General features: G+C 73.1%; 48 protein-coding genes and 1 riboswitch (1 of these 49 running past the window's edge). Of the genes, 35 read left to right on the top strand and 13 right to left on the bottom strand.

Features of this window, described 5'->3' with window-relative positions; translation table 11 throughout:
• The 4 genes from ACR807_RS01035 to ACR807_RS01020 all read left to right on the top strand — a co-directional run.
• A protein-coding gene (locus tag ACR807_RS01035; protein ID WP_438919238.1) for an ATP-dependent Clp protease proteolytic subunit crosses the window boundary here: on the top strand, positions 1-33 show its 3' end. It extends 576 nt beyond the left edge of the window; 33 of the gene's 609 nt are visible here — the last part of the coding sequence; its start codon lies beyond the left edge, outside the window; the stop codon is at positions 31-33.
• A 29-nt stretch (positions 34-62) separates the two neighbouring features.
• On the top strand, positions 63-689 hold the full coding sequence (locus tag ACR807_RS01030; RefSeq protein ID WP_015098818.1) for an ATP-dependent Clp protease proteolytic subunit: 627 nt from the start codon (positions 63-65) through the stop codon (positions 687-689).
• Positions 690-897: 208 nt separating this feature from the next.
• Positions 898-2178 (top strand): ATP-dependent Clp protease ATP-binding subunit ClpX, encoded by a 1281-nt coding sequence (clpX, locus tag ACR807_RS01025; RefSeq protein ID WP_306747200.1) that lies wholly within the window; start codon positions 898-900, stop codon positions 2176-2178.
• 1 nt (position 2179) lies between these two features.
• Positions 2180-2767: an RBBP9/YdeN family alpha/beta hydrolase gene (locus ACR807_RS01020; protein WP_438919237.1), complete on the top strand. Its 588-nt coding sequence runs from the start codon at positions 2180-2182 to the stop codon at positions 2765-2767.
• A gap of 39 nt (positions 2768-2806) precedes the next feature.
• Here the strand turns inward: ACR807_RS01020 and ACR807_RS01015 are convergent, their stop codons facing one another.
• From ACR807_RS01015 to fdhD, 4 genes are all read right to left on the bottom strand, one after another.
• Complete coding sequence (locus tag ACR807_RS01015) at positions 2807-3250, bottom strand: methyltransferase domain-containing protein (RefSeq protein ID WP_438919236.1); 444 nt, start codon at positions 3248-3250, stop codon at positions 2807-2809.
• Between the two features lie 93 nt (positions 3251-3343).
• A complete protein-coding gene (locus ACR807_RS01010; RefSeq protein ID WP_438919235.1) occupies positions 3344-4210 on the bottom strand; it encodes an alpha/beta hydrolase in 867 nt (288 codons plus the stop codon).
• A 54-nt stretch (positions 4211-4264) separates the two neighbouring features.
• A complete protein-coding gene (locus tag ACR807_RS01005; RefSeq protein WP_438919234.1) occupies positions 4265-5431 on the bottom strand; it encodes a CaiB/BaiF CoA transferase family protein in 1167 nt (388 codons plus the stop codon).
• Positions 5428-6252, bottom strand: a complete 825-nt coding sequence (fdhD, locus tag ACR807_RS01000; RefSeq protein ID WP_438919233.1) for a formate dehydrogenase accessory sulfurtransferase FdhD — start codon at positions 6250-6252, stop codon at positions 5428-5430. The genes ACR807_RS01005 and fdhD overlap by 4 nt, the downstream gene beginning before the upstream one ends.
• 67 nt (positions 6253-6319) lie before the next feature.
• Between fdhD and ACR807_RS00995 the strand changes: the two genes are divergently transcribed.
• From ACR807_RS00995 to ACR807_RS00985, 3 genes are read left to right on the top strand one after another with little or no spacing between them, the layout of a single operon-like run.
• A complete protein-coding gene (locus ACR807_RS00995; protein WP_438919232.1) occupies positions 6320-7630 on the top strand; it encodes an OFA family MFS transporter in 1311 nt (436 codons plus the stop codon).
• Positions 7627-7734, top strand: coding sequence for an MFS transporter small subunit (locus ACR807_RS00990; RefSeq protein WP_438919231.1), 108 nt, complete (start codon positions 7627-7629; stop codon positions 7732-7734). The genes ACR807_RS00995 and ACR807_RS00990 overlap by 4 nt, the downstream gene beginning before the upstream one ends.
• 9 nt (positions 7735-7743) lie before the next feature.
• A complete protein-coding gene (locus ACR807_RS00985; protein WP_438919230.1) occupies positions 7744-9288 on the top strand; it encodes a phytoene desaturase family protein in 1545 nt (514 codons plus the stop codon).
• Here ACR807_RS00985 and ACR807_RS00980 read toward each other — a convergent pair.
• Together ACR807_RS00980 and ACR807_RS00975 are read right to left on the bottom strand one after the other, a co-directional pair.
• Positions 9285-9767, bottom strand: a complete 483-nt coding sequence (locus ACR807_RS00980) for a hypothetical protein (protein ID WP_438919229.1) — start codon at positions 9765-9767, stop codon at positions 9285-9287. The two genes, ACR807_RS00985 and ACR807_RS00980, sit on opposite strands and share 4 nt — an antisense overlap.
• 79 nt (positions 9768-9846) lie before the next feature.
• Positions 9847-12141, bottom strand: a complete 2295-nt coding sequence (locus ACR807_RS00975) for an FdhF/YdeP family oxidoreductase (protein WP_438919228.1) — start codon at positions 12139-12141, stop codon at positions 9847-9849.
• Between the two features lie 322 nt (positions 12142-12463).
• Here ACR807_RS00975 and ACR807_RS00970 point away from each other — a divergent pair, with 322 nt between their 5' ends.
• From ACR807_RS00970 to ACR807_RS00960, 3 genes are read left to right on the top strand one after another with little or no spacing between them, the layout of a single operon-like run.
• On the top strand, positions 12464-15097 hold the full coding sequence (locus tag ACR807_RS00970) for a valine--tRNA ligase (RefSeq protein WP_438919227.1): 2634 nt from the start codon (positions 12464-12466) through the stop codon (positions 15095-15097).
• The gene (folC, locus tag ACR807_RS00965) at positions 15094-16458 is read left to right on the top strand and encodes a bifunctional tetrahydrofolate synthase/dihydrofolate synthase (RefSeq protein ID WP_438919226.1); all 1365 of its coding nucleotides are present in this window, start codon (positions 15094-15096) and stop codon (positions 16456-16458) included. The genes ACR807_RS00970 and folC overlap by 4 nt, the downstream gene beginning before the upstream one ends.
• Entirely contained in the window at positions 16455-16865 is a 411-nt protein-coding gene (locus ACR807_RS00960) for a DUF4233 domain-containing protein (RefSeq protein ID WP_438919225.1), read from the top strand. Before folC ends, ACR807_RS00960 begins: the two co-directional genes overlap by 4 nt.
• A 96-nt stretch (positions 16866-16961) precedes the next feature.
• On the opposite strand, the gene ACR807_RS00955 is transcribed toward ACR807_RS00960, so the two are convergent.
• The gene (locus ACR807_RS00955; RefSeq protein ID WP_438919224.1) at positions 16962-17480 is read right to left on the bottom strand and encodes a DUF4333 domain-containing protein; all 519 of its coding nucleotides are present in this window, start codon (positions 17478-17480) and stop codon (positions 16962-16964) included.
• Between the two features lie 50 nt (positions 17481-17530).
• Positions 17531-18052 carry a hypothetical protein gene (locus ACR807_RS00950; protein WP_438919223.1) on the bottom strand — a complete coding sequence of 174 codons (522 nt, stop codon included), beginning with the start codon at positions 18050-18052 and terminating at the stop codon, positions 17531-17533.
• A gap of 305 nt (positions 18053-18357) precedes the next feature.
• Between ACR807_RS00950 and ACR807_RS00945 the strand changes: the two genes are divergently transcribed.
• From ACR807_RS00945 to ACR807_RS00910, 8 genes are all read left to right on the top strand, one after another.
• Complete coding sequence (locus ACR807_RS00945; protein ID WP_438919222.1) at positions 18358-19878, top strand: alkaline phosphatase D family protein; 1521 nt, start codon at positions 18358-18360, stop codon at positions 19876-19878.
• 154 nt (positions 19879-20032) lie between these two features.
• Positions 20033-25555, top strand: a complete 5523-nt coding sequence (gene pulA / locus ACR807_RS00940; RefSeq protein ID WP_438919221.1) for a pullulanase-type alpha-1,6-glucosidase — start codon at positions 20033-20035, stop codon at positions 25553-25555.
• Between the two features lie 134 nt (positions 25556-25689).
• The gene (gene ndk / locus ACR807_RS00935; protein ID WP_438919220.1) at positions 25690-26100 is read left to right on the top strand and encodes a nucleoside-diphosphate kinase; all 411 of its coding nucleotides are present in this window, start codon (positions 25690-25692) and stop codon (positions 26098-26100) included.
• Positions 26101-26252: 152 nt separating this feature from the next.
• Positions 26253-27170, top strand: a complete 918-nt coding sequence (locus tag ACR807_RS00930) for an ABC transporter ATP-binding protein (protein ID WP_438919219.1) — start codon at positions 26253-26255, stop codon at positions 27168-27170.
• Positions 27170-27958: an ABC transporter permease gene (locus tag ACR807_RS00925; protein ID WP_438919218.1), complete on the top strand. Its 789-nt coding sequence runs from the start codon at positions 27170-27172 to the stop codon at positions 27956-27958. The genes ACR807_RS00930 and ACR807_RS00925 overlap by 1 nt, the downstream gene beginning before the upstream one ends.
• Positions 27955-28782: an ABC transporter permease gene (locus ACR807_RS00920; protein ID WP_438919217.1), complete on the top strand. Its 828-nt coding sequence runs from the start codon at positions 27955-27957 to the stop codon at positions 28780-28782. Before ACR807_RS00925 ends, ACR807_RS00920 begins: the two co-directional genes overlap by 4 nt.
• Before the next feature lie 70 nt (positions 28783-28852).
• Positions 28853-30817, top strand: a complete 1965-nt coding sequence (locus tag ACR807_RS00915) for a TIGR03960 family B12-binding radical SAM protein (RefSeq protein ID WP_438919216.1) — start codon at positions 28853-28855, stop codon at positions 30815-30817.
• A gap of 169 nt (positions 30818-30986) precedes the next feature.
• Positions 30987-31181 carry a sigma factor-like helix-turn-helix DNA-binding protein gene (locus tag ACR807_RS00910; RefSeq protein ID WP_438919215.1) on the top strand — a complete coding sequence of 65 codons (195 nt, stop codon included), beginning with the start codon at positions 30987-30989 and terminating at the stop codon, positions 31179-31181.
• 101 nt (positions 31182-31282) lie between these two features.
• On the opposite strand, the gene ACR807_RS00905 is transcribed toward ACR807_RS00910, so the two are convergent.
• On the bottom strand, positions 31283-32758 hold the full coding sequence (locus ACR807_RS00905) for a S8 family peptidase (protein WP_438919214.1): 1476 nt from the start codon (positions 32756-32758) through the stop codon (positions 31283-31285).
• Positions 32759-33000: 242 nt separating this feature from the next.
• On the opposite strand from ACR807_RS00905, the gene ACR807_RS00900 reads away from it, so the two are divergent.
• The 6 genes from ACR807_RS00900 (at position 33001) to proB (ending at position 40900) form a co-directional block, all read left to right on the top strand.
• Positions 33001-33732, top strand: coding sequence for a TIGR03936 family radical SAM-associated protein (locus ACR807_RS00900; RefSeq protein ID WP_438919213.1), 732 nt, complete (start codon positions 33001-33003; stop codon positions 33730-33732).
• Positions 33733-33923: 191 nt separating this feature from the next.
• The gene (locus ACR807_RS00895; protein ID WP_438919212.1) at positions 33924-36980 is read left to right on the top strand and encodes a translation initiation factor IF-2 N-terminal domain-containing protein; all 3057 of its coding nucleotides are present in this window, start codon (positions 33924-33926) and stop codon (positions 36978-36980) included.
• A 604-nt stretch (positions 36981-37584) separates the two neighbouring features.
• Positions 37585-37899 carry a 50S ribosomal protein L21 gene (gene rplU / locus ACR807_RS00890; protein ID WP_438919211.1) on the top strand — a complete coding sequence of 105 codons (315 nt, stop codon included), beginning with the start codon at positions 37585-37587 and terminating at the stop codon, positions 37897-37899.
• A gap of 14 nt (positions 37900-37913) precedes the next feature.
• Entirely contained in the window at positions 37914-38177 is a 264-nt protein-coding gene (gene rpmA / locus ACR807_RS00885) for a 50S ribosomal protein L27 (protein ID WP_306747174.1), read from the top strand.
• Between the two features lie 102 nt (positions 38178-38279).
• Positions 38280-39773 (top strand): GTPase ObgE, encoded by a 1494-nt coding sequence (gene obgE, locus ACR807_RS00880; RefSeq protein WP_438919210.1) that lies wholly within the window; start codon positions 38280-38282, stop codon positions 39771-39773.
• 14 nt (positions 39774-39787) lie between these two features.
• Positions 39788-40900 (top strand): glutamate 5-kinase, encoded by a 1113-nt coding sequence (gene proB, locus ACR807_RS00875; RefSeq protein WP_438919355.1) that lies wholly within the window; start codon positions 39788-39790, stop codon positions 40898-40900.
• Here proB and ACR807_RS00870 read toward each other — a convergent pair.
• From ACR807_RS00870 to ACR807_RS00860, 3 genes are read right to left on the bottom strand one after another with little or no spacing between them, the layout of a single operon-like run.
• Positions 40897-42162: an MFS transporter gene (locus tag ACR807_RS00870; protein WP_438919209.1), complete on the bottom strand. Its 1266-nt coding sequence runs from the start codon at positions 42160-42162 to the stop codon at positions 40897-40899. The genes proB and ACR807_RS00870 overlap by 4 nt on opposite strands.
• Before the next feature lie 58 nt (positions 42163-42220).
• Entirely contained in the window at positions 42221-42757 is a 537-nt protein-coding gene (locus ACR807_RS00865) for a GNAT family N-acetyltransferase (protein ID WP_438919208.1), read from the bottom strand.
• The gene (locus ACR807_RS00860; RefSeq protein ID WP_438919207.1) at positions 42754-44832 is read right to left on the bottom strand and encodes a RecQ family ATP-dependent DNA helicase; all 2079 of its coding nucleotides are present in this window, start codon (positions 44830-44832) and stop codon (positions 42754-42756) included. Before ACR807_RS00860 ends, ACR807_RS00865 begins: the two co-directional genes overlap by 4 nt.
• An 80-nt stretch (positions 44833-44912) precedes the next feature.
• Here ACR807_RS00860 and ACR807_RS00855 point away from each other — a divergent pair, with 80 nt between their 5' ends.
• The 10 genes from ACR807_RS00855 to ACR807_RS00810 all read left to right on the top strand — a co-directional run bounded on the left by ACR807_RS00855 (position 44913) and on the right by ACR807_RS00810 (position 55167).
• Entirely contained in the window at positions 44913-46187 is a 1275-nt protein-coding gene (locus tag ACR807_RS00855; RefSeq protein WP_438919354.1) for a glutamate-5-semialdehyde dehydrogenase, read from the top strand.
• Between the two features lie 120 nt (positions 46188-46307).
• The gene (locus ACR807_RS00850) at positions 46308-47486 is read left to right on the top strand and encodes a cytochrome P450 (RefSeq protein ID WP_438919206.1); all 1179 of its coding nucleotides are present in this window, start codon (positions 46308-46310) and stop codon (positions 47484-47486) included.
• A 5-nt stretch (positions 47487-47491) separates the two neighbouring features.
• Complete coding sequence (locus tag ACR807_RS00845) at positions 47492-47713, top strand: ferredoxin (RefSeq protein ID WP_438919205.1); 222 nt, start codon at positions 47492-47494, stop codon at positions 47711-47713.
• A 198-nt stretch (positions 47714-47911) separates the two neighbouring features.
• Positions 47912-48505: a nicotinate-nucleotide adenylyltransferase gene (gene nadD / locus ACR807_RS00840; protein WP_438919204.1), complete on the top strand. Its 594-nt coding sequence runs from the start codon at positions 47912-47914 to the stop codon at positions 48503-48505.
• Positions 48506-48574: 69 nt separating this feature from the next.
• Entirely contained in the window at positions 48575-48997 is a 423-nt protein-coding gene (gene rsfS / locus ACR807_RS00835; RefSeq protein WP_438919203.1) for a ribosome silencing factor, read from the top strand.
• A complete protein-coding gene (locus ACR807_RS00830) occupies positions 48994-49608 on the top strand; it encodes a histidine phosphatase family protein (RefSeq protein WP_438919202.1) in 615 nt (204 codons plus the stop codon). Before rsfS ends, ACR807_RS00830 begins: the two co-directional genes overlap by 4 nt.
• Positions 49605-50336 (top strand): diglucosylglycerate octanoyltransferase, encoded by a 732-nt coding sequence (gene octT / locus ACR807_RS00825; protein ID WP_438919201.1) that lies wholly within the window; start codon positions 49605-49607, stop codon positions 50334-50336. Before ACR807_RS00830 ends, octT begins: the two co-directional genes overlap by 4 nt.
• Positions 50337-50347: 11 nt before the next feature.
• Entirely contained in the window at positions 50348-51190 is an 843-nt protein-coding gene (locus tag ACR807_RS00820; protein ID WP_438919200.1) for a DegV family protein, read from the top strand.
• 97 nt (positions 51191-51287) lie between these two features.
• Positions 51288-52013, top strand: a complete 726-nt coding sequence (locus tag ACR807_RS00815; protein WP_438919199.1) for a ComEA family DNA-binding protein — start codon at positions 51288-51290, stop codon at positions 52011-52013.
• A 349-nt stretch (positions 52014-52362) separates the two neighbouring features.
• Positions 52363-55167 (top strand): DNA internalization-related competence protein ComEC/Rec2, encoded by a 2805-nt coding sequence (locus ACR807_RS00810; protein WP_438919198.1) that lies wholly within the window; start codon positions 52363-52365, stop codon positions 55165-55167.
• Here the strand turns inward: ACR807_RS00810 and thrC are convergent.
• Positions 55148-56410, bottom strand: a complete 1263-nt coding sequence (gene thrC / locus ACR807_RS00805; RefSeq protein ID WP_438919197.1) for a threonine synthase — start codon at positions 56408-56410, stop codon at positions 55148-55150. The two genes, ACR807_RS00810 and thrC, sit on opposite strands and share 20 nt — an antisense overlap.
• Before the next feature lie 11 nt (positions 56411-56421).
• Positions 56422-56536: riboswitch (SAM riboswitch) on the bottom strand.
• 98 nt (positions 56537-56634) lie between these two features.
• On the opposite strand from thrC, the gene holA reads away from it, so the two are divergent.
• The gene (holA, locus tag ACR807_RS00800; protein WP_438919196.1) at positions 56635-57618 is read left to right on the top strand and encodes a DNA polymerase III subunit delta; all 984 of its coding nucleotides are present in this window, start codon (positions 56635-56637) and stop codon (positions 57616-57618) included.
• Positions 57619-57671: the final 53 nt, after the last annotated feature.

Here is a 57671-nt window from a genome sequence, read left to right as displayed (position 1 = left end):
ATCAGTCGCGCCAGCCAGGCGACGACCAACTGACCAGCGAGCACACACCAGGAGACAGTGAAGTGAGCCAGTTCCACGCGCCGCAGTCCCGGTACGTGCTCCCGTCGTTCGTCGAGCGCACCAGCTACGGCATCAAGGAGTCCAACCCGTACAACAAGCTGTTCGAGGAGCGCATCATCTTCCTCGGCGTGCAGGTGGACGACGCGTCGGCCAACGACGTGATGGCCCAGCTGCTCGTGCTGGAGTCGGAGGACCCCGACCGCGACATCCTGATGTACATCAACTCGCCGGGTGGCTCGTTCACCTCGCTGATGGCCATCTACGACACCATGCAGTTCGTCCGCCCGGACATCCAGACCTACTGCCTGGGCCAGGCGGCCTCCGCCGCCGCGGTCCTGCTGGCGGCGGGCACCCCCGGCAAGCGGCACGCGCTGCCGAACTCCCGCATCCTGATCCACCAGCCGGCCACCGAGGGCGTGTACGGCCAGGTCTCCGACCTGGAGATCCAGTCGAACGAGATCCAGCGCGTCCGCCGCCTGCTGGAGTCGACGCTGGCCAGGCACACGTCGCGGACGCCCGAGCAGGTGCGCCTCGACATCGAGCGCGACAAGATCCTCACGGCGGAGGAGGCCAGGGAGTACGGCATCGTCGACAGCGTCCTGCCCTACCGGAAGCTCTCGGCGAAGTAGCCCGCGACGAGGCCCCCGACACGCCGAGCCGACCGGGGTTCACACCCCGTCCGGGGTGTCGGGGGCACGCTGGTCCTCCCGCACAGGCGGGTAGGCCAGGTACCGTCGAGGGGAACGGGCGGACCCCGCACCCAGCGGGCTCTCGCCACACCAGCAGTCAGGCGCACCTCACCAGGTCGTGCGCCGGAGGGGACAGAGGTCAGCGGTCATGGCACGTATCGGTGACGGCGGCGACCTGCTGAAGTGCTCTTTCTGCGGCAAGAGCCAGAAGCAGGTGAAAAAACTCATCGCCGGACCGGGTGTCTACATCTGCGATGAGTGCATCGACCTCTGCAACGAGATCATCGAGGAAGAGCTCGCGGAGGCCGGCGACGTCAAGCTCGACGAGCTGCCCAAGCCCGCCGAGATCCACGAGTTCCTCGACCAGTACGTGATCGGCCAGAACGAGGCCAAGCGCACGCTCTCGGTGGCGGTCTACAACCACTACAAGCGCATCCAGGCGGGCGACCGCGGGCGCGAGGGGCGCGACGACGGCGTTGAGCTCGCCAAGTCGAACATCCTCATGCTCGGCCCGACGGGCTGCGGCAAGACCTACCTGGCCCAGACGCTCGCCAAGATGCTGAACGTGCCGTTCGCGATCGCGGACGCCACGGCGCTCACCGAGGCGGGCTACGTGGGCGAGGACGTCGAGAACATCCTGCTCAAGCTCATCCAGGCCGCGGACTACGACGTCAAGCGCGCCGAGACGGGCATCATCTACATCGACGAGGTCGACAAGATCGCTCGGAAGAGTGAAAATCCGTCGATCACGCGCGACGTCTCCGGCGAGGGCGTGCAGCAGGCGCTGCTGAAGATCCTGGAGGGCACGACCGCGTCGGTGCCCCCGCAGGGCGGGCGCAAGCACCCCCACCAGGAGTTCATCCAGATCGACACCACGAACGTGCTGTTCATCGTGGCGGGCGCGTTCGCGGGCCTGGAGAAGATCATCCAGGACCGGGTGGGCAAGCGCGGTCTGGGCTTCGGCGCCGAGGTGCGCACCAAGGCGGAGGTCGACGCGGCGGACTACTTCGCCGACTCGATGCCCGAGGACCTGATCAAGTTCGGCCTGATCCCCGAGTTCATCGGCCGCCTGCCGATGGTCGCGAGCGTCACCAACCTCGACAAGGAATCCCTGGTCAGGATTCTCACCGAGCCGAAGAACGCGCTGGTCAAGCAGTACCAGAAGCTGTTCGAGATGGACGGCGTCGAGCTGGAGTTCACCCGCACCGCCATGGAGGCCGTCGCCGACCAGGCGATCCTGCGCGGCACCGGTGCGCGTGGCCTGCGGGCGATCATGGAAGAGGTCCTGCTGCCGGTGATGTACGACATCCCGAGCCGCACGGACGTCGCCAAGGTCGTCATCACGGAGCAGACCGTGAAGGAGAACGTGAACCCGACGATCGTGGCCCGGCAGCCCTCGCGCCGGGAGCGCCGCGAGAAGTCGGCGTGAGTTGTCCCTCCCGCACGCGCTGATCCTGCACGGACTGGGTGGTTCCGGGCCGACGCACTGGCAGAACTGGCTGGCGGGCGAGCTGGCCCACCACGGTGGGGCGGCCGACCTGCCGCAGTTCACCGGCCCGGACTCCCCGCGCCTGGCGGTGTGGCTGGACGAGCTGCGCACCCACCTGGCGGCCATGCCCACGTCATCCGAACGGGTGGTCGTGGCGCATTCGCTGGCGGGGCTGCTGTGGCTGCACCACGCGGCGGGCGAGTTCGACGGGGCGCTGCGGGTCGACCGGGTCCTCCTGGTCGCCCCGCCCGCACCCGACCACGCCGGCGAGCCGCTGATCCGCGAGTTCCTGCACCCGCCGCTGGACCCGGCCGCGCTGCGCCGGGCCGCCGCGTCGACCCGCCTGGTGGTGGGCGAGGGCGACCGGTACTGCTCCCTGGAGCAGGGCAAGCGGCTGGCCGAGGCGCTGCGGGTGGACGTGGACGTCGTCGTCGGCGGCGGTCACCTGAACGCGGACTCGGGCTACGGCTCGTGGAACGCGGTGCTCAAGTGGGTCCGCAGCGACCGGGTCCCGCTGACCCCCAGGTGACGGGCCGGGTGCCCGGGACCGGGTGTCGCGGCCCGGGTGTCACGGGACGCTGACCACCACCCGGAACAGCGTGAAGACCGCCAGGAACGGTCCGGCCCCCAGTTCGGCCGGCCACCGCTCGGCCGCCACCCGGGTCAGCCGGCCCGCGGCGACCGCCCGGTGCGCGTTGCGGCTCAGCCCCAGCAGGTGGTCGGCGGTGTCGAAGTCCCGCGGCAGCGGCGCGGTGGTCTCCACCGACACGACCCGGAGGTCGGCGGCCGAGGCGAGCCGGGCCAGTTGCCGTCCCACGACCGGGTGGCGCACGACGCGGTCGCGGAGGAACCGGTTGACCGCGAGGTTCACGCTGACCGGGCCGCAGCCCACGTCGAGGACGGTGTTCGCGGGGCCGAGGTCGAGGGCGTCCAGGAGGCGCTGCTCGTAGGCGCGGCCCCCGTGCGCCACGTGGTCGAGGTAGTCGATGGGGTCGGGGAGCGTCGTCGCCATGCCCCGGGGCGACCACCGCCCCGTGCAGGCCGTGGTGGGGAAGTGCGCGGGTCCTGTGGAGGTCCGCGGGACCGGCCGCCGGCGCGGCGGCGGTCAGCGGGGTACGCGGCGGCCCAGGAAGCGCACGACGTCCGGCACGACCTTGCGGTAGAACGTGTCGTCGTGGCCGCCGGGGGTGACGGACTCCACCGCCAGCTTCGCGTTCGCCAGCAGGATCCTGGTGCCCTCGATGAACCGGTCGCGGTCGCCCACCCAGACGCCGGTGGGGGCGTCGCCGAGCTTGTCGAGGTTCTTGAGCGGGTCGAGGCGCGCCCACTGCTCGGGGTCGCGGAACGCGTTGCGCTTCGCCATCTCCTCCCAGGTGGTGATGAGGCCGGGGGAGACGGCGGCGACGGCGGCGGTCCGCTCGCGGCGCTCGGTGCGGCGGCGGCCGTAGAGCAGGGCGCCGAACCCGCCCATGGACACGCCGGTGCAGGCGAACGGGGCCCCGAAGCCGCGTTCGGCGAGCCAGACCGGGACCTCCTCCAGCAGCATGGCCATGGGGTCGTCGCCGGGGAAGTTCTCGTGCCAGTAGTTGTCGCCGCCGTCGACCGCGACGAACCCGAACGGCGGGACCGAACCCCGGCCCACGGCCGCCACCAGCACCTCGGGCAGGCCGCCGAACGCCGCGAGGCGGGCCGTGCCGTTGCGCCCGTGCAGCAGGATCGACAGGGGCAGGCCCCGCGTCGACACGCCCGGCGGGACCATCGTCAGCAGGTCGACCTCGCGGTCCCGGTAGCGGGAGCGCACCCGTTCGACGGTCACGACGGCCCGCTTCACGGCGGGCACCGGCCCGGCCACGCCCACGGCGTGCCGCAGGGCCTCGCCGAACGGCGCGTCGCCGTGCACCGCCGCCGTGACCCCCGCCGCCGCCAGCGCGCCGCCGACCGACGCGGTGAGCACCGTTCGCCTGCTGACCATGTCCCCTCCAGCGACTCCCCTTCCACCATCGCCCGGGGCGGGTGCGACGTTTCCTCAGATCGCGGAACCGGCCCGGAGGGCCTCCACCTGCTGCTCCGTGTAGCCGAGCCCGTGCAGCACGTGCTCGGTGTGCTCGCCCGGGGCGGGCACGGAACCGGGGGTCCACCCCCACGCGGAGGAGTCGACGGGTGGCCGCAGCACGGCCACCTCCCCGCCCGGCACGGTGGCGCGGGTCAGGCGGGAACGCGCGACGAGCTGCGGGTGCGCCGGCAGGTCCGCGACGCCGCGCGTGCGGGCGGCGGGCACGTCGGCGGCGTCGAGCGCGGCGATCAGGTCCTCGGCGGCCCACCCGCCGAAGTCGAGGGCCCGGTGCAGGTCCTCCCGGTGCTCGACGCGGGAGGTGACGGTGGTGAAGCGGGGGTCGTCGGCGAGGTCGGGCGCGCCCAGGACGGCGCACAGCCGCCGCCACTGCGGGTCGTTCTGCACGGCGAGGTGCACGGCGCCGTCGGCGCACGGGAACGGGCCGTAGGGGGCGATGCTGGGGTGGTGCGCGCCGGTGCGGGGCGCGGCGGCCCCGGTGCCCGCCGCGTACAGCATGGGCTGGTGCATCCACTCGGCGAGCGCCTCGAACAGCGACAGCCGCAGCGTGGCGCCCTCGCCGGTGCGGTGGCGGTGCAGCAGGGCGGCGAGCACCGCGGACTGGAGCTGCACGCCCGCCGCGATGTCGGCGGCGGAGATGCCGGCGCGGGCGGTGACCTCGCCGTCGCCGGTCAGCTCGACGAGCCCGGCCTCGGACTGCACGAGCGCGTCGAACGCCTTGCGCCCGGCGTAGGGGCCGTCCTCGCCGTAGCCGGACAGCTCGCCGACCACGAGGTCGGGCCTGGTCGCGCGCAGCGCGTCGGCGTCCACGCCCAGTCGACGCGCGGCGGCGGGCGAGAGGTTGCACAGGACCACGTCGGCCCCGGCCACGAGCCGGTCCAGCACCTCGCGCCCGTCGGGGTGCTTGAGGTCGAGGGTGATCGACTCCTTGCCGAGGTTCGTCCAGGCGAAGTAGGACGACACCTCGCCGCACGCGGTGTCGTAGTCGCGGGCGAAGTCGCCGCCGCCGGGCCGCTCGACCTTGACGACGCGGGCGCCCAGGTCGGCGAGCAGGCGGGTGGCGTAGGGGACGGCGACGGCCTGTTCGAGGCTGACCACGAGCACCCCGTCCAGGGGTCTCACGCGACGACCCGCCCGGCGCCCGAGTAGACGTTCATCGAGTCGCCGCGCAGGAACCCGATCAGGGTGACGCCCTGCTCGTCGGCCAGCTCGGCGGCCAGCGACGACGGCGCGGACACCGCGGCCAGCACCGGCACGCCCGCCATCGCGGCTTTCTGCACCAGCTCGAACGACGCCCGCCCGGACACCACGAGCACGGTCCCGGTCAGCGGCACGCGGTCGTTCAGGACGGCCCAGCCGAGGACCTTGTCGACGGCGTTGTGCCTGCCCACGTCCTCGCGCACCACCAGCGCCTCGCCCGTGGTGGTGAAGAGCCCGGCGGCGTGCAGGCCGCCGGTGGAGGCGAACACCTTCTGCCGCTCGCGCAGCGCGTCGGGCAGGCCGGCGAGCACGTCCACGTCGACGGCGCAGGTGTCGCCGGCGGGGGAGAAGCGGGTCTTGAGCCGCACCGCGTCCAGCGCGGCCTTGCCGCACACCCCGCACGAGGAGGTGGTGTAGAAGTTGCGCTCCACCCTCGCCTCGGGCGGCGCGACGCCGTCGGCGAGGGCGAGGTCGAGCACGTTGTAGGTGTTCGTCCCGTCCGGGCCGGTGCCCTCGCAGAACCGGGCGACGGCGATGTCGGACAGGCCGCCGATGACGCCCTCGCTGAGCAGGAACCCGTGCGCCAGCTCCACGTCCTTGCCGGGGGTGCGCATCGTCACGGCGAGCGCCTTGCCGTTCACGCGCAGCTCCAAGGGCTCCTCGGCGGCGAGCGAATCGATCTTCGTGCGGTGCGTTCGCCGCGCGTAGGTGACCACTGGGCGACGCACGGTTACCCGACCCATCGCGCAACTCCTTCACCAGGCTAAGTTTTTTCGCGAGCCACCAACCAGGTTACGGAGGTGTCGGGCAGTGGGTTTCCTCGACCGTTCCCGGACGATCGCCCCACCGGACTGGAACCGCTGGCTGGTCCCGCCCGCCGCGCTGTCGGTGCACCTCGCCATCGGCCAGGCGTACGCGTGGAGCGTGTTCAAGCCGCCCCTGGAGGGCGCGCTGGGCCTGACCGGCACGCAGAGCGCCCTGCCGTTCCAGCTCGGCATCGTGATGCTGGGCCTGTCGGCCGCGTTCGGCGGCACCCTGGTGGAGCGCAACGGCCCGCGCTGGGCGATGTCCGTGTCCGCGACGTGCTTCTCCTCCGGGTTCCTGATCTCGGCGCTGGGCGCGTGGACCGGGCAGTACTGGCTGGTCGTGCTCGGCTACGGGTTCGTCGGCGGCATCGGCCTGGGCATCGGCTACATCTCCCCGGTGTCGACGCTGATCAAGTGGTTCCCGGACCGGCCGGGCATGGCCACCGGCATCGCGATCATGGGGTTCGGCGGCGGCGCGCTCATCGCCTCGCCGTGGTCGGCGCAGATGCTGGAGTCCTTCGGCCGGGACGGCGACGGCATCGCGCGGGCCTTCCTGGTGCACGGCCTGGTGTACGCGGTGTTCATGTCGGTCGGCGTGCTGCTGGTGCGGGTGCCCGCCACCGTCGAGGAGAAGGCCGTGGTGCGCTCCGGGGTGAACGTGTCGGCGCGCAACGCGCTGCGGACGCCCCAGTTCTGGTGCCTGTGGGTCGTGCTGTGCTTCAACGTGACGGCGGGCATCGGCATCCTGGAGAAGGCGTCGCCGATGATCCGGGACTTCTTCGCCGGGACCCCCGCCCCGGTCGCGGCGGGCGCGGCGGCCGGGTTCGTGGCGCTGCTGTCGCTCGCGAACATGGTCGGCCGGATCACGTGGTCGTCCACCTCGGACCTGGTGGGCCGCAAGAACGTCTACCGCCTGTACCTGGGCGCCGGCGCGCTGACCTACCTGGTGCTGGCGCTGGCGGGCGACGCGTCGAAGCTGCTGTTCGTGGTGTGCGCGATGCTGATCCTGTCGTTCTACGGCGGCGGGTTCGCCACCGTCCCGGCCTACCTCAAGGACCTGTTCGGCACCTACCAGGTGGGCGCGATCCACGGCCGGCTGCTCACCGCGTGGTCGCTCGCGGGCGTGCTGGGGCCGCTGATCGTCAACGCCATCGCCGACGGCCAGAAGGCGGCGGGCAAGTCCGGGCCCGACCTCTACACCACGTCGCTGTTCATCATGATGGGGCTGCTCGTGGTCGGGTTCGTCGCGAACGAGCTGGTCAAACCGGTCGCGTCGAAGTACCACGAGCCCGAGCCGGAAGGGGTGGCGCGGTGAACCGGGGCGCACTGGTCGTGTTCGCCTGGCTGTGGGTGGGCGTGCCGCTGGCCTACGGGCTGGTCGAGCTGATCCGCAAGGTCACGGCCCTGTTCACCGGCTAGGTTCTGCCGGTGGACTCCTACGACGTGGTGGTGGTGGGCGGCGGGCACAACGCGCTGGTGGCCGCGGCCTACCTGGCGCGCGCCGGCCGTTCGGTGCTGGTGCTGGAGAAGCTCGGGCACGTGGGCGGCGCGGCGGTCAGCGAGCGGGCGTTCCCGGGCGTGGGCGCGCGGCTGTCGCGCTACTCGTACCTGGTGAGCCTGCTGCCGGACCGGGTCGTGGCCGACCTGGGGTTGCGGCTGGAGTTGCGGTCGCGGGCGTCGTCGTCCTACACGCCCGCCGGCGACCTGCTCGTCGAGCGCGAGCCGGGCGCGGCGACGGCCGCCTCGTTCCGGGCGCTGACCGGGTCGGACGCCGAGTACGACCGGTGGCGCCGCTGGTACGGCGACCTGGAGGTGCTGGCCGGGGCGCTGGCCCCGACGATGCTGGAGCCCCTGCCGTCCCGCGAGCGGGCCCGCCTGCGGGCGGCCCCGGTGGCGCGGGTGTGGGACCAGGTCGTGGAGCGGCCCCTGGGGGAGGCCCTGGAGGAGCTGTTCGCGCACGACGTGGTGCGCGGCGTGGTCGCCACGGACGGCCTGATCGGCACGCACGCGTCCCTGCTCGACCCGGCCGCCAACCGGTGCTTCCTCTACCACGTGATCGGCAACGGCTCGGGCGAGTGGCGGGTGCCGGTCGGCGGCATGGGCGCGGTGACCGCCGAGCTGGAACGGGTGGCGCGCGAGGCCGGCGCGGAGATCGTGACCGGCGCCGAGGTCTCCGGGGTGGACGCCGACGGCCGCACCGCCGAGGTCCGGTTCGACGGGCGCGCGGTGGGCGCGCGGTTCGTGCTGTCCGGCGCCGCCCCGTCCACCCTGGACCGGTTGCGCGGCCGCGCGCCGCGGGCGGTGGCCGAGGGCTGCCAGGTCAAGGTGAACATGCTGCTGGAGCGGCTGCCGCGGTTCCGCTCCGGCGTCGACCCGCGGGTGGCGTTCGCGGGCACGCTGCACCTCGACGAGTCGTACGCGCAGCTGGAGGCGGCCTACCGGGAGAGCGCGGCCGGCGCGGTGCCGTCGGTGCTGCCGGCGGAGATGTACTGCCACACGCTGACCGACCCGTCGATCCTCGCGCCGGACCTGGCCGCGCGGGGCTTCCACACGTTGACGCTGTTCGGCCTGCACACCCCGGCGGCGCTGTTCGAGGCCGACAACGACCGGCTGCGCGACGAGCTGGTGGGCCGCTACCTGCGGGCGCTGGACGCGGTGCTGGAGGAGCCGATCGCGGACTGCCTGGCCACCGACGCCGAGGGCCGGCCGTGCCTGGAGGCCCGCACGCCGCTCGACCTGGAGGCCGAGATCGGCCTGCCGCGCGGCAACATCTTCCACGACGCGCTGGCGTGGCCGTTCGCCGAGACCGAGGACGAGGTCGGCCGCTGGGGCGTGGAGACCGACGTGGCGAACCTGTTCGTGTGCGGGGCGGGGGCGCGGCGCGGCGGCGGGGTCAGCGGCATCGGCGGGCACAACGCCGCGATGGCCGTCCTGGAGGCCGACCGGGCGGGTCGGTCCGGTCGGGCCGGTTAGAGCCGCCGGAACAGCTCGGCGACGAGCCCCGCGGCCCGCTCGGCGGTCGCGGCGGAGGTCACGGTGATCTCCACCGCCCCCCGCCGTGCCGCCACGAGCGTCTGCACGACCTCGCCGCGGGTGGTCGTGGCGCGGTACGCCTCGTCGTGCAGGCCGGGCACGTCCTCGACGTGCCGCTGCTCGGCCCGGCCCCTCGCGAACGACTCCGCGTCGGCGTCGGTGCGGTACCGAACCACCGCGCCGCCCGCGTCGTAGGTGCAGGTCACGACGCTGCCGTCGATGGCCTGCCGGGAGTGCTGCAACCGCAGCGCCAACGCCGGGCCGACCACGTCCTGCGGCGCGTCGTCGCAGTTCACGCCCGCCGAGTCGGTGGCGGTGGTGGACGGCGCGACCTGCGCGGTGGGCGCGGGCTCCTCGGACGTGCAGGCCGCGAGGGCGAGCAGCGCGGTGGCGGCGACGAGCGCGGTCCTGGCGGTCACGTGGGTGTGTTCGCCCGAACGGCCGCGGTCGTTACCGGCGGCGCCACCGCGGCCCGCCGGGCGCCGGGGTGAACCGCCCTCAGTCGTCGAGCGCCACCAGCCGCACCACGATCGACTTCGACGTCGGCGTGCCGGACACGTCGGCCGTGGAGTCCAGCGGCACCAGGGCGTTCGCCTCGGGGAAGTACGCCGCCGCGCACCCGCGCGCCGTCGGGTAGGACACCACGCGGAACCGCTCGGCGCGCCGTTCCACGACCCCCGTCGGGTCGTCCGGCCACTCGCCGACCAGGTCCACGTGCCGCCCGTCGCGCAGGCCCAGCTCCGCGAGGTCGTCCGGGTTGACGAACACCACGCGCCGCCCGTCCTTCACGCCCCGGTAGCGGTCGTCCAGGCCGTAGATGGTGGTGTTGTACTGGTCGTGGCTGCGCAGGGTCTGGAGCAGCAGCCTGCCCGGCGGCACCTCCAGCACGGTCAGCTCGTTCGCCGAGAACTGCGCCTTGCCGGTGCGGGTGCCGGTGAACTCGCGGGCGTCGCGCGGCGCGTGCGGCAGCACGAACCCGTCCGGCCGCCGCACCCGCTCGTTGTAGTCCCGGCAGCCCGGCACGACGCGCGCGATCCGGTCGCGGACGACGTCGTAGTCCTTCTCGAACTCCTCCCACGGCACCGGGTGCCCCGGCCCCAGCACCGCCCGCGCCAGGCGGCACACGATCGACACCTCCGACAGCAGCCGGTCGCTCGCGGGCGCGAGCCTGCCCCGGGAGCGGTGCACCACGGACATCGAGTCCTCGACGGTGACGAACTGCTCGCCGCCGTGCTGGAGGTCGCTCTCCGTGCGGCCGAGCGTGGGCAGGATCAACGCGGTGCGGCCGTGCACCACGTGCGACCGGTTGAGCTTGGTCGACACGTGCGCGGTCAGGTCCAGCCCGCGCAGCGCCGCCCCGGTCACCGCCGTGTCGGGGGTGGCGGAGGCGAAGTTGCCGCCCACGGCGAAGAACACCCGGGCCCGGCCGTCGCGCATGGCCCGGATCGAGTCCACCGTGTCGAACCCGTGCTCGCGCGGCACGGTGATGCCGAACTCCGCCTCCAACGCCGACAGGAACCGCTCCGGCATCTTCTCCCAGATGCCCATGGTGCGGTCGCCCTGCACGTTGGAGTGGCCGCGCACCGGGCACAGGCCCGCGCCGGGCTTGCCGATCATGCCGCGCAGCAGCGCCACGTTCGCGATCTCGCGGATCGTCGCCACCGCGTGCCGGTGCTGGGTCAGCCCCATCGCCCAGCAGAAGATCGTGCGCCGGGACCCGGCGAGCAGCCGCGCGAACCCCTCCACCTGCGCGCGGGGCAGGCCCGTGGCCCGGTCGACGGCGTCCCAGTCGAGGTCCCGCACGCTCGCGGCGTAGGCGTCGAACCCGTCGGTGTGCGCCTCGACGAACTCGCGGTCCACCGCGTCCCACGACAGCAGCAGGGTGCCCGCCGCCTGGAACAGCGCCTGGTCGCCGCCCAGCCTGATCTGGAGGAACTCGTCGGCGAGCTGCGTGCCGGGGCCCACGACGCCGCGCGCGTTCTGCGGGTTCTTGAACCGCAGCAGCCCCGCCTCGGGCAGCGGGTTCACCGCCACGACCTTCGCGCCGGCGCGCTTCGCGTCCTCCAGCGCCGACAGCATCCGCGGGTGGTTCGTGCCCGGGTTCTGCCCCACCACCACGACCAGGTCCGCGCGGGCGAAGTCGTCGATGCCCACCGAGCCCTTGCCGATGCCCGTGGTCTCCGACAGCGCCGCGCCCGACGACTCGTGGCACATGTTCGAGCAGTCCGGCAGGTTGTTCGTGCCGAACGAGCGCACCAGCAGCTGGTAGAGGAACGCGGCCTCGTTGCTGGTGCGGCCCGAGGTGTAGAACACGGCCTCGTGCGGGCTCGCCAGCCCGTTCAGGTGCTCCGCGACCAGCGCGAACGCGTCCTGCCACTCGATCGGCTCGTAGTGCGTCGCCCCCTCGCGCAGCACGAACGGCTCGGTGATCCGACCCTGCCGGCCCAGCCAGTAGTCGGTCTTCCCGGCCAGCTCGGACACCGGGTGCGCGGCGAAGAACTCCCGCCCGACGCGGCGGCGCGTCGCCTCCTCCGCCACCGCCTTCGCGCCGTTCTCGCAGAACTCGGCCAGCCTGCGGTGACCCTGCGGCTCCGGCCACGCGCACCCCGGGCAGTCGAAGCCCTCCCGCTGGTTGAGCAGCCGCAGGGTGGTCGCGGTGCGCACGACGCCCATCTGCTCGACGCCGCGCTTGAGCGACACCGCCACGCCCGGCACGCCCGCCGCCCAGCGCTTCGGCCCGGTCACGTCGACCCGCGACTCGTCGATGTCCTGCTGAGGTGGCCTGCGCTCCATGTCCCCCATTGTGGCCCCCGTGGGGCGCGGGGAACCCGTTCGTGCCGCCGGCGCACCCCGCGCGAGCGCGCCGGCGGTCCTCCCGATCGACCGCTCGCCGAAGGGCGACGCGGGACCGCTGTCACGGGCCGCAAGGGGTTGCACCGACCCGTGAATCCGGCGTCCTCACCTGCGACGAGCCGGTGATCAACGTTAATTGTGAGCGGCGCCACACTGCCGCGAATCGCCCGAACGGGTGACCCCGGTCTCGGTGCCCGCCGCTCCGGCGCGCTACCAGGTATCTGATTAGAAGTCGATACCCGCGCCTCCGTAGACTTCGAGCGTGACTGAGACCCCCACCGCACCCCAGCGAACCGAACTCCCGCCGGCCTGGAACCCGGCCGAGGTAGAGGCCGGGCTGTACGAGCGGTGGGTCGAGCGCGGCTACTTCACGGCCGACGCCGGCAGCGACAAGCCGCCGTTCTCCATCGTCCTGCCGCCGCCCAACGTCAACGGCAGCCTCCACATGGGCCACGCCCTCAACCACAGCATCATGGACGCCCTCAGCCGCCGCCGGCGCATGCAGGGCTACGAGGTGCTGTGGCTGCCCGGCACCGACCACGCGGGCATCGCCACCCAGACCGCCGTCGAACGCGCCCTCGCCGGCGAGGGCAAGTCCCGCCACGACGTCGGCCGCGAGAAGTTCCTCGAACGCGTCTGGGAGTGGCGCGAGGAGGTCGGCGGGCGCATCCTCGCCCAGATGCGCCGCCTCGGCGACGGCGTCGACTGGAGCCGCACCCGCTTCACCATGGACGAGGGCCTCTCCCAGGCCGTCCAGACCATCTTCAAGAAGCTCTTCGACGACGGCCTCATCTACCGCGCCGAACGCATCATCAACTGGTGCCCGCGCTGCCGCACCGCGCTCTCCGACATCGAGGTCGACCACTCCGAGGACGACGGCGAACTCGTCTCCATCCGCTACGGCGCCGGCGAGCGCTCCATCGTCGTCGCCACCACCCGCGCCGAGACCATGCTCGGCGACACCGCCGTGGCCGTCCACCCCGACGACGAGCGCTACCGGCACCTCATCGGCACCGAGGTCGAGGTCCCCCTCACCGGCCGCTACGTGCCCGTCGTCGCCGACGAGCACGTCGACCCCAAGTTCGGCACCGGCGCCGTCAAGGTCACCCCCGCCCACGACCCCAACGACTTCGAGATCGGCCAGCGCCACGGCCTGCCCGCCCTCACCGTCATGGACGGCCGCGGCAACATCACCGCCAAGGGCCCCTTCGAGGGCCTCGACCGGTTCGAAGCGCGCCCCGCCGTCGTCGCCGCCCTGCGCGAACAAGGCCGCATCGTCGCCGAGAAGCGCCCCTACCGGCACTCCGTCGGCCACTGCTCGCGCTGCGACACCGTCATCGAACCCCGCCTGTCCATGCAGTGGTGGGTCAAGGTCGCGCCCCTCGCCGAAGCCGCCGCCGGCGCCGTCCGCGACGGCCGCACCACCATCCACCCGCCCGAGCTGGCCAAGCGCTACTTCGACTGGGTCGACAACCTCAACGACTGGTGCATCTCCCGCCAGCTCTGGTGGGGCCACCGCATCCCCGTCTGGTACGGCCCCGACGACCAGGTCGTCTGCGTCGGCCCCGACGAGCAGCCCCCCACCGGCGACGGCTGGCACCAGGACGAGGACGTCCTCGACACCTGGTTCTCCTCCGGCCTGTGGCCCTTCTCCACCCTCGGCTGGCCCGCGTCCGCCGACGACCTCGCGAAGTTCTACCCCACCAGCGTCCTGTCCACCGGCTACGACATCCTGTTCTTCTGGGTCGTCCGGATGATGATGTTCGGCCTCTACGCCATGGACGGCGTCCAGCCGTTCGACCACGTCTTCCTGCACGGCCTCATCCGCGACCAGCACGGCAAGAAGATGTCCAAGTCCCGCGGCAACGGCATCGACCCGCTCGACTGGATGGACTCCTACGGCGCCGACGCCACCCGCTTCACCCTGCTCCGCGGCGCCAACCCCGGCTCCGACCTCGCCATCGCCGAGGAATGGGCCGCAGGCTCCCGCAACTTCACCACCAAGCTGTGGAACGCCTCCCGGTTCGCCCTCAACAACGGCGCCACCGTCGCCCGCCCCGTGCCGCCCCGCGACCAGCTCACCGACGCCGACCGCTGGATCCTCGACCTCCTCGACCAGCTCGTCACCGACGTCGACGGCCAGTTCGAGTCCTTCCAGTTCGCCAAGCTCAGCGAAGCCCTCTACCACTTCACGTGGGACGAGTTCTGCGACTGGTACCTCGAACTCGCCAAGGTCCAGCTCGCCGAGGGCGGCGCCCGCGCCGAAGCCACCCAGGCCGTCCTCGGCCACGTGCTGGAAGTCGTGCTGCGGCTCCTCCACCCCCTCACGCCGTTCATCACCGAAACCCTCTGGACCACCCTCACCGGCCGCGAGTCCGTCGTGGTCGCCGACTGGCCCACCCCCACCGGCACCCCCCGCGACGAGATCGCCGCCCAACGCGTCGAAGGCCTCAAGAAACTCGTCACCGAGATCCGCCGCTTCCGCTCCGACCAGGGCCTCAAGCCCGCCCAGAAGGTCGCCGGCAAGGTCCGCGGCGCGTGCTGCGTCGACCTCGTCGACCAGGTCCCCGCCGTCCGCGCCCTCACCCGCATGACCGAACCCGAGGACGGCTTCAACGCCTCCGCCTCCCTCGACGTCGGCCTGCCCAAGGGCACCGTCAAGGTCGAACTCGACCTCTCCGGCGCCATCGACGTCGTCGCCGAGCGCAAGCGCCTCGCCAAGGACCTCGGCGTCGCCGAGAAGGAACGCGCCCAGTGCGAGGGCAAGCTCAACAACGCCGCGTTCCTCGACAAGGCACCCGCCGACGTCGTCGCCAAGATCCAGGCCCGACTCGCCGCCGCCAACGCCGAGATCGACCGCATCCACGCCCGCCTCGACACCCTCCCCCAGGCATGAGCGGCTTCGACGCGTCCGCGCTGGACGACCTCCGCCAAGCCGAGGCGGAGCTCGACACCCGCTGGCCCGAGACCAAGCTCGAACCCAGCCTCGACCGCATCCAGGCGCTCGCCGACCTCCTCGGCGACCCCCAGCGCGGCTACCCCGTCGTGCACATCGGCGGCACCAACGGCAAGACCTCCACCTCCCGGATGGTCGACGCCCTCTTCACCCGCATCGGCCTGCGCACCGGCCGCTACACCAGCCCCCACCTCCAGCTGGCCACCGAGCGCATCTCCGTCGACGGCGCGCCCATCAGCCCCGAGCGCTACGTCGAGGTCTACCGCGACGTCGAGCCCTACATCTCCCTCGTCGACGCCCGCGGCGACATCCCCATGAGCAAGTTCGAGGTGCTCACCGGCATGGCGTTCGCCGCGTTCGCCGACGCGCCCGTCGACGTCGCCGTCGTCGAGGTCGGCATGGGCGGCTCCTGGGACGCCACCAACATCGCCGACGGCCGCATCGCCGTCATCACGCCCATCGGCCTCGACCACGTCGAGTACCTCGGCGGCGACCTCGCCGGCATCGCCGAGGAGAAGGCCGGGATCATCAAACCCGGCGCCGTCGCCCTGCTCGCCGAGCAGGACCCCGCCGTCGAACAGGTCCTGCTGCGCCGCATCGCCGAGGTCGACGCCACCGTCGCCCGCCTCGGCTCCGAGTTCGGCGTCCTCCGGCGCGACATCGCCGTCGGCGGCCAGGTGCTGAGCCTGCAAGGGCTCGGCGGCGTCTACGACGACGTCTTCCTCCCCCTGCACGGCGCCCACCAGGCCGCCAACGCCGTGCTCGCCCTCGCCGCCGTCGAAGCCTTCTTCGGCGCCGGGGCCGGCCGGCAGATCGACGTGGAAGCCGTGCGCGAGGCGTTCGCCGGCGTCGCCTCCCCGGGCCGCCTCGAACGCGTCCGCACCGCACCCACCGTCCTCGTCGACGCCGCCCACAACCCGCACGGCGCCGAAGCGCTCGCCAAGGCCCTCGACGAGGAGTTCGGCTTCCGCAAGCTCGTCGCCGTCGTCGGCGTCATGGACGACAAGGACGCCGTGGGCATCCTCTCGGCGCTCGAACCGGTCGTGAACGAGGTCGTCCTCACCGCCAACTCCTCACCCCGGGCCATGGACCCCGACCTGCTCGCGGGCATCGCCATCCCGATCTTCGGCGAGGACCGCATGGTCGTCCAACCGCACCTCGTGGACGCCGTCGAGGAAGCCGTGCGGCTGGCCGAGGAAACCGACGACGGCGACATCGCCTCCGGCGGCGGCGTCATCGTCACCGGCTCGGTGGTCACCGCGGGCGAAGCCCGCGCCCTCTTCGGCAAGGAGCCCTCGTGACAGACCCGGCCGCCACCCCGGTCCCGGCGCCGAAGAAGGACCCCATGAAGTCCTTCCGGGGCATCATGGCCGGGACGCTCATCCTGGAGGCCATCGTCGTCGCCCTGGCGCTGCCCGTGGTGGCGAAACTGGGCGGCGGCATCGGCACGGGAACCGGCTACCTCGTGCTCGGCCTGATCGTCGCGTTCATCGCCACCTGCGGCATCCTCAAGCGCGGGTGGACGGTGTACGTGATCGTCGCCCTGCACGTGGTGATGATCGCGTCGTGGTTCGCGCTGACCGCGCTGGGCGGGATCGGCATCGTCTTCTCGCTGGTGTGGGCCTACCTGCTGTGGCTGCGGCACGACGTGGCGAAGCGCATGGCGGAAGGCCGCCTGCCCAGCCAGCAGCAGCCAGGTCGCCAGTAGCGACGCCGGTAACAGCAGTCAGGCGGCAGTGGGCCCGGCAGCGCCCGCCCGGCAACCCGCCCTCAGCCGACCGGCTGGCCCACCTCGTACTCGCCGTCATCGGGCAGGACCCTGACGGGTCACCTGCCTCACCCGCCCGCCGACCTCCACCTCGCAACGGAACGACGTGCCAGGGACCACCGGCTGGTCCTCGGGACACTCGGCCGCTCCCACGTCCGAGATCCGGTAATCCTCGCGCAGGAGCCGGGACACCCCGCCTTCGACGGACTCCGTGTCGAACACCCGCTGGGTCCGCTGCGGGGGCGACGCGGTGACGGTGGAGACGACGGTGGTGGAGACGACGGTGACCGTCGCGCGGACGGGTCGGGCCGCACCCGATGTCGTCGTGGTGCACGCGGCACCGGCGAACGCGAGCGCGGTGACCGAGGCGAGCACAACGGCGGGGACGCGCACGCCCGGGAGATCGATCACCCCCGTCGGGTCGTTACCGTCGTAGCTTGTCGTTACCGCCGCGGCTCGTTCACCGCTCACCTCCACCCGTTCCCGCCGCGGCCTCCGTTTCCTTCCGGCAACACGAATAACGCGGTTCGGGTTGCCACAGGTTCCTCTCGTCACGCGTAAGTGGTATCCGGAGTGCGACCGCCCGAAGAAAGACTGAGGTGTGATCAGCCCAGGGTCAACGTCACATCACCCTTGCGGGCCGCCTCGGCGTCGAACGACACCTTCCCGCGGTGGCTCACCTCGACCTGGTAGATCTTCTCCCCGATCGGGACGTCGGGTACGGCGAAGGTGAAGCCGCACACCCCGCTCGAGTACTCCGCGTTGGCCAGCCTGCCCAGGCCGACCGCCTTGCCGGACGCGTCGTACACCGTCACCTGCGTGCCCTCGGCGATGTCGTCGTAGCCCCGGTACCCCTCGCACTCGCCCCTGGTGGCGGCACCCGTGGCCCCGTCCAGCAGCGCCATGGCGCCCGTCAGTTCGAACGTCTCCGGCGCGCTCGCCCCGTCCTGGTCGCCCTTCCCGCCGAACAGCAGCACCGCGCCGACCGCGAGCAGGACGACGAGGACGACGCTGCCGACGATCAACGAGAGCGTGCGGCGGTACGAGGCCACCTCCACCTGCTGCGGCTGTTCGGGTTCCGGGACCGCGGGTGACGTGTTGTCGGGAATCGCGGAAATGTTGTTCATGGTGTTTCTCCGAACGGGAGCAGGTCGGGTACGTCTCCTGATCGGATCGCGGTCGATGCGCGTTACGCGGTCGAACCACCGCGATCGACGTGTTCGGTGTCCGTCCGAGGTGATCCAATCAGGTGGCGAAGCGATTCCGGTATCGGTGCCAGGCCCCGTTTTTCACCGGAACGAGTGACGTCTCGGATAAATGGCCGCCAGCGGGGCGTGCCCAAGCGGGCGCGGCGGACAGAATGGGGCGGCTCGCCCGCGCGCGGTGGGCGGGAGTTCACCGGCCGTTCGGGTCGGCGGACTAGAACCGGCGCATGACTGGTGGAGGGCTGGACCGGCGGACGCTGCTGCGCGCCGGGGCGATCGGTGCGGTCGGGGCGCTCGTGCCCGGCGGGGCGGCGTTGGCGCGGAGCGGTCGGCCGGTGCTGACGCACGGCGTGCAGTCGGGTGACGTGGCGTTCGACGGCGCGGTGGTGTGGACGCGGGCCGACCGGGCGTCGCGGATGCTGGTGGAGGTGTCGTCGGACCTGCTGTTCCGCCGCGTCCGGCGGGTGCGCGGCCCGCTGCTGACGCCGGAGACCGGCGGCACGGGGCGGGTGCGGCTGCGCGGCCTGCCCGCCGGGCGGCGGGTGCACTACCGCGTGGTGGCGGAGGACCTGGACGGCCGCACGCGCAGCGAACCGCGCACCGGCAGCTTCCGCACCGCGCCGCTGGGGCGCGAGGACGTGCGGTTCACGTGGTCGGGCGACGTGGCCGGTCAGGGCTGGGGCAGCAACCCGGACCTGGGCGGCATGCCGATCTTCGGCGCGATGGCGGCGCGCCGCCCGGACTTCTTCCTGCACAGCGGCGACACGGTCTACGCGGACGGTCCGCTGCGGGAGTCGGTGGTGCTGCCCGACGGCCGGGTGTGGCGCAACGTCGTGACGCCGGAGAAGCTGAAGGTCGCCGAGACCCTCGACGAGTACCGGGGGCAGTTCGCCTACAACCTGCTCGACCCGCGGTACTCGGAGTTCGTCGCGCACACGCCGCTGGTGGTGCAGTGGGACGACCACGAGGTCACCAACAACTGGTACCCGGGCGAGGTGCTCGACCTGCCGCAGTACACCGAGAAGCGGGTGGACGTGCTGGCGGCGCGGGCGTTCCGGGCGTTCCACGAGTGGCAGCCGATCGACCCGGCGCGCGCCGTGGACGGGCGGGTGTACCGCAGGTTCTCCTACGGGCCGCACGTCGAGGTGTTCGTGCTGGACATGCGGTCGTACAAGGACGCGAACACGGCGCCGCGCGACGGGGTGGGGCACGTGCTGGGCGAGCGGCAGGCCCGGTGGCTGGTCGATTCGCTGGACCGCAGCCGCGCCACGTGGAAGGTCGTGGCGGCGGACCTGCCGATCGGGTTGACCGTGCCGGACGGCGCGGACGTCGAGGGCGTGGCGAACGGGTTGCCGGGCGCGCCGGGCGGCCGTGAGCACGAGCTGGCGTGGGTGCTGCGGGAGCTGAAGCGGCGGCGGGTGCGCAACGCGGTGTGGTTGACGGCGGACGTGCACTACACGGCCGCGCACCACTACTCGCCGCAGCGGGCGTCGTTCACGGACTTCGACCCGTTCTGGGAGTTCGTGTCGGGGCCGCTGCACGCGGGCGCGTTCGGGCCGAACGCGCTGGACCCGACGTTCGGCCCGGAGGCGGTGTTCGTGAACGCGCCGCCGGTCGCGAACACCACGCCGCTGGACGGCTTCCAGCACTTCGGCGAGGTGGAGGTGAGCCGGGACGGGGAGCTGACCGTGCACCTGCGCGACCTGCGGGGCGCGTCGCTGTGGACGAAGACCCTGCGCCCGGCCTGAGCCCAGCAGGAGCCTGTCCACGAACACGCGCAAGCTTCTGCAAGCAGTTGCAGCCGTCTGGCCCTTGTTCGACCAAGATTGTCGTGGTTTTGTGCAACCCGCCCCGCCGTCCGTGCCGGGGCGGGTTGCAAGAACTTGCGACAAGGAGGTCGCGATGCGTCGGGCCGTCGCCGCGCTCATCGCCCTGGCCGTTGTGCCGTTCGCACCACCACCCGCGGTCGCCGCGCCGTCCACCGGGCGGCTCGCCGTCGGCTCGGTCGTCGACGTCGCGCCCGGCGCCCGCCCGGGGGACCGGTCGCTGGCCCGGGACGCCCTGCGCGAGGACCTGGCGGGGGAGCGGTTCTACTTCGTGATGCCCGACCGGTTCGCCAACGGCGACCCGCGCAACGACCGGGGCGGCGGCAGCGGGACCGACCGGCTCGTCACCGGCTTCGACCCCGCCGACAAGGGCTTCTACCACGGCGGCGACCTCAAGGGCCTGCGCGACAGGATCGACTACCTGGACGACATGGGGATCACCGCGATCTGGATGACCCCGATGTTCCGCAACCGGTGGGTGCAGGGCTCCGGCGTCGACGTCTCGGCCGGCTACCACGGCTACTGGACCACCGACTTCACGCGGCTCGACCCGCACTTCGGCACGACCAACGACATGCGGCGGCTCATCCAGGACGCCCACCGGCGCGGCATCAAGGTGTTCTTCGACATCGTCGCGAACCACACCGCCGACCTCATCGGGCACGCCGAGGGCGAGTACGACTACGTCAGCACGGGCGCCGAGCCGTACCTGGACGAGCGGGGCAACCCGGTCGACATCGCCGCCATCGCGGGCCGGGAGGACTTCCCGAGGCTCACCGGGCCCTACACGCCGGTGGTGCGGGGCGAGAAGACCCCGGCGTGGCTGAACGACCCGCAGCTGTACCACAACCGGGGCGACTCGACGTTCAGCGGCGAGTCCGCCGAGTACGGCGACTTCCACGGCCTCGACGACCTGATGACCGAGCACCCGACGGTCGTCAAGGGCATGAAGCGGATCTTCACCAGCTGGATCGACACGCTCGGCATCGACGGCTACCGCGTCGACACCGTCAAGCACGTCAACATGGAGTTCTGGCAGGCCCTCGCGCCGCACGTGAAGCGGTACGCGGAGGTGCGCGGCAAGCGGGACTTCTTCGTCTTCGGCGAGGTCTTCGACGCCGACCCCGCGTTCACCTCGCGCTACACCACCGAGGGGCGGATGCAGGCGACGCTGGACTTCCCGTTCCAGAGCGGCGCGGCGACGTTCCTGTCCGGTGGTGGCGCGGCGCGGCTCGCCGAGGTGCTGGTCGACGACGACCGCTACACCGACGCCGACTCGAACGCCTCCTCGCTGCCCACGTTCCTGGGCAACCACGACATGGGCCGCATCGCGTGGATGATCGGCGAGAAGCGGCCCGGCGCGTCCGAGGCGGAGCTGCTGGACCGGCTGGAGCTGGGCAACGCCCTGATGTACCTGTGGCGCGGCAACCCGGTCGTCTACTACGGCGACGAGCAGGGCTTCGCGGGCGCGGGCGGCGACAAGGACGCCCGGCAGGACATGTTCGCCTCGTCGACCCCCGACTACGCCGCCGAGCAGCTCATCGGCAGCGACCGGACCGGCGCGGTGGACAACTTCCGCACCGACCACCCGCTCTACCGGCAGCTCAAGGCGTTGGCGCGGTTCGTCGACTCGGACCCGGTGTGGCGCGACGGCAACCAGGCGCTGCGCCTCGCGCAGGGCGACGTGCTGGCGTTCAGCCGCACGGCCCGCGACCGGCAGGTCGAGCACCTCGTGGTCGCCAACGCGGGCACCGCGCCCGCCACCGTCGAGGTCCCCGCGTCCGGCTCCGGCTACCGGCCGGTGTGGCCGTCGGCCGGGTCGCAGGTGAACGCGCGGAACGGCAAGGTCGCCGTGACGGTGCCCGCGCTGTCCGCCCTCGTGCTCAAGGGCACGGGCACGCTGCGCGCCGCCGTCCCCACGCCCACGCTGGTCGTGCCGCCGGCCGGCACCGTGCTGGACGACCGGGTCGAGCTGCGCGCCGACGGCGTGACCTCGCCGTACGCGCAGGCCACGTTCGCCGCGCGGGTCGCGGGCGAGCGCGACTGGCAGGTGCTGGGCACCGACGACGCCGCGCCGTACCGGGTGTTCGCCGACCTGGCGTCCCTGCCGGGCGCGGCGGTCGGGAAGGACGTCGAGGTCAGGGTCGTCGCGAAGGACGCGCGGGGCTCGCTCGGCGCGGACGGCGCGCGGGTCGGCCTGGTCGCCGCGCCGCCGGTGGAGCCGCCGGGCGCGGCGTCCTCGGACTGGCTGGTCGTGCACTACAACCGCCCCGCGGGCGACTACGCGGGCTGGGGCCTGCACGTGTGGGGCGACGTGGAGAGCGCCCCGACGTGGGACGCGCCGCTGCCGTTCGCGGGGGAGACCCCGTACGGCCGGTTCGCGTGGGTGAAGCTGAAGCCGGGCGCCCGCTCGGTCGGGCTGATCGCGCACAAGGGCGACGAGAAGGACACCGACGGCGACCGGTTCGTCGACCCGGGCGCGACGCCGCAGGTGTGGCTCGCGCAGGGGCGGTCCGAGGTGCACGCCACCGAGGTCGCCGCCACCGGCCGCGCCGTCATCACCCACACCGGTGACGCGACGGGCCTGGTCGCGCGGGTCGGCGCGACGGACCACCCGTTCACCGGGGGAGTGGCGACGGTCCCGACCACGTCCCCGGTCGAGTTCTCCGTGGTGCGCGGCGGTGCCGTCGAGGCCACCGGCCGCACCGCCGGTCACGCGTGGGTCGCCGGCGGGAAGGTGCACGCGAGCCTCGCCGCGGCCGAGAACCGGGCCGTCATCCACTACCACCGGCCCGACGGCGACTACGCCGACTGGACGCTCTACCACTGGACGGGGTCGCTCGAACCGAGCCCCGGCTGGAACCAGTCGCGCGTGCCGGACGGCGCGGACGGCTTCGGCGCGTACTGGTCGGTCCCGCTGGAACCCGGCGCGCCGGGCCTGAGCAACATCATCCACAAGGGTGACGCGAAGGACCCGGGTCCCGACCAGTTCCTCGACGTCGCGGGCACCGGGCACGAGGTCTGGTACGCGTCCGGCTCGACCAAGGCCGACGGCTCGATCTCCTACGTGCTGCCGCCCTCGGGCGGTGAGGCCGTGGACGACGACCTCACCAGGGCCAAGGCGATCTGGGTGACGAAGGACCTGGTCGTGTGGGACGTGCCGGTCGTCGCCTCCGACGGCTACCGGGTCGAGTACGACGGCAAGGTGCTGCGCCTCGACCCGTCGACCGAGGCCGTCCCGGGGAAGTTCCCGCACCTGGGTGGCAAACCGGTGTTCCGCGTCCGCGACACCGACCGGGTGGACGAGGCGCTGCGCGGGAAGCTGTCCGCCGTGCACGTCGACTCCGGCGGCAACCTGCGCCACCGCACCGGCGTGCAGGTCGCGGGCGTGCTCGACGACCGGTACGCCGCCGCCGCGACCGCGCTGACCTACGGGCCGACGTTCGACGGGTCCACCGTCACGACCCGCCTGTGGGCGCCCACCGCGTCCTCGGTGAGGCTCAAGCTCTACGACCGGCCCTCCGGCGACCCCGTGCGGACCGTGGACCTGGTGCGCGACGACGCCTCGGGCTCGTGGTCGGCGTCCGGGGAGTGGGAGGACCGGTACTACCTGTACGAGGTGACGGTCGCCGGGCGCACGGTCAGCGTGACCGACCCGTACTCGGTGGCCCTCGCGGTGGACTCGACGCACTCGCAGTTCGCCGACCTGGGCGACGCCCGGACGATGCCCGACGGCTGGGCGTCGGAGGTGGCGCGCGGCCTGGGCGAGGACCCCACCGAGCACGGCGTCACCGAGCTGCACGTGCGCGACTTCTCCATCGGCGACGAGTCCGTGCCCGCCGCGGACCGGGGCACGTACAAGGCGTTCACGCACCGCTCGTCCACCGGCATGACCCACCTGCGGCAGCTCGCCGGGGCCGGGCTGGACACCGTGCACCTGCTGCCCACGTTCGACATCGCCACCATCCCCGAGAAGCGCGCCGACCAGCGGCGACCCGACTGCGACCTGGGCGCGCCGCCCCCGGCGTCCGAGGAGCAGCAGACCTGCACGACCGCCGCGGCGGCGCGGGACGGCTTCAACTGGGGCTACGACCCGTTCCACTACGACGTCCCCGAGGGCTCCTACGCCACCGACGACGCGCAGGACGGGTGGGCGCGCTCCAGGCAGTACCGCGAGATGGTGAAGTCGTTGCACGCCAACGGCAACCGCGTGGTGGTGGACGTGGTCTACAACCACACCGCCGCCGCCGGCGACGCCCCGACGTCGGTGCTCGACAAGGTGGTGCCGGGTTACTACCAACGGCTGAACCTCGACGGCACCGTCGCCGACTCCACGTGCTGCGCCAACACCGCCACCGAGAACGCCATGATGGGCAAGCTCGTCGTGGACTCCGCGGTGCGCTGGGCGAAGCTCTACAAGGTCGACGGCTTCCGGTTCGACCTGATGGGCCACCACCCCAAGGCCAACGTCCTCGCCGTGCGGGCCGCCCTGGACGCCCTCACCGTCGAGCGCGACGGCGTCGACGGCCGGAACCTCCGGATCTACGGCGAGGGCTGGGACTTCGGCGAGGTCGCCGGCGACGCCCGGTTCGAGCAGGCCACCCAGGCGAACATGGCGGGCACCGGCATCGGCACGTTCAGCGACCGGCTGCGCGACGCCGTGCGCGGCGGCGGGCCGTTCGACGAGGACCCGCGCGTGCAGGGCCTCGGCTCGGGCCTCGCGGGCGACCTCAACGACTCCCCGGCCAACGGCGACGTCGCCGCGCGCCTGGTCAACTACACCGACCTGGTGAAGCTGGGCATGGCGGGCAACGCCGCGTCCTACCGGTTCGAGTCGACCTCCGGCGGCGTGGTCAGCGGCCGGGACGTCACCTACAACGGCTCGCCCGCCGGGTACGCGGGCGGACCGGCGGACGTGATCACGTACGTCGACGCGCACGACAACGAGACGCTGCACGACGCGCAGGCGTTCAAGCTGCCCGCCGGCACGTCGCCGGCGGACCGGGTGCGGATGCAGAAGGTGGCGCTGGCGCCCGTGCTGCTCGGGCAGGGCCAGCCGTTCCTGCACGCCGGGGCGGAGTTCCTCCGCTCGAAGTCGCTGGACCGCAACAGCTACGACTCGGGCGACTGGTTCAACCGCTACGACCCGTCGTTGCGCGACAACGGCTTCGGCCGCGGCCTCCCGCCGGCCGCCGACAACCGGGACAAGTGGCCGTACGCCGCGCCGCTGCTCGCCGACCCCGCGCTCAAGCCGTCGCCGGCGGACATGCGCACGGCCGTGGACAACACCCTGGAACTGCTGCGCATCCGCAAGTCGTCCCCGCTGTTCAGCCTGAACGACGCGGCGCTCGTGCAGCGGAAGCTGTCGTTCCCGGCCGCCGAGCCCGGCCTGGTCGTCGCGCACCTGGACGACACGGCCGGCCCGGACGCCGACCCGGCGCTGGACGGCGTGCTGGTCGTCGTCAACCCGTACCCGGTGGCGAAGTCCGCCGCCGTCGCGGGCGACTGGCGCGACCACCCGCTGTCGTCCGACCGGGCCACCGTCGCCGACGGCGCGGTCACCGTCCCGGCCCGCTCGGTGGTGGTCCTGACCCGGTGACGACCCGAGCGGCACCGCCCGCCCCCGCCCCTCCCCGAACGGGAGTTCACGGCGGTCACGGTGGGCGGTGCCGCGCCCACCGTTACCCTGGACCCCAGTCGCACCACCACCCGTACGAAGGAGTACCGACCGCCGTGAGCGAGCGCACCCTGGTCCTGGTCAAGCCCGACGGCGTCAGCCGCGGCCTGGTCGGCGAGGTCATCTCCCGCATCGAGCGCAAGGGCCTGAAGCTGGCCGCCCTCGAACTGCGCACCGTGGACCGCGCGACCGCCGAGCAGCACTACGCCGAGCACGACGGCAAGCCGTTCTTCGGCGACCTGGTCGAGTTCATCACCGGCGGCCCGCTGGTCGCGCTGGTGGTGGAGGGCACCCGCGCCATCCCCGCGTTCCGCCAGCTGGCCGGCGGCACCGACCCGGTCGAGAAGGCCACCCCCGGCACGATCCGCGGCGACTTCGGCCTGGAGGTCCAGTTCAACCTGGTCCACGGCTCGGACTCGCCGGAGTCGGCCGAGCGCGAGATCAAGCTCTGGTTCCCGAACCTCTGAGCCGACGCACCCGAACGGCCCGGCACCCTCGTGGCGCCGGGCCGTTCGCGCGTCCGGGGAACGGGTGTCGGGCGGGCGGGGTGTCGGGCGGGGTGTCGGGCGGGCGGAAAACCACCCCTGGGTTGTCGGGCCCCGCCGCTACCGTGATCCACGTGACGCCCCTCGTCGAAGCCAAGGCACTCACCAAGCGGTTCGGCGCGTTCGAGGCCGTGCGCGGCATCGACGTGGAGGTCAGACCGGGGGAGGCGTTCGGGTTCCTCGGCCCCAACGGCGCGGGCAAGTCCTCCACCATGCGGATGATCGCGTGCGTGTCCCCGCGCTCCGGCGGCGACCTCACCGTCCTCGGCATGGACCCCGGGACCGAGGGGCCGCGCATCCGGGCCCGGCTCGGCGTCGTCCCCCAGCAGGACAACCTGGACACCGAGCTGACCGTCCGGCAGAACCTGGAGGTCTACGGCCGCTACTTCGGGCTCAGCCGGGCCGCGGTGCGCGCCAAGGCGGTGGAGCTGATGGAGTTCGCCCAGCTCACCGACCGCGCCGAGGCCGAGGTGGAGCCGCTGTCGGGCGGCATGAAGCGGCGGCTCACCATCGCCCGCTCCCTGGTCAACGACCCGGAGCTGCTGCTGCTCGACGAACCCACCACCGGCCTGGACCCGCAGGCCCGCCACCTGCTGTGGGACCGGCTGTTCCGGCTCAAGCAGTCCGGCGTCACGCTCATCATCACCACCCATTACATGGACGAGGCCGAGCAGCTGTGCGACCGGCTGGTGGTGATGGACGGCGGCCTGGTCGCCGCCGAGGGCTCGCCGGCCGAGCTGATCCGCCGCTACTCCACCCGCGAGGTGCTGGAGCTGCGCTTCCCGCCCGGCGAGCAGAGCACGGACGGCGTGCGCGACCTGGGGCAACGGGTCGAGGTGCTGCCGGACCGGGTGCTGGTCTACGCCGACGACGGCGAGGCGGCGCTGGCCGCGGTCCACGCGCGGGGCGTGCGGCCGGTGTCGACCCTGGTGCGCCGCGCGGGCCTGGAGGACGTGTTCCTCCGGCTCACCGGCCGGACGCTGGTCGACTGATGGCGGCGCACGCGGTCGGCCCGCTGCGGGCCGCGCTCCTCACCGTCGAGGGCCACTGGGCGTGGTACCGCCGCAACTGGCGCGCCACGGTGATCACGAACTTCCTCCAGCCGGTGCTGTTCCTGCTGGCCATGGGCGTCGGCTTCGGCTCGCAGGTGCAGGCCGGACCGGCCACCGGCGGCCACGCCTACGTCGTGTACCTGGCGCCCGCGCTGCTGGTGCTCACCGCCACCCAGAACGCCATGTTCGAGTCCACCTGGGCGGTGTTCTCGGCGTTCAAGTGGCAGCAGACCTACCTCGGCATCGTCTCCACCCCCATCAGCCCCGCCCAGGTCCTGCACGGCCGGCTGCTGTGGAACGCGCTGCGCCTGTTCGCGAGCACCCTGGTGTTCCTGCTCGTCGCCGCCGCGCTCGGCGCCGTGACCGGGCCGGGCGCGCTGTGGGCGGTGCCGGCGTCGGTGCTCGCGGGCATGGCGTTCAGCGCGCCCGTCGTCGCGTTCACCGCGACCCGGAAGAAACCGGACGCGTTCAACGGCCTCTACCGGTTCGTGCTGATGCCGATGACCCTGTTCACCGGCGCGTTCTTCCCCCTCGACCAGCTGCCCGCCTGGCTGCACCCGCTCGCGTGGGCCACGCCGGTGTGGCACGGCATCGAACTGGCGCGCGGCGCCGCGTTCGGCACGCTCGGCGTCCTGCCCGCCCTCGGCCACGTCGCCTACCTGGCCGCCCTGGTGGTCGTCGGCGCGGTGCTGGGCCGCCGCTACTTCGACCGGAGGCTCGCGCCGTGACCGCCACCACCACCGGCCGCGCACCCGGCGGCCTGCTGTTCCGGGTGGTCCCGCCGGGCCTGTACGCGGGCCGCCCGCACGTCCTCGTCGAGCGCTCCTACCTGGTCAACCGGCGCGCCTGGCTGTCCGTCGTGTCGGGGTTCTTCGAGCCGCTGTTCTTCCTGCTCTCCCTCGGCTTCGGCTTCGGGCAGCTCGTCGCCGCCGTGCAGGGGCCGGGCGGGCCGATCGCCTACCCGGCGTTCGTGGCGCCCGCCCTGCTCGCGGCGTCGGCGATGAACGGCGCGGTGTTCGACGCCACGTTCAACCTGTTCTTCAAGTTCAAGTACGCCAAGGTCTACGACGCCGTGCTGGCCACCCCGATGGGGCCGGTCGACATCGCGGTCGGCGAGGCCGCGTGGTGCCTGATCCGCGGCGGCCTGTACTCGGGCGGGTTCCTCGCCGTGATGCTCGGCTTCGGGCTGATCGACTCGTGGTGGGCGCTGCTGGCGCTGCCGGTGTGCCTGCTGGTGGCGGTCGCGTTCGCCGCGGTCGGCATGGCGGCGGCCACGTTCATGCGCTCCTGGCAGGACTTCGACCTGGTGCAGCTGGCCGTGCTGCCGCTGTTCCTGTTCTCGGCCACGTTCTACCCGCTGTCGGTGTACCCGGGCTGGTTGCAGGCGGTCGTGCGGTGCACGCCGCTGTACCACGCGATCGAGCTGACCAGGGGCCTGACCACCGGTTACGTGGGCTGGGACGCCCTCGGGCACGCCGCCTACTTCGTGGTGATGGCGGTGGTCGGGGTGGTCGTCGCCGCCCGGCGGCTCGGCCGGCTGCTGCTCACCTGACCCGCCCCCGACCGGGGCGTCCCCCGACCGCTGTTCCGGGCACCGCCGGCGCTGCCGTTACCCTGGGGCGGTGAGCGTCGAGTCGGTATTCCCCGCCCTGGAGCCCCTCCTGCCCCGGGTGTCCAAGCCGGTCCAGTACGTCGGCGGGGAGCTCAACGCGACCCTCAAGGACTGGGACGCCGCCGCCGTGCGGTGGGCCCTGATGTACCCGGACGCCTACGAGGTCGGGCTGCCCAACCAGGGCGTCATGATCCTGTACGAGGTCCTCAACGAGCAGCCGGACGTGCTGGCCGAGCGCACCTACGCGGTGTGGCCCGACCTGGAGGCGCTCATGCGCGAGCACGGCGTGCCGCAGTTCACCGTCGACGGGCACCGCCCGGTCGGCGCGTTCGACCTGTTCGGCGTCAGCTTCGCCACCGAGCTGGGCTACACGAACCTGCTCAACGCGCTCGACCTGGCCGGCATCCCGCTGCACGCCGCCGACCGCACCGAGGACCACCCGATCGTGGTGGCCGGCGGGCACGCGGCGTTCAACCCGGAGCCGATCTCCGCGTTCGTCGACGCGGCGGTCCTCGGCGACGGCGAGGAAGCCGTCCTGGAGATCACCGACATCGTCCGGCGCTGGAAGGCCGAGGGGCGCCCCGGTGGGCGCGACGAGGTGCTGACCAGGCTCGCCGAGACCGGCGGCGTGTACGTGCCGCGGTTCTACGACGTCGAGTACCTGCCCGACGGCCGCATCCAGCGCGTCGTGCCCAACCGCGAGCGCGTGCCGTACCGGGTGTTCAAGCGCACCACGATGGACCTCGACGCGTGGCCGTACCCGAAGCAGCCGCTGGTGCCGCTCGCGGAGAGCGTCCACGAGCGGATGAGCGTGGAGATCTTCCGCGGCTGCACGCGCGGCTGCCGGTTCTGCCAGGCGGGCATGATCACCCGCCCGGTGCGCGAGCGGTCCATCGAGGGCATCGGCGCCATGGTGCAGCGCGGCCTGGAGGCCACCGGCTTCGAGGAGGTCGGCCTGCTGTCGCTGTCCAGCGCCGACCACTCCGAGATCGCCGAGGTCACCAAGGGCCTCGCGGACCGCTACGAGGGCACCAACACCAGCCTGTCGCTGCCGTCGACGCGGGTGGACGCGTTCAACATCGACCTGGCCAACGAGCTGTCCCGCAACGGCCGCCGCTCGGGCCTCACGTTCGCGCCCGAGGGCGGCAGCGAGCGCATCCGCCGCGTCATCAACAAGATGGTGTCGGAGGAGGACCTGATCCGCACGGTCAGCGCGGCGTTCGGCGCGGGCTGGCGGCAGGTGAAGCTGTACTTCATGTGCGGCCTGCCCACCGAGACCGACGACGACGTGCTCCAGATCGCGGAGATGGCCAAGAACGTCATCCGCGCGGGCCGCGAGGTGTCGGGCCGCAAGGACATCCGCTGCACCATCTCCATCGGCGGGTTCGTGCCCAAGCCGCACACCCCGTTCCAGTGGGCCGCGCAGTGCGACCCGGCGACCGTGGACGACCGGCTGCGCAAGCTGCGCGACGCGGTCAACTCCGACCGGGCGCTGGGCCGCAACATCGGCATGCGCTACCACGACGGCAAGCCGTCCCTGATCGAAGGGCTGCTGTCGCGCGGCGACCGGCGCCTCGGCCACGTCATCGAGCGGGTGTGGCGCGAGGGCGGTCGCTTCGACGGCTGGTCCGAGCACTTCTCCTATGACCGCTGGGTGAGCGCCGCCGCGGCCGAGCTGGAGCCGCTGGGCGTGGACCTGGCCTGGTTCACCACCCGTGAGCGCGAGGAGCTGGAGGTCCTGCCCTGGGACCACCTCGACTCGGGGCTCGACAAGGAGTGGCTCTGGGCCGACTGGCAGGACGCGCTGGACGAGCGGGAGCAGGACGACTGCCGCTGGACGCCGTGCTTCGACTGCGGCGTGTGCCCCGCGATGGGGACGGACATCGAGGTCGGGCCGACCGGGCGCACGCTGCTGCCGATCTCGCCGGTCGGCAAGGGGTCGCCGGTGCGCAACCCGGCGCTGACCCGGCCCTGACGTCCGCCGGAAGACCTCGTGAATGGTGCCGTGACCACGGCGCGCACCGGTTCGGAGAAGGTTCAACCACGCCTAGGTGATCTGGATCACAGGCATTTCCGAAACGTGTTGTAGTAAGTTCGCGGCACGCTCTTTTCCCCCCGCCGCGTTCGTACTCCAGGAGGTCGGGGTGTCGAAGGAGGTGCTCGCCGACGTCATGCGCGAACTCGGCGAAGAGCACCGCGAGGCCATTTTCGAGACCTACGTGCGCGGGCGCACGGTGCGTGAGGCGGCTCGTGCCCTGGGTATTCCGGAGAGCACCGTCAAGTCGCGGGTCTACCACGCGATGAAGATCCTGCGCCGCGCCTTGGCCGAGCGGAACTGAAAGGCCCCGTCACCAATTCGGCGGGCCGTCGGGTGCATTGTCGTCGAATTGGCCGGTGCCATTCCGCGGCTCTGTTCGCGGGCGGTTCCGTTCGCGGGCGGCTACTCCCGGACGGCGGCCAGCGCGTCGACCACGCCGTGGCCGTAGAAGCCGTTGTACTCCGAGTAGCCCGTGCAGAACGCGTCCTGCACGCCGGTGCCGTTGAGGTCGTAGTCGGCGGGGCAGGGCAGCGTCTCGGCCTGCGCGTTGAGCATCCGCGACAGCTCCGGCGCCCCGGCCTCCGGGTGCGTGGACGCCAGCAGCGCCGCCACCCCGGCCACGTGCGGCGCGGCCATCGACGTGCCGCACGAGTAGTCGTACCCGGACGGCACGGTGGACAGCACGCACCCGTTCCGGGCGTCGTCGGGCTCCTGCTTGCGGTCGCCGCCTGGAGCCGTCACGTCGACCGCGCCCAGCCCGTACGAGCTGTACCCGGCCTTCACCTTCTCCGCGCCGATCGACGACACCGCCACCACGTTGCGCAGCTGCGCGGGCAGCACCAGGCACGTGTTGTCCACCGGCTGGGGCCGCACGTCCTCGGGCGCCGCGTTGGTCGGGCTCAGCGCGTCCAGGGCCGGTTTGGTCAGGTCGGCCGCCCCGTTGCCCGCCGCGGCCACCGTCAGCACGCCGCGCGCGGTCGCGTGCTCCACCGCCCGCCGCACCGCCTCGTACACCACGGACTGGCCCACCTTGTTCTGGCAGGTGAACACCCACGGGTCGATGAAGTAGCTGTTGTTGGTGATCGTCATGCCGCGCTCCGCGGCCCACATGAACCCGCACACCGCGTACTCGGGGTAGATGAACCCGTCGTCGTCCACGACCTTCACCGAGGCGATCCGCACGCCCGGCGCGACCCCCGTGGTGCCCAGGCCGTCGTCGGCCGCCGCGATGGTGCCCGCCACGTGCGTGCCGTGCGCGGACGTCGACGGCGACCACGCCGCCTGCGCCGGGTCGGCCACGCCGGTCGTGCAGCCCGCGGACAGCGCCGGGTCGAGCGCGCCCACCAGGTCGGGGTGCGCCGGGTCGATGCCCGAGTCGAGCACGCCGACCACCACGTCCCGGCTGCCGGTGCTCACCGCGTGCGCCTCGGCGGCCCGGATCAGGTCCATGTCCCACTGCTCGGCGGTGCGGTCCACCGCACCCGACGTCCGGTGCGCGCCGCCCACCTCGTCGTCCTTCTTGCGCGCCGGCGCGCCCGTGCGCCGGGACAGGCCGTCCTGCTGGGCGCTGTAGGTCCGGTCCACGCCCATCTTGCGGGTGAAACCGGGATCGGCCGAGACGGCGACCGCGACCGCGATCTGCGGGTGGTACCCCGTCGTGGTGCCGCACGCGGCGGCGACCTGCGCGTTCGCCAGCGGTTCGCTGGTGCCGCGCTCGAACACCACGAGGTAGCGCAGCACCGGGCCGGGCTGCACGCACCCGGACGCGGTCGGCTGGGGCCCCGGTTCGGCCGCGGCGCCCGCGGTGGCCGCGAAGCAGCCCGTCGCGAGCAGCACCGAGGTGACCGCGACCGCTCGGACGCGGCGGAGCAGAGGCACGGGGGACCTCCAGACTGGGCCGGCCGGTCGCCACGACGGCGATCCGTCACTACTCACTGCTGCCGCGCGACGGTAACCAGGTGAGCCGGAGCAGACAAGCGCAACGGCTCCGGGCACGTCCACGGTACCGTCCTGCCGGAGTAGGAGCGTGGACCGTCGGGTACCCACCCCGCCGTGGTCCACCCGGCAACCAGGGAGCAGCACTGAGCCGCCAGCAGCAGCCCAACCCGTCGGCCGCACCGGTGCAGAAGCTCCGGCTGCGCTACGCCAAGCGCGGACGGTTGCGGTTCACGTCACACCGCGACATCGCCCGCACGTTCGAACGCGCGCTGCGCCGGGCGGGCGTGCCGATGGCCTACTCCCAGGGCTTCAGCCCTCACCCGAAGGTGTCGTGGGTGGGTGCCGCGCCGACCGGCGTGGCGAGCGAGGCCGAGTACGTCGAGGTCCAGGTCGTGGAGGAGGTCGACCCGGAGGCCCTGCGCACCGCGCTCGACTCCGTGCTGCCGCCCGGCCTGGACGTGCTGGAGGTGGTCCGGTCGGCCGGCGGCACGCTGCCCGAGCGGATCGAGGCCAGCGAGTGGCGGGTGGAACTGCCCGGCGTGTCGCCCGAAGACCTGGCCGAAGCGGTCTCCGCGCTCATGGCCGCGGGGTCCGTCGAGGTCGAGCGGTTGACCAAGGACGGCAAGAAGGTGCTCGACGTGCGGCCGGCCGTCGTGTCGGCGCAGGTAGGCGTGCATTCGAGCGATGCGGGACACGATGCCGGGGATTTGTCACAACCGTGTGGGATACTCATGACGGTCGTACGGCAGACAACCCCTACCGTGAGACCCGACGACGTGCTGAGCGCGCTCCGAGTCGTCGCCGACCTGGTTCCGCCGGTGCCCGCGAAGGCGACCCGGATGGCGCAGGGGCGGCTCGACGACGAAGGCGGCCTGGTCGACCCGCTGGCCCTTGACCGGGCGGCGGAGGTCTGACCGGACTGCCGGAGCGGCGCTGACGGCGTCGTCGAGCAGGAGTTATAGGACCTGCTGTGCCGCGCGCCCCCACGGGCGGGCGCCACAGCGCAAGGCAAGGATTCCCGCCGCCAGCCGCGGCGGTGAGTGGACAAGAGAGGCCCCTGCGCGGCCGCGTCGGTTGGGACGCGCCCGGGGGCGGAGGAGCTGCATTGTCGAACACGGAAAAGCCCGCCGGCGCCGCCGGCGGGGGTAACGCCACACCCGGACACCCGGACCTGGGCGACCTGCCCGCCAAGCTGAGGGTGCACGCCCTGGCGAAGCTGCTCGGCGCGAGCAGCAAGGACGTCGCGGCGGCGCTCGCCGACCTCGGCGAACCGGTGCGCAGCGCGCAGTCGAGCGTGAGCCGGGACCTGGCGCTCAAGGTCGCGGACAGCCTGCTGAACTGGGACGACATCGTCACCGGCGAGGTGGACGAGCACACCGAGGCGCCGGTCGCGGTCGCCCGCGACGTGGCGCCGCTGACGCCGCTGTTCGCGCCGCCGTCCGCGGTGTTCCTGCCGCCGACGCCGGTCGTGGTCGAGACCCCGGTGAGCCGGGACGACGACGACCACGAGGACGACGAGGACCAGGACGCCGAGGAGCGCGACGCCGCCGACGACGCCGGTGACGAGGGCGAGGGCCGTCGCCGCCGCCGCCGTGGCCGGCGCGGTCGCGGTCGCGGCAAGGGCGTGGGCGACGAGGCCGGTGGCGACGACGAGCAGGCCGACGAGCCCGCCGAGGCCGAAGCCGAGGCCGACGACGCCGCGGACGACGCGGCCGACGAGGACGGCGGCACGAGCCGTCGCCGCCGTCGCCGTCGCCGCCGCAAGGCAGGCGCGGACGACGAGGCCGCCCCGAACGAGGACGACCCGCCGAACACCGTCGTGCACGTCCGCGAGGTCAGCCGGGACGCCCGCGACGACAAGGCCGACTCCGAGGCCGCGCAGAACGAGGTGCGCAGCGTCCGCGGCTCCACCCGGCTGGAGGCCAAGCGCCAGCGCCGCCGCGACGGCCGCGAGGCCGGCCGCCGCCGTGCCCCGGTGCTGTCCGAGGCCGAGTTCCTGGCGCGCCGCGAGGCCGTCGAGCGCACGATGGTCGTCCGCGAGCGCGGCGACCGCACCCAGATCGGTGTGCTGGAGGACGGCGTCCTGGTCGAGCACTTCGTGACCTCGTCGGGCAGCGGCTCGCTGGTCGGCAACGTCTACCTCGGCCGGGTGCAGAACGTGCTGCCCTCGATGGAGGCGGCGTTCATCGACATCGGCCGCGGCCGCAACGCGGTGCTCTACGCGGGCGAGGTCGACTGGGACGCGGCCGGCCTGGAGGGCAAGGCCCGCAAGATCGAGCAGGCCCTCTCCACCGGCGACAGCGTCCTGGTGCAGGTCACCAAGGACCCGGTCGGCCACAAGGGCGCCCGGCTGACCACGCAGATCAGCCTGCCCGGCCGCTTCCTGGTGTACGTGCCGGGCGGCGGCGCGACGGGCATCAGCCGCAAGCTGCCCGACAACGAGCGCAAGCGCCTCAAGGACATCCTCAAGCGGGTCGTCCCTGAGGACGCGGGCGTCATCATCCGCACCGCCTCGGAGGGCATCGCCGAGGACGAGCTGGGCCGCGACGTCACCCGCCTCCAGGCGCAGTGGCAGGTCATCAAGGACAAGGCGAGCACGCCGAAGGCCCAGGCCCCGCAGCTGCTCTACGAAGAGCCCGACCTGCTGGTGAAGGTCGTCCGCGACCTGTTCACCGAGGACTTCGCGTCGCTCGTCGTCCAGGGCGCCGACGCCTGGGAGACCATCGACGGCTACGTCCGGCACGTCGCCCCCGACCTTCAGGAACGGCTGCGCCGCCACGTGGGCAACAGCGACGCGTTCGTCGAGTACCGCATCGACGAGCAGCTGCTCAAGGCACTGGACCGCAAGGTCTGGCTGCCGTCCGGCGGCTACCTGGTCATCGACCGCACCGAGGCGATGACCGTCATCGACGTCAACACCGGCAAGTTCACCGGATCGGGTGGAAACCTCGAAGAGACGGTGACGCGCAACAACCTGGAGGCGGCGGAGGAGATCGTCCGCCAGCTCCGGCTGCGCGACATCGGCGGCATCATCGTCATCGACTTCATCGACATGGTCCTGGAGTCGAACCGCGACCTGGTGCTGCGCCGGCTGACCGAGTGCCTGGGCCGCGACCGCACCCGTCACCAGGTGGCGGAGGTGACGTCGCTGGGCCTCGTGCAGATGACCCGCAAGCGGGTCGGCACGGGCCTGCTGGAGGCGTTCTCGACGACCTGCGAGCACTGCCGCGGGCGTGGCGTGGTCATGTCGACCGAGCCCGTGCACTCGCACAACGGCGGTGGCGGCAACGGCGGCGGCAACGGCGGTGGCCAGCCCCAGCAGCAACAGCAGCAGGGCGGCGGCCGCAAGTCGCGCCGCGGCAAGACCGTCGAGGCCCCCGAGCCGGTGGCCGAGCAGACCGTCGAGCCGGCCGAGGAGCCGGAGGCCGTCGCCGAGCAGCCCGCGTCGACCGAACCGGTGGCCGCGGCCGCCGTGGTCGAGGAGGAGGCCGCGCCGGAACCCACCAAGCGCGACCGCCGCCAGCGCCGCCGCGCCCGCCGGGAAGCCGGCGCGGTGATCAAGCACGGCGAGGACGCCCAGGCCGACGAGCCCACCCCGGCCGCCACCGAACCGACCACCGGCACCGCCGGTGCCGGTGCCGGTGCCGTCACCGGTGAAGCCGCCACGGCCCAGGCCACCCCCGCTGAGCAGGCACCCGCCGAGCAGGCCCCGTCGTCGCAGCCCCAGGCCGCGCCGACCGAGCCCGCCCAGCAGGCTCCGGCCCAGCAGGAACAGGCCCCGGCCCCGCAGGCCGACGCCGAGCAGGTCGACACCGACCAGCCCGGCGCCGCCCAGCCCGTTGCCGGCCGGCGTGGTGCCGGCCGGCGTGGTGCCGCCCAGCCCGAGGCAGAGCAGGCCGAGCCCGCCCAGCCCCAGGCCGCGCAGGTGCCCGCCGAGCAGCCCGCACAGGCTCCTGAGCCGCCCCAGGCGACCCAGGACCCGGTCGAGGCCGTCCCGGCGCAGCAGACCCAGGAGCCCACTCCGGCCCAGCAGTCGGAGCAGCCCCTGAACGGCCACTCCCAGGAGCCGGCAGCGGCCCCCGCGGTGACCACCCGTCGCCGCACGACCCGCCGCGCGGCCTCCCGCCCCGCCGGCCCGCCGCTGGGCGTCAAGGAGAACTGACCGGACGCACGGGGACGACCGCCACCCGCGGCCGTCCCCGTGCCCCGTCCGGCCTCACCCCGGGCACGTCCCACCCACGCCCGACCCGCCTCGTCCGCGCCGCCTCGCCCACATCGCCTTGCCCGGCCGACCCGCGCAACCCCGCCCACGGAGTCCCGCCCGCACACCCTGCTCACGCGGCCCCATCCCCGCCGCCCCGCCGCAGGGTCGCGCTCGCAGGGTCCCGCTCGCGCAGCCCTCGACGTGCCCCGGGCCGCAACCCGGTTCCAGGTGGACCGGCCTCCCGGGACCGGGTTGTCCACACCCGCGCACAACACCCCCGGAACTGTCGGCCCCCCGTGGTTGGCTATGCGCGAGGGGGCCTCCGCGCAGGGGTACCCCCCGCGCAGCTCCGCCGACCGGCCAGGCCCCTCCGACACCGGCCCTGAGCAGCGCGTTCCGGGCACGACCACCCCGGTTTGACCTCGCTGTCCACCGCCACGTAATCTGTTACGCGGCCCGCCTTCCTGGTGGACCCTGTCGCGCGAAGCCCAGTCCGCTCTTCGTCAGTGGAGTCGAGGCGCGCGCGATCCGTCCCGTCGAGCAGCAGGAGACTTCCGTCCCGATGTACGCAATCGTCAAGACCGGCGGCAAGCAGTACAAGGTGGCTGTCGGCGACGTCATCGAGGTCGAGAAGCTCGAAGGCGAGCCGGACACCGAGATCACCTTCGCGGCGCCGCTCCTCGTGGTGGACGGGTCCGACGTCACCTCCGCCGCCGACGCCCTGGCGAAGTTCTCGGTGACCGGCAAGGTCGTCGAGCAGACCAAGGGTCCCAAGATCCGCATCCACAAGTTCAAGAACAAGACCGGCTACCACAAGCGCCAGGGTCACCGCCAGAAGCTGACCCGCGTCGAGGTCACCGGCATCACCGGTAAGTGAGGATCTGACTAGCCATGGCACACAAGAAGGGTGCATCCAGCTCCCGCAACGGCCGTGACTCGAACCCCCAGTACCTCGGGGTCAAGCGGTTCGGCGGTCAGGTCGTCAAGGCCGGCGAGATCCTGATCCGCCAGCGCGGCACCAAGTTCCACCCCGGCGTCAACGTCGGTCGTGGCAAGGACGACACGCTGTTCGCCCTGACCCCCGGGTCGGTGCAGTTCGGCGTGAAGCGCGGTCGCAAGACCGTCAACATCGTCCCGGTCGAGGTCGCTGCCTGAGGGCAGTCGCCAGACCGCGACGCGTGTACGACCTCCGACGAGGGGCGGGACCGGTGCACTCCGGCTCCCGCCCCTCGTTGCTTCTGCTGAAAGGAAATCCCCGTGTCCCGCTTCGTCGACCGGGTCGTCATCCACGTCGCCGCAGGTGATGGGGGCAACGGGGTCGCCTCCGTGCACCGTGAGAAGTTCAAGCCGCTCGGCGGTCCGGACGGCGGCAACGGCGGCAAGGGCGGCGACGTCGTGCTGGTCGTCGACTCCCAGGTGCACACCCTGCTCGACTTCCACTTCCGCCCGAACGCCAGCGCCGGCAACGGCAAGGGCGGCCAGGGCGGCAACCGGGACGGCGCGAACGGCGGCGACCTCGAACTGCGCGTGCCCGACGGCACCGTCGTGCTCACCCCAGAGGGTGAACTGGTCGCCGACCTCACCGGTGAGGGCACCCGCCTGATCGCGGCCCAGGGCGGCCGCGGCGGCCTCGGCAACGCCTCGCTGGCGTCCAAGGCCCGCAAGGCCCCCGGGTTCGCGCTGCTCGGCGAGCCGGGCGAGTCGCACGACCTGGTGCTGGAGCTGAAGTCCGTCGCCGACGTGGGCCTGCTGGGCTTCCCGTCCGCGGGCAAGTCGTCGTTGATCTCGGTGCTGTCCGCGGCCAAGCCGAAGATCGCCGATTACCCGTTCACCACGCTCGTGCCGAACCTGGGCGTGATCACCGGCGGCGAGACCATCTTCACCATGGCCGACGTGCCCGGTCTGATCCCGGGCGCCTCCGAGGGCAAGGGCCTCGGCCTGGACTTCCTGCGGCACATCGAGCGCTGCGCGGTGCTCGTGCACGTCGTGGACTGCGCGACCTACGAGCAGGACCGCGACCCGCTGTCGGACATCGACGCGCTGGAGCAGGAACTCGCGAAGTACACGCCGTCGCTGGCCGACGACCTGGCCGAGCGGCCGCGCGTGGTGGTGCTGAACAAGATCGACATCCCGGAGGCCAAGGACCTGGCGGAGATGGTCCGCCCGGACATCGAGGCCCGCGGCCTGCCGGTGTTCGAGGTGTCCACGGCCAGCCGCGAGGGCCTGCGCGAGCTGACGTTCGCCCTGGCCCGGGTCGTCGAGGAGTACCGGGCGTCCAAGCCGGTGCAGGAGTCGACGCGGATCGTGCTGCGGCCCAGGGCCCTGGACGACGCGGGCTTCACCGTGATCGAGGACCCGGAAACGCCCGGCGGGTTCATCGTGCGCGGCGAGCGGCCCGAGCGCTGGATCAGGCAGACCGACTTCTCCAACGACGAGGCCGTCGGCTACCTCGCCGACCGGCTCAACCGCCTCGGCGTGGAGGAAGTGCTGGTCAAGAAGGGCGCCGAGCCGGGCTGCCAGGTCACCATCGGCGAGCTGGTGTTCGACTGGGAGCCGACCACGCCCGCCGGCATCGCCATGACCATGACCGGTCGCGGCACCGACGCCCGGCTGGAGGCCAACAACCGGGTCGGCGCGTCCGAGCGCCTGGCGGCGAAGAAGGCCCGGCGCATCCCCGGCGTCTACGACGAGAGCGACTTCGACGGCGGCGGGTTCGACCGCGGCGGGGTCGACGACGAGGACGACGAGTGATCGGGTCGGCGACGGTGTCCCAGGCCCGGCAGGCCGTGTCCGCGGCCTCCCGGGTCGTGGTGAAGGTCGGGTCGTCGTCGCTGACCACCGCCGCGGGCGGGCTCGACCCGACGCGGTTGGACGCCCTGGTCGACGCGGTCGCCGCGCGGTGCGCCGCGGGCAGCCAGGTGGTGCTGGTGTCCTCGGGCGCCATCGCGGCCGGCCTGGCGCCGCTGGGCGTGACCAGGCGGCCCCGCGACCTCGCCACCCAGCAGGCCGCGGCGAGCGTCGGCCAGCTGGCGCTGGCGCACGCCTACGCCTACTCGTTCGGCCGCTACTCGCTGACCGTCGGCCAGGTGCTGCTGACCGCCGACGACGTGGTGCGGCGCGCGCACTACCGCAACGCGCAGCGCACGTTCTCCCGGCTGCTGGCGCTGGGCGCGGTGCCGGTGGTGAACGAGAACGACACCGTCGCCACCGAGGAGATCCGGTTCGGCGACAACGACCGGCTGGCCGCCCTGGTGGCGCACCTCGTCGGCGCGGACGCGTTGTTCCTGCTGTCGGACGTGGACGCCCTCTACGACGGCGACCCGCGCAAACCGGGCGCGCGCCGCGTCACGGAGGTCGCCGGGGCGTCCGACGTGGACGGTGTGCGGGCCGGTTCGGTCGGCGCGTCGGGGCTCGGCACCGGCGGCATGGCGTCCAAGCTCGCGGCGGCCCGCCTGGCGGCGTCGGCGGGCATCCCGGTGCTGCTGGCCGGTGCGACGGACGCCGCGCGGGCGTTGAGCACGGCGGACGTCGGCACGGCGTTCGCGGTCACCGGCCCGCGCCTCTCGGCCCGGCGCTTCTGGCTGGGGCACGCCGCCGGCGCGACCGGCAGGCTCGTCCTCGACGACGGCGCGGTGGCGGCCGTCGTGGGCCGGCGGCGGTCGCTGCTGGCGGCCGGTATCACCGGCGTCGAGGGTTCGTTCGACGCCGGTGACGTGGTGGAACTGGTCGACCTGTCGGGGCACGTGGTGGCGCGCGGCGTCGTCGCGTTCGACGCCGCCGAACTGCCCGCCCTGATCGGCCGGTCGAGTCACGACCTGCCGGCCGAGCAGCGCCGCGAGGTCGTGCACGCCGACGACCTCGTGCCCCTGCGGGCTTAGCGCAGTTCTTTGCCCTTCGTCTCCGGCATGCCGAGGATGACGAAGAACGCGATGACGGCGGCGCCCGCGACGTAGAAGAAGAACGTGGTGCCCGGCAGCCACTGGATCACCAGCGGCGCGGTGCCGCCGAACAGCGCGACGGTCAGGTTGTACCAGGAGCCGATGCCCAGCGCCCGCAGCTCCGTGGGGAACAGCTCGCTCATCACCGCCGGCGCCACCGACGTCATCGCCGTGTAGATGCCGGAGCCGATGCAGAACACCAGCAGCAGGTTGCCCACGCTCGGCCCGATCAACGTCGACAGCGGCACCACCAGCAGCGCCGTCGCGCCCGCCCACACCAGCAGCTGCGGCTTGCGGCCGTACTTGTCCGCCAACGCGCCCATCGGGTACTGCAGGGCGATGAACATGACCGTCGCGATCGACAGCGCCAGGAACACGTCCACCGGGTTCGCGCCCCGCTTCGACACCGCGAACGGCGTCAGCGCGCTGAAGAACGTGTAGTAGCACAGCGTCGACAGCATCGTGAAGCCCACGAGCCGCCCGACCGCCTTCGGGTGCTCCCGCAGGGTCACCAGCAGCGGGTTGCGCAGCGCCTTGGCCTTTGCCTTGTTCTGCTCGAACTGCTCGGTCTCCTCCAGGCTGCGCCGCAGCCACAGCCCCACCAGGCCGAGCGCGCCGCCGACCAGGAACGGGATGCGCCAACCCCACGACGAGAGCTGCGCGCTGTCGAGGGAGCGGGCCATGAAGAACCCGAGCAGCGACGCCGTCAGCACCGAGATGCCGGTGGAGATGTAGAAGAACGACGAGTACCGGCCGCGGCGGTGCGGCGGCGCGATCTCCGCCAGGTACGCCGACGCGTTCGACACCTCACCGCCCACCGACAGGCCCTGCGCCAACCGGGCGAGCAGCAGCAGGACCGGTGCCAGCCACCCCACCTGCGCGTAGGTGGGCAGCAGCCCGATCGCCACCGACCCGGCCGCCATCAGCACGATGGTCAACAGCATCGCCGCCCGCCGCCCGCGCAGGTCGGCGAACCTGCCGAGCAGGTACCCGCCCAGCGGCCGGAAGAAGAACGCGAGGGCGTACGCGGCGAACGTGTTGATCAGCGCTAACTGCGGGTTGTCCTTGGGGAAGATCTGCGTGGCGAAGTAGATGCTGAAGGTGGCGTAGATGGTCCAGTCGTACCACTCGATGGCATTGCCGATCGAGGCTGCGACGAGCTTGCGCACGGGTAGGCGTTCTTTGGTCTCCACGGCGGACATGCGGGGACCGAACCACAACGACACCGAAGCCGGTAGTGGCGATGCCGAACTGTCGTATTCAGATGCTCTTACCCCTCCATTCCTCTGCCAATACGGCGAACAGCAGGTCATCGGTCCATTCGCCCTTGTGCCACGTCGCCTTCACCCGATGGCCCTCTCGGCGGAAGCCCAGACGGGTCAGCAACCGCGCCGAACGGTCGTTCCGCGCGTCGCACTCGGCCGTCACCCGGTGCAGACCCCGGTCGGTGAACAGGTGCTCCACCAGGCGGCTCACGGCTTCCGCCGCGTAGCCGAGCCGCTGGTGCTCCCGCGCCAGCGTGTAGCCGATCTCCGCCTGGAGGCGGTCCTCGCGGAGGTTGACACCGACGTCGCCGACGAGCGTCCCGCCCACGTCGACGGCGTACTGGTACCACCCGATCCCGGCCGGGTCGAGCGCCGAGACCTCCCGGATGAACTCCCTGGCCTGCATCAGGGAGAACGGCGCGTCCCACCCCTGGTAGCGCGCCACCTCGGGGTCGGACCGGTAGGCGGCGAACGCCGGCGCGTCGGCCATGGTGAACGACCGCAGCACCAGCCTGGTCGCGACCAGCGTCATGCCGTCACCGCCAGTGCGAACGGCAACACCGCCGACGCCCCCGCCCGCCGCAACGACCGGGCCGCCACCGTCATCGTCCAGCCGGTGTCGACCTGGTCGTCCACCAGGAGCACCGGACCGTCCACAGCGGACAGGTCCGGCGTCTCGCCCTCGCGCACCAGCCCCGCCAACCGCTGCGCGCTGTTGACCCGGCGCGTGGCCTCGCCCAACCACACCCGGCCCAGCAGCGGCAGCCTGCCGACCGACGCGATCCGCTCACCGAAGCTGCCCACCAGCTCCGGCCGCGTCCGCGACCCGACCGTCACCACGCCCACCGGCCGTTCCGCCCAACCCCACGAGGACAACACCTTCACGCAGGCGGCGAAGACGTCCTCCGGGATCGCCTGGTCGGGTTCGGCGAACAGCGACCGCAACCGGTTGCCCCAGCCGATGTCGGTCAGCCGCCCCAACGCCCACCCCGTGGACGCCATCTCGCCGGCCGGGATGCGACCCGAGAGGGACACGCCTGCCGAGGCCATGCCCGTCGGCCACATCTTGCGCGGCTCCACCTCCACGCCCGGCCGCAACAACCGCTCCCGCGCCGCCGAGGACGCCGCCTCCGAGACCTCCGCCGACGGCCGCTCGCCCGTGCAGTTGTCGCACCGCCCGCACGGCGCCGCGTGCGGATCGTCCAACTGCCGCAACAGGAACTCCATGCGGCAACCGTCGGTGGCGAGGTAGTCGAGCACCGCCCGTTGCTCGACCTCGCGCGCCGCCGCGATCCGCTCGTACCGCTCGGCGTCGTAGGACCACGGCCGCCCCGTCGACACCCAGCCGCCGCGCACCCGCCGCACGGCGCCGTCCACGTCCAGCACCTTCAGCACGACTTCCAGCCTGGTGCGGGACAACTCCACTATGGGCTCCAGAGCGGCGGTTGACATCGCTCGATCAGGTGAGAGTGCGTCGAGCACCTGACGCACCACCCGTTCCGGTGGGAACGCCAGGGACGCGAAGTACGCCCAGATGTCGCGGTCCTCCGGGCCGGGCAGCAGGAGCACCTCGGCCCGCTCCACGCCACGCCCGGCGCGGCCGATCTGCTGGTAGTAGGCGATGGGGGAGGGCGGCGCGCCCAGGTGCACCACGAACCCCAGGTCCGGTTTGTCGAAACCCATGCCCAGCGCGGAGGTCGCGACCAGCGCCTTGACGCGGTTGGCGAGCAGGTCCTCCTCGGCGCGCTGCCGCTCCGCCGGGTCCGTGCGCCCCGAGTACGCCGCCACCTCGAAGCCGCGCGAGCGCAGGAACGCCGCCGTGTCGTCCGCCGCCGCCACGGTCAGCGCGTAGATGATCCCGGAACCGGGCAGCGTCCCCAGCCGCTCGGCCAGCCACCCCAGCCGCGCCTCCGCGGTCGGCAGCCGCACCGCCGCCAACCGCAGGCTCTCGCGGTCCAGCGGGCCGCGCAGCACCAGCGCGTCCGTGCCCGCGCCCAGCCCGAGCTGCTCGGCCACGTCGCGCACCACGCGGTCGTTCGCGGTCGCCGTGGTCGCCAGCACCGGCACGCCCGCGGGCAGTTCGGTGAGCAGCGTCCGCAGCCGCCGGTAGTCGGGCCGGAAGTCGTGGCCCCAGTCGGAGATGCAGTGCGCCTCGTCGACCACCAGCAGCCCGGCGGACGCGGTCAGCGACGGCAGCACGGTGTCGCGGAAGTCGGGGTTGTTCAGCCGCTCCGGCGACACCAGCAGCACGTCGACGTCGCCGGAGGTGACCCGGTCCTGCACGTCCTGCCACTCGTCGGTGTTCGCGGAGTTGATCGTCGCCGCGTGCACGCCCGCGCGCGCCGCCGCGTCCACCTGGTTGCGCATCAGCGCCAGCAGCGGCGACACGATCACCGTCGGGCCCTCGCCCAGGGACCGCAGCAGCGCCGTGGCGATGAAGTACACCGCCGACTTGCCCCACCCGGTGCGCTGCACCACCAGCGCGCGCCTGCGTTCGGCCACCAGCGCCCGGATCGCGGTCCACTGGTCGTCCCGCAGCACGGCCCGAGGACCTGCCAGTGCCCTCAGCCGTTCCTCGGCCAGTTCGCGGAGCGCGTTGTCGTCCATGTCGCCCACTCTGGCAGAGACCGCCGACGGTTTCCGGTCCGCGAGAACCTCGGCGACAGCCACGACCGGGTGACCGTAGGCTGAAAGCCGTGACTGACGACCTGCGCGAACAGGTGCACGCCGCGGCCCGCCGCGCCCGTGTCGCCGCCAACGACCTCGTCCTCGCGACCCGTGAGCGCAAGGACGCCGCCCTGCACGAGATGGCCGCCGCGCTGCGCGCCCGGGCAGGCGAGGTGCTGGAGGCCAACGCGAAGGACCTCGAAGCGGGGAAGGCCACGGGCCTGTCCCAGGGCCTGCTGGACCGGCTGGCGCTGTCCGAGGCGCGCGTCGAGGGCGTGGCCCGGGGCCTGGAGACGGTGGCGGGCCTCACGGACCCGGTGGGCGAGGTGCTGCGCGGCTCGATCCTGCCCAACGGCCTGGAGCTCAAGCAGGTCCGCGTCCCGATGGGCGTGGTGGGCATGGTCTACGAGGCGCGCCCGAACGTCACCGTCGACGCGGCCGGCCTCGCGCTGAAGTCCGGCAACGCGGCCCTGCTGCGCGGCTCGTCCTCCGCCGAGCACTCGAACACCGCGCTCGTGGTGGTCCTGCGCGACGCCCTGGAGACCGCCGGCCTGCCCGCGGACGCCGTGCAGCTGCTCCCGTGCCACGACCGCGCGTCGGTCACCCACCTCATCACCGCCCGCGGCCTGGTCGACCTGGTGATCCCGCGCGGCGGCGCGGGCCTGATCGACGCCGTGGTGCGGCAGGCGACCGTGCCGACCATCGAGACCGGCGTGGGCAACGTGCACGTCTACGTGGACGCCTCCGCCGACCTCGACATGGCGCAGCGCATCGTCCTCAACTCCAAGACCCGGCGCACCAGCGTGTGCAACTCCGCCGAGTCGCTGCTGGTGCACGCCGCCGTGGCCGACGAGTTCGTGCCGCGCATCACCGACGCACTGCACGCGCAGGACGTCACCGTGCACGGCGACGAGCGGTTCGCCCGCGACCCGCGGGTGCGCGCGGCCACCGACGAGGACTGGGGCACCGAGTACCTGTCGCTGGACATCGCGGCCCGCGTGGTCGACTCGATCGACGAGGCCATCGAGCACATCGCGGTCCACGGCTCCGGGCACACCGAGGCCATCGTGACGAGCGACCTGGCGGCCGCGCGCCGGTTCACCGCCCGGGTCGACGCGGCGGCGGTCATGGTCAACGCCTCGACCGCGTTCACCGACGGCGGCGAGTTCGGCATGGGCGCGGAGATCGGCATCTCCACGCAGAAGCTGCACGCGCGCGGCCCGATGGGCCTGGCCGAGCTGACCTCGTCCAAGTGGGTGGTCTGGGGCGACGGGCACGTGCGGTCGAGCTCCTGACGAGGGGCTGCTGCGGCGGCTCCTCCGGGGCCGCCGCCGAACGCGCCGGACTCGGTTGACGGTCCGTAGCGACCTCCCTACTGTCGGGAAGCGAGCGACCGCTTGCTTGGGGGTTAACCGATGGAGACCAGGTCCTACCCGTTCGCCGAACCAGACGACCTCACGCTCAACCCCGCCTACCTCGAACTCCAGCGCGACGAACCGGTCGCCCGCGTCCGCCTGCCGTTCGGCGGCGACGCGTGGCTGGCCACCAGGTACGACGACGTCAAGACCGTGCTCGCCGATCCCCGCTTCAGCCGTGCGGCGGCGCTGAACGCCGACGTGCCGCGCACGCTGCCGAACATCCAGACCGACTCGAACATCCTGACCATGGACCCGCCTGACCACACCCGGTTGCGCAGGCTCGTCGCCAGGGCGTTCACCGCCCGGCGGACCGAGCAGCTGCGCGAGCGCGCGCAGGAGGTCGTGGACGGCCTGCTCGACGACGTGGAGGCGCAGGGACCGCCGGTCGACCTCGTCGAGGCGCTGGCGATGCCGCTGCCCATCACGATCATCTGCGAGATGCTCGGCGTGCCCGTCGAGGACCGCGGCAGGTTCCGCGGGTGGTCGGACGCGGCGGTCGCGATCACCGCCTTCGAGCCCGCCGAGATCATCGCGGCCGGCGAGGCGCTGCGCGACTACATCGCCGGCCTGGTGCGGAGCAAGCGCGAGCGGCCCGCCGACGACATGCTGTCCGCGCTGGTCGCGGCGCACGACGTGGACGACCGGCTCGACGAGCAGGAGCTGGTCTCGTTCGGGGTGGCGCTGCTGGTCGCGGGCCACGAGACCACCGCGAACCAGATCGGCAACTTCGTCGTCACGCTGCTGCGCAACCCGGACAAGGTCGCCGAGCTGCGCGACGACCCGTCCCTGCTGCCCGCGGCCGTCGAGGAGCTGCTGAGGATCACGCCGCTGGGCGGCTCGGCGGGCTTCCCGCGGATCGCCACGGAGGACGTCGAGCTGTCCGGCGTGACGATCGCCGCCGGCGAGGCCGTGTTCGTCAACAACGTCGCCGCCAACCGCGACCCGTCGGTGTTCGAGCGCCCCGGGGAGATCGACTTCCGCCGCGAGCACAACCCGCACATCATGTTCGGCCACGGCGTGCACCACTGCATCGGCGCGCCGCTCGCGCGGATGGAGCTCCAGGTCGCCCTCGGCAGCCTGCTCAAGCGGTTCCCGACGCTCCGGCTGGACGGCGACGTGCGGCTCAAGCGGGGCAGGCTGATCCGGGGTCCGCAGTCCCTGATGGTGAGGTGGTAGCCCGCATGGGTGACTGGACGGTCGGGGTCGACCGGGACGCCTGCATCGGCACGGGCATGTGCACGTCCACCGCGCCGGGGCACTTCCGGCTGGTGGACGGCCTGTCCGCGCCGATCAGCGAGTCCGTCGGAGCCGACGACGCCGTGCTCGACGCGGCCGACTCGTGCCCGATGGAGGCCATCCTCGTCCGCGACTCGACGGGGTCGGTGCTCGCGCCGCGGGATTGACCCGCGAAAAGATCTTCCACCGATCGCGTCATGGGTGAGCACGCAGCGCGTTCCACCGCCGTGCGGCCTTGCTTCGGGGTGGGCCGCACGCCTCGGCAGCGGCCCACTCCCCCAGGGCCGCGACCGGGACGGGTGCGCGGGCGGTCTTCCGGGGAGCGACCGGCCGCCCGCGCACCACCGGAACTACGCTCACGTCCCATGTCCAACCGCCGGATCGGCGTCATGGGTGGCACCTTCGACCCGGTGCACCACGGCCACCTCGTCGCGGCCAGCGAGGTGCAGGCCCGCTTCGACCTCGACGAAGTGGTCTTCGTCCCCACCGGTCAGCCCTGGCAGAAGAGCGAGCGCGAGGTCAGCGCCGCCGAGGACCGCTACCTGATGACGGTCATCGCCACGGCCTCCAACCCCCGCTTCTCGGTCAGCCGGGTCGACATCGACCGGGGCGGCCCCACCTACACCGTCGACACGCTCGCCGACCTCAAGCTCGCCCACCCCGGCGCGGACCTGTTCTTCATCACCGGCGCGGACGCCCTGGAGCAGATCCTGTCGTGGCGGCGCGCGGACGACGTGTTCGCCCTCGCGCACTTCATCGGGGTCACCAGGCCGGGCTACGAGCTGGTCGACACGCACCTGCCGCCGGGCGCGGTGTCGCTGGTCGAGGTGCCCGCGATGGCCATCTCGTCGACCGCCGTCCGCGCCCGCACGGCGTCCGGCCTGCCCGTCTGGTACCTCGTCCCGGACGGTGTCGTCCAGTACATCTCCAAGCGCCGGCTTTACTCGATGCCGGATTAATCGCGGTCGCCGGTACCCTCATTGACTCGTGCGGGCGTATAGGCGTCCGCCGAGGTGATGAGGAGTGACGTGGCAGCCACCGACGAGGCACGACGGTTGGCGCTGGTCGCCGCGAACGCGGCGGCGGACAAGAAGGCGCACGACGTGATCGTGCTCGACGTGTCCGACCAGCTGGTGATCACGGACGCGTTCGTGATCGCCTCCGCCCCCAACGAGCGGCAGGTCGGCGCGATCGTGGACAACGTCGAGGAGAAGTTGCGGGAGACCGGTCGCAAGCCGGTCCGCCGCGAGGGCGCGCGCGAGGGCCGCTGGGTCCTGCTGGACTTCGTGGACGTGGTCGTGCACGTCCAGCACGTGGAGGAGCGCACCTTCTACGGCTTGGAGCGGCTGTGGAAGGACTGCCCGCGCATCGAGTTCGACGCCGGCCCCGCGTCGGCCGACGACGAGGTCGACGTGGTCGACGACGATGCCGACGAGGTCGCCGGGGCATGACCCTGAACCGGCTCGTGCTGTGGCGGCACGGTGAGACCGACTACAACGCGACCGGGCGCATGCAGGGCCACCTGGACTCGGTGCTCACCGAAACCGGGTGGAACCAGGCGCGGTTCGCGGTGCCGGTGCTCACCGGGTTCGCGCCCGAGCTGGTGGTGGCCTCCGACCTGCGCCGGGCGCAGGACACGGCGACGGTGTTCACCCGGGCGACCGGGGTAGCGCTGCGCGTCGACGAGCGGCTGCGCGAGACCAACCTGGGCAAGTGGCAGGGGCTGACCTCGGTCGAGATCGAGGCCGAGTGGCCGGGCTCGCTCGACGCGTGGCGCGCCGACGGCACCCTGGCGCCGCCGGACGGCGAAACGCGCGTGGAGGTCGCCGAGCGCGCGCTGGCCGTCGTGCACGAGGTGGACGAGGAGTTCACCGGCACGGTGATGCTGTGCGCGCACGGCGGCCTGATCAGCGCGCTGACCGGCCGGCTGCTGGACCTGCCGGTGGACCGGTGGGCGCTGCTGGGCGGCATCGGCAACTGCCACTGGACGGTGTTCACCCGCCGGCCGGACGGCGACGGCCGCTGGCGGCTGTCGTCGTACAACGCCGGAAGCACGCGGTGAGGCTGCTCGTCCTCGGCGACTCGCTGACGTTCCACGGGCCGCGCGGGCCCCTGCCCGCCGACCACCCGCGGCTGTGGCCGAACGTGTGCGCCTCGGCGCTGGGCGGGCACGCGGAACTGGCGGCGGGGTTCGGCTGGACCGCGCGGGACGCCTGGTGGTCGCTCACCGGCGACCCGCGCGTGTGGTCGCTGCTGCCGCGCACGGACGTGCTGGTGCTGGCCGTGGGGCACATGGACACGCTGCCCTCCCCGTTGCCGACGTTCCTCCGCCAGGGGCTGCGCTACCTGCGGCCGGACGCGCTGCGGCGGCGGGCGCGCACGGCGTACCGGACCGCCCAGCCGGTGCTGTCGCGGCTGCTCGGCGGGCGTCCGGTGGCGTTGCCGCCGCACCTGACCGTGCGGTACCTGGACGACTCCGTGCGCGCCGTGCGCGCGCTCGAACCCGGCATCCGGGTCGTGGGGATGACGCCCTCGGTGCACCGCTCCCCGGCGTACGCGGAGGTGCACACCGGGCGTGCGGCGGCGGAGCGCGCGCTGCGGACGTGGGCGGCCGGCGCGGACGTGCCGCTGCTCGACGTGCCCGCGTTCGTCGGCGAGCACGTGCGGTCGCGGCGCGGCAACCCCGACGGCATGCACTGGGGCTGGGAGGGGCACGAGCTGGTCGGAAAGGCGATGGCCGAACTCGTCAGGACCGTGGCGGTCGGCCACTCCACCCGGACGGAGCCGTAGGCTCGGCCCCCGTGTCCACCACGATCGTCACCGACTCCACGGCGTACCTGCCCGAGGGGTTCGCCGAGCGGCACGGCATCCGGGTCGTCCCGCTGCACGTCGCGGTGGACGGTCGCAGCAGGCTGGACGGGCTGGACTTCGGGCCGGCGGAGCTGGCGGAGGCGCTGGGCGAGCACCGGCGCGTGACCACCTCCCGGCCCACGCCCGGCGAGCTGGCCGAGGTGTACCGGTCCGCGCTGGACGGCGGCGCCGAGGCCGTGGTGTCGGTGCACCTGTCCCGGGAGCTGTCGGGCACCTGGGAGGCCGCGCGGCTGGCCGCGGAGGAGGTCGACCCGGACCGGATCAGGGTGGTCGACTCACGCGCGACCGGCATGGGCCTCGGGTTCACCGCCCTGGCGGCCTGCCTCGCCGACGGCGGCGGGGCGGGCGCGGAGAAGGCGGCGGTCGCGGCGGCCTCGCGGATCAGGATGTTCTTCTGCGTGGAGACCCTGGACCACCTGCGCCGGGGCGGCCGGATCGGCGCCGCGGCGGCGCTGGTGGGCACCGCGCTGGCGGTGAAGCCGCTGCTGCACGTGGACGACGGGCGGATCGTGCCGCTGGAGAAGGTGCGCACCACGGGGCGCGCGATCGGCCGCCTGGTGGACCTGGCCGCCGAGGCCGCGGGGCCCGGACCGGTCGGGCTGGCCGTCCACCACCTGGCCGCGCCGGAGCGCGCGGCGGAGCTGGCGACGCGGTTGGACGAGCGCGTCCCCGGATCGACCGGGTGCCTGATCTCCGAGGTGGGAGCCGTGATCGGCGCGCACACAGGGCCCGGTGTGCTGGGCGTCGTGGTGCTGCCCGGCGGGGTCACCTGACCTCTTCAGCCATCTCGTTTATCCATCTCGGACCAGTTGTCCACAGGTTCGGAACTCGTCCTCGCGCCGTTGCTCCACCCGGCCTAGCGTCGATCGCATGTTCGACACGAAACCGGAAACCCCGCAGGCCCGGCTCCAGGCGTTGATCAGCCGCAACCGCGGCAAGCACCGAGCACCGGACGCCGAGACGCTCGTGTTCGTCTCGGCCGACGACGTCGCCGGGCCGCCACCACCGCTCGCCGGGCTGCTGCGCCGCCTGCTGCCCGCGTCGTCCGCCCCGCCCCGGCGCCTGGTCGTGCTCGCCGGCGTGGTGGCGGCCGTGGCGCTCGTCGTCGCGCTCGCCCTGTGGTGGCAGCGCCCCGTGGCCGAGTCCCCACCGGACCTCCCGGTGGCGGAGGCGGCCGCCGTCACCCAGGTCGAGCAGCAGCTCGTCGTCGACGTCGTCGGCCTGGTGCCCACACCCGGCCTGGTCACCGTCCCCAGTGGAGCCAGGGTGGCCGACGCCCTGCGCGCGGCGGGCGGCCCCCAGCCCGGCGCCGACCTGAGTCCGCTCAACCTCGCCCGCAAGGTCACCGACGGCGAGCAGATCGCCGTCGGGGTTCCCGCGCCCCACGCGGGCGGCACCGCCACCGAACCGCTCAACCTCAACACCGCGACCGAGGAACAGCTCGACACCCTGCCCGGCGTGGGGCCGGTGACGGCGCAGCGCATCGTCGACCGGCGGCAGAAGCGCGGCCCGTTCACCTCGCTCGACCAGCTCGGCGAGATCGAGGGGATCGGTGACGCGAAGCTCGCCAAGCTCACCGAACTCGTCCGCCTCTGACCCCGCCCGCGCCGTCCCGCGCCCCAGCCGTCCCGCCGCCACTGTCCCGCCGCCGTTGTCGTCCTGCCCGGAGCACCACCATGCCCGCCCCACGGCTCGCCCTCGTCCCACCGCCCAGCCCTGACACCGGCTCCCGCCGCCGAGAACGGAGGTCGCCCCTCGACCGTCCCCGCACCACCGGAGGTGTGCCCGCCCGCCACCTCGTCCCCGTTCCGACCCACACCCAGGACAGGAGGGTGCCCATCCGAATCGTTCGTGCCACCCGCCCATCACCGACACCGCTCCCACGGCGCCCACCGCCCGGAACGCGTCGCCACCTCACCGCCGTCCCGTCCCGGTGGGTGGGGTCGTGAGCCCCCGCGCGCACCTCGTCCCGGCCGCGCTCGCCGTGTGGGCCACCGCCCTCGCCGGTCTGCTGTGGACCTGGTGGGCGGCGGTGGTGGTCGGCCTGGTGGCCGCCGCAGTCGGCGGTCTGGCGCTTCGCCCGTGGCGCCAGGCGGCACTGGCGGTGGTGGTCACCGGGCTGGCGGCGGCGTGCTGGATCGGCCTCCAGGTCCACGCGTCGGCGCACCACCCCCTGCGGTCGCAGGCGGAGCGGGGCGGGACCACCACGCTGGAGGTCGAGCTGGACGAGCGGCCACGAGGCGTGCGCACCAGCGGGTTCGGGTCGCGGGCGGGCGGCGTCGACCTGGTGGTGGCGAGGGCGACGCTCGACGACGGCGGCCGGGTCGTCCTGCTCGCCCCGGCGCAACGGTGGCAGGAGCTGCTGCCGGGGCAGCGCGTCACGGCCAAGGGCGGTCTCGCCCCGCCTCGCGGCCGTGAGCTGGCGGTCGCCGTGCTCAGGGTCCGCGGACCCCCGGTGGCGGTGACCGCAGCACCGGTGTGGCAGCGCGCCGCCGAAGGGCTGCGGGCCGGGTTGCGGGAGGCGAGCACCGCCCTCGACCCCGAACCGGCCGGGCTGCTGCCCGCGCTGGTCGTGGGGGACACCTCCACCCTCGCGCCCAGGGTGGTGGAGGAGTTCCGCACGGCCGGCCTGGCCCACCTGCTCGCGGTGAGCGGCGCGAACCTGGCGATCCTGTGCGGCGCCGTGCTGCTGGTGCTGCGGCTGGTGCGGGTCGGTCCACGCGGGTGCGCGGCGGGCGCGATGGTCGCGCTGGTGGGTTTCGTCCTGCTGGCGGGGCCCGAGCCGAGCGTGCTGCGGGCGGCCGTGATGGGCGCGGTGGCGTTGCTGGGTCTGGTGCTGGGGCGGGAGAAGTCGGCGTTGCCCGCCCTCGCGGCGGCCGTGGTGGTCCTGGTGCTCCACGACCCGGACCTGGCGACCGCGCCGGGCTTCGGCCTGTCCGTGGTGGCCACGGCCGCGCTGGTGCTGCTGGCGCCGGGATGGTCGGCGGCACTGCGGGCGCGCGGGGTGCCGGCGGGGCTCGCCGAGGCGCTGGCGGTGCCGGTGGCGGCGAACCTCGCGACCGCGCCGCTGGTCGCCGGGTTCGCGGGGCAGGTGAGCCTGGTGGCGGTGCCGGCGAACCTGCTCGTCGCGCCGGTGGTGGCGCCGGTGACGGTGCTCGGTGTGGTGGCGGCCGTGCTGGCGCCGGTGCACGGGGCGGCGGCGCGGCTGGTGGTGGAGGTCGCGGGTCCGGCGGTGTGGTGGCTGGTCGCCGTGGGTCGGCAGGCGGCGGCCGTGCCGGGCGCGGCGGTGGACTGGCCCGAGGGCTGGGCCGGTGGGGCGTCGCTGGCCGCGACGGTGGTGCTCGGGTGCCTGCTCGTGCGGGCGCGGCGGGTGCGGGCGCTGGTCGTGGCGGGCGTGGTCGGCGCGGTGCTGGTGGTCGTGCCGCTGGGCGTGGTCTCGCCCGGCTGGCCGGTGCCGGGGTGGTCGGCGGTGGCGTGCGACGTGGGGCAGGGCGACGCCGTCGTGCTGGCCACCGCCGACCGCGACCGGGCGGTGCTGGTCGACACCGGGCCCGACCCCGGACCGGTGCTGTCGTGCCTGCGGCGGCTCGGGGTGCGGCGTGTCCCGCTGGTGGTGCTGAGCCACCTGCACGCCGACCACGTCGGCGGGCTGGCCGCGGTGCTGTCGGAGCGGGAGGTGGGCGCGGTGGCCGTGGGGCCTTCGCGTCGGCCGGGGTGGGCGTGGGAGGAGGTGCGGGCGCGTGCGCGGGCGGCGGGGGTCCGCGTGGTCGAGCTGGGCGCCGGGCAGCGGGTGAGCTGGCCGGGACTGGACCTCGACGTGCTGGGACCGCGAGCGGCCCCGGTGGGGGAGACCAACACGGCGGTCAACGACGCGTCGCTGGTGCTGCGGGCCACGACCGCGGCCGGGCGGGTGCTGCTGACCGGCGACGTCGAGCTGGCCGGGCAGGCGGACCTGCTCGGCGGGCACGTCGACCTGAGGGCCGACGTGCTCAAGGTGCCGCACCACGGGTCGCGGTACACGTCGCCGGCGTTCCTGGAGGCAGTGCGGCCCCGGGTGGCGTTGGTGAGTGTCGGGGCGGGCAACCGCTACGGCCACCCGAGCGGGGTGCTGGTCGACGCCCTGACCCGGCAGGGCGCGCTGGTGCTGCGCACCGACCGGGACGGCGACACCGCCGTCCTCACCGGCCCGGACGGGCCGCGGGTCGCCCGCCGGGGCGGCCCCGACCACGAAGCAGGAGGGGATCACCATGGGCGGGAACGACAGGAACGACGTGTGGGTCAGGCTGCGCACGGGGTGGCGGCGGTCCGGTGGCGACCGGGCCGTGGGGTGGGCGCTGTGGCAGCGCGGCTACACCGCCCACCCGTGGCCGCGCGACGAGCTGCGGCCCTCGTTCGCCTATTACGTGTGCGAGGAGCTGCCCGCCGGTGGGCGGGGGATCGTCGCGCGCGCCACCGTCACCGGCGTGGTGCGGACCGCCGAGGTCGACTCCGCGGACTCGGCGTACCGGCTGGTCGCCGACGCGTTGTTCGACGACGACCTCGCCATGGCCCCGGAGGAGTGGTACGCCGAGCGCTACAACCGGCAGAAGGCGGCGCGGCCGTGGCCGCAGCTGCTGACCGCGTGGCGCGTGGTCACCGAGCAGGTCGGGCCGCAGGAGCTGCCCGAGCTGACCGCGTTCCCGCGCACCGGGTGGTTGCGGTCGGGGAGGGTCGCGCTGTGAGCGCCCCGGTCAGGATTCGAGGGCCTTGAGCACGGCCTCCGCCGACGGCGGGACGTTGGCCTTCGGGCCGACCCGGTCGCCGAGCGCGTCGAGGGTCTTGAGGCCGTCGCCGGTGATGAGCAGCACGGTCTCGCCGTCGGGGTCGAGCCGGCCCGTTTCGATGAGCTTCTTCGCGGTCGCCACGGTCACACCGCCCGCGGTCTCGGCGAAGATGCCCTCGGTGCGGGCCAGCAGCCGGATGCCCTCGATGACCTCCTCGTCGGTGACGTCCTCGATGGCGCCGTTGGTGCGGCGCACCGCGTCGAGCACGTACGGGCCGTCGGCCGGTGCACCGATCGCCAGCGAGCGGGCGATGGTGTCCGGGCGGACGGGGGTGACCACGTCGCGGCCGGCCTTGAAGGCCGCGGCGACGGGGGAGCAGCCGGTGGCCTGCGCGCCGAACACCCGGTACGGGGTCTGCTCGACCAGGTCGAGTTCGCCCAGTTCGCGGAACGCCTTGTCGACCTTGGTGAGCTGGGAGCCGGAGGCGATGGGGACCACGATCTGGTCGGGCAGCCGCCAGCCGAGCTGCTCGGCGACCTCGTAGCCGAGCGTCTTGGAGCCCTCGGCGTAGTAGGGGCGGACGTTGACGTTGACGAACGCCCAGTCCTCGTGCTCGGCGGCCAGTTCCTGGGCGAGCCGGTTCACGTCGTCGTAGTTGCCGTCGACGGTGATCAGGTTGCCGCCGTAGACGGCGGTCATGAGGATCTTCGCCCGCTCCAGGGAGGAGGGCACCAGGACCACCGACTCCCAGCCCGCGCGGGCCGCGGCGGCGGCGACGGCGTTGGCGAGGTTGCCGGTGGACGGGCAGGCGAGGACCTTGAAGCCGAGTTCGCGGGCGGCGGCGAGGGCGACGCCGACGACGCGGTCCTTGAACGAGTGGGTCGGGTTGCCGGTGTCGTCCTTCACCCAGACCTTGCGGACGCCCAGGGCCTTGGCGAGGCGGTCGGCCTCGACGAGGCGGGTGCCGCCGGGGTCGGTGTTGGGGTGCGACTCGACGGTGGAGGGCACGGGGAGCAGGCCGCGGTAGCGCCAGATCGACCGGGGGCCGGCCTCGATGTCCTCGCGGCGGACCCGGCCGAAGTCGTAGGCCACTTCCAGCGGCCCGAAACACTCGAGACAGGCGTATTCCGGGGCGAGCGGCGTCTGGTGCCCGCACTCGCGGCAGGACAGGGCGCGAGCCGGACCGAGGTCGAAGGAGGTGGTGGCCGAGGGCACACTGACAGCAGTCATCGCGAGGTATCTCCTCATCTTTCCCGCGTCGCGGGTCGGAATTGGCACCGTGATCGCACAGCAGGTGCTGTGCGACGGGTTGCCGGGGCTTCTTCGGGCCGATCCCTCTGCCCCTCTGGATGAGCGGTATTCAGTTGTCGGCACTCAACGTACGACAGGATCCCGCTCCTCAGCCAGTTGCGTCCACCATCCGGACGCGGGACGGGCGTGGGAGGATCGCGCCCGTGAGTGCGCCCGCTGAGACGCCCGACGCCGTGCACCTGGTCGTCGGCGAGGAGGAGTTGCTGGTCGAGCGCGCTGTGCGCGGCGCGTTGGAGGTCGCGCGCAAAGCCGACCCGCAGGCCGACCTGACCAGGGTGCGGGTGACTGATCTCACCCCTCCTGAGCTGGCCGAACTGGTGAGCCCGTCGCTGTTCGCGGAGGGCCGGGTGGTCGCGCTGGAGGCCGCGCAGGAGGCCGGCAAGGAGATCGCCGACGCCGTGCTCGCCTACGCCAAGGCGCCCGCGGACGGGGTGACGCTCGTGGTGGTGCACAGCGGTGGCGGGCGCAGCAAGGTGGCCAAGGAGCTGCCGGCGGCGCTGCGGAAGGCCGGGGCGCGGGTGATCGAGTGCCCGAAGATGACCAAGGCGTCCGACCGCGAGGCTTTCGTGCGCAACGAGATCCGTTCCGCGGGCGGCGGCAAGGCCGATCCGGAGGCGGTGGCGGCGCTGATCGAGGCCGTCGGGTCGGACCTGCGCGAGCTGGCGGCGGCGGCGGCGCAGCTGGTGGCGGACACCGACGGCAAGGTCGACGCGGAGGCGGTCCGCCGCTACCACCGGGGGCGGGCCGAGGTGACCGGGTTCGCGGTGGCGGAGAAGGCCGTCATGGGTGACCGGGCGGGCGCGCTGGAGGCCCTGCGCTGGGCGATCCAGCTCGGCGTGCCGCACGTGCTGGTGGCCGACGCGCTGGCCGACGCGGTGCGCACGGTCGCGCGGGTGTCCGCGGTGGGGCGGGGCGACCCGTTCAAGCTGGCGGGCGAGCTCGGCATGCCGCCGTGGAAGGTGAAGAAGGCGCAGGGGCAGTCGCGTGGCTGGGAGGAGCGCGGGCTGGCCGAGGCGATGTCGGTCGTGGCGGACCTCAACGCGGACGTGAAGGGCTTCGCGGCCGATTCGGGCTACGCGCTGGAGCGGGCGGTGCTGAAGATCGTCGCGGTGCACGGGCGGCGCTGACCCACGCGAGGGGTGTCGACCTGCGCGAGGGGGGCTGACCTGTGCAGGCGGCG

The sequence above is a fragment of the Saccharothrix sabaoui genome, from assembly GCF_051756985.1.
In the GTDB taxonomy this organism is placed as follows: Bacteria; Actinomycetota; Actinomycetes; order Mycobacteriales; family Pseudonocardiaceae; genus Actinosynnema.
Note: the sequence above shows the minus strand (reverse complement) of the source record. Positions and strands in the feature narration are given on the sequence as shown.

What these genes read in the sequence shown, in the direction of transcription:
- folC (WP_438919226.1), top strand. Translation starts at nt 15,094, where the DNA reads ATGAGCGGCTTCGACGCGTCCGCGCTGGACGACCTCCGCCAAGCCGAG.
- ACR807_RS00925 (WP_438919218.1), top strand. Translation starts at nt 27,170, where the DNA reads ATGGCGGCGCACGCGGTCGGCCCGCTGCGGGCCGCGCTCCTCACCGTC.
- ACR807_RS00845 (WP_438919205.1), top strand. Translation starts at nt 47,492, where the DNA reads ATGGGTGACTGGACGGTCGGGGTCGACCGGGACGCCTGCATCGGCACG.
- ACR807_RS01010 (WP_438919235.1), bottom strand. Translation starts at nt 4,210, where the DNA reads ATGGTCAGCAGGCGAACGGTGCTCACCGCGTCGGTCGGCGGCGCGCTG.
- ACR807_RS00865 (WP_438919208.1), bottom strand. Translation starts at nt 42,757, where the DNA reads ATGACGCTGGTCGCGACCAGGCTGGTGCTGCGGTCGTTCACCATGGCC.
- clpX (WP_306747200.1), top strand. Translation starts at nt 898, where the DNA reads ATGGCACGTATCGGTGACGGCGGCGACCTGCTGAAGTGCTCTTTCTGC.
- rpmA (WP_306747174.1), top strand. Translation starts at nt 37,914, where the DNA reads ATGGCACACAAGAAGGGTGCATCCAGCTCCCGCAACGGCCGTGACTCG.
- ACR807_RS00870 (WP_438919209.1), bottom strand. Translation starts at nt 42,162, where the DNA reads ATGTCCGCCGTGGAGACCAAAGAACGCCTACCCGTGCGCAAGCTCGTC.
- fdhD (WP_438919233.1), bottom strand. Translation starts at nt 6,252, where the DNA reads ATGGGTCGGGTAACCGTGCGTCGCCCAGTGGTCACCTACGCGCGGCGA.
- ACR807_RS00850 (WP_438919206.1), top strand. Translation starts at nt 46,308, where the DNA reads ATGGAGACCAGGTCCTACCCGTTCGCCGAACCAGACGACCTCACGCTC.
- ACR807_RS00950 (WP_438919223.1), bottom strand. Translation starts at nt 18,052, where the DNA reads ATGAACAACATTTCCGCGATTCCCGACAACACGTCACCCGCGGTCCCG.
- ACR807_RS00830 (WP_438919202.1), top strand. Translation starts at nt 48,994, where the DNA reads ATGACCCTGAACCGGCTCGTGCTGTGGCGGCACGGTGAGACCGACTAC.
- ACR807_RS00975 (WP_438919228.1), bottom strand. Translation starts at nt 12,141, where the DNA reads ATGGAGCGCAGGCCACCTCAGCAGGACATCGACGAGTCGCGGGTCGAC.
- ACR807_RS00860 (WP_438919207.1), bottom strand. Translation starts at nt 44,832, where the DNA reads ATGGACGACAACGCGCTCCGCGAACTGGCCGAGGAACGGCTGAGGGCA.
- ACR807_RS00815 (WP_438919199.1), top strand. Translation starts at nt 51,288, where the DNA reads ATGTTCGACACGAAACCGGAAACCCCGCAGGCCCGGCTCCAGGCGTTG.
- pulA (WP_438919221.1), top strand. Translation starts at nt 20,033, where the DNA reads ATGCGTCGGGCCGTCGCCGCGCTCATCGCCCTGGCCGTTGTGCCGTTC.
- thrC (WP_438919197.1), bottom strand. Translation starts at nt 56,410, where the DNA reads ATGACTGCTGTCAGTGTGCCCTCGGCCACCACCTCCTTCGACCTCGGT.
- nadD (WP_438919204.1), top strand. Translation starts at nt 47,912, where the DNA reads ATGTCCAACCGCCGGATCGGCGTCATGGGTGGCACCTTCGACCCGGTG.
- ACR807_RS01015 (WP_438919236.1), bottom strand. Translation starts at nt 3,250, where the DNA reads ATGGCGACGACGCTCCCCGACCCCATCGACTACCTCGACCACGTGGCG.
- rplU (WP_438919211.1), top strand. Translation starts at nt 37,585, where the DNA reads ATGTACGCAATCGTCAAGACCGGCGGCAAGCAGTACAAGGTGGCTGTC.
- ACR807_RS00945 (WP_438919222.1), top strand. Translation starts at nt 18,358, where the DNA reads ATGACTGGTGGAGGGCTGGACCGGCGGACGCTGCTGCGCGCCGGGGCG.